Below are 48,121 nucleotides of genomic sequence, written 5' to 3'. Positions count from 1 at the left end.
CCCACCCCCGGTCCGGCCCCCGACGAGCGGCCCGTGCCCACCGTGCACATCGGCTCGGTGACCGGCAGCGCCTTCGCCGTCGGCGACCACAACACCGTCACCCAGCACCGGCACGCCGGGCCTGCCGACGAGACCCAGGCCGAACTGCTGCGGGCCGTGCGGGAACTGCGCGCCGACCTCGCCCGGTTCGTGACCACCGACACCACGGAGGTCCTGGACGCGGAGCTGGTCTCGGTGGCGGACGAGATCGAGACGGCGGGCGCCGCGGAGCCGGGCCGCCTGGGCCGCCTCCAACGGGCGCTCGACGCCGCCGGCGCTCTCACCGGAACGCTGGCGTCCGGCGTCGCCGTGGCCGAGGCGCTGTCCGCGCTGCTGGGAGGCTGACCGATGGCCGGGGGAGGGGTGCGCTGGAACGACGAGTCCCAGAGCTGGGAGACGGACGGGCCGCGCGCCTACGGACCGCCGCCGCCCGTCACCGCTCCGGTGGTGCCGCCCGTGCCCCCGGTCCCGCCGAGGCCGCCGACGGACCCGGCGTCGCCGGGGGCCCGGGACCCGTACACGAAGGACACGGCCCCCGACCCGTACACGGAGACCACCGCCTCGGATCCGTACGCGCTGAGCGGCGCCTTTGATCCGTACGCGCAGAGCGGCGCCGACGCCCCGGGCCCGTACAACAACCTCACCGGCGTCCACGGGCCCCCGCCCGCCGCCCGGACGCCGAGGCAGCGGCTCGTCCCGGTGGCCGCCGGGCTCGCGGTGGCCGCGCTCGCCGCCGGTGCGGCGGCGCTGTGGTCCACCCTCGCGGACGGGGACGACGGTGGCCGGGACGGCGCACAGAGGCAGTCGGCGAGTGCCCCGGCCGACGAGGCCACGGATCAGGTGGCTCCGGAGCCGGGCACCGAGGGCTCCGCCGCCACCGGTGAAGCCCCGTCCGGTGAAGCCGCCGCCCCGGACGGCTCACCGCCGCCCGGGTACGTCGCCGTGGACGACGCGGAGGGCTTCCGGATCGCGGTTCCCGAGGAGTGGGAGGAGCGCTCGGCGGAGACCGGCGGGGTGTTCTACCGGACCACCGGCGGTGCCGAGCTGATCCAGGTGTTCCGGGTGGCCGAGCCCGGGGCCACGGCCCTGGGCTCGGTCCGCCGGGCCTCCGACGAGCGCAGCGGCACTCCCGGTTTCGAGGAGGTCGGCATCGGCCGCGTCGACAACCCGCTCGGCGGCGAGGCGGCCGAGCTGGTGTACGCGTACGACCACGAGGAGTCCGGCGGCCGCCGCCGGGTCGTCGAGCGGGTCTTCACCGCGTCGGACGACCGCCTCTACGCGGTGCTGGTCGCCGCCCCCGAGAGCGACTGGCCGCGCCACGAGGAGATCCTCGACGTCGCCGTGACGCACTTCGACCCGTACGGCAGCCCGTTCTGACGGCAGGGGCGGCCCGGCGGCCGGGCCGCCCCGTGGTCAGCTCTTGAAGTCGCCCGGTGTGTAGTGGCCGGGGGTCAGCCGGCCGGTGACGCCGAAGCGGTTCCAGGCGTTGATCACGGTGATCGCCGCGATCAGCTGGGCCAGCTCGGTCTCCTCGAAGTGCTTCGACACCTCCGCGTACACCTCGTCCGGGACGAAGCCGTCGGTGAGCACGGTGACCGCCTCGGTCAGCGCGAGCGCCGCCAGCTCCTTCTCCGTGTAGAAGTGCCGCGACTCCCGCCAGGCACTGAGCTGGATGATCCGCTCGGCGGACTCGCCCGCCGCGAGCGCGTCCTTGCTGTGCATGTCCAGGCAGAACGCGCACTGGTTGAGCTGCGAGGCGCGGATCTTCACCAGCTCGACCAGGACGGGGTCCAGGCCCTGGCGGGCGGCGATGTCGAGCCGGACCATCGCCTTGTAGACGTCCGGGAGCAGCTGGGAGACGGAGATCCGCTGCGGCTCCTCGGGGGCGAGGTCGGCGGGGGTGTGGTGGTGGCTGTGCGATGGGGTCATGGAGACGACGCTACGGCCCCGATGGCCCCCCGGTATGGTCCATTGGCATGACGGATTCCTGGGCCACTTTCGGCGCGGACCTGCATCTGGAACCGGTCGGCCAGGGGCTGCGCAGCGGGCTGATGGGGGCGCTGCGCGAGGCGGTGCGCACCGGCCGCCTCGCCCCCGGCACCCGGCTGCCCTCCTCCCGGGCGCTCGCCGCCGACCTGGGCGTCGCCCGCAACACGGTCGCCGACGCCTACGCCGAACTGGTCGCCGAGGGCTGGCTCACCGCCCGCCAGGGCTCGGGGACCCGGGTCGCCCAGCGGTCCGCGCCGCGCCGCACGGACCCGGCGGCGGCCCCCGCCCGGCCGGCCAGGTCCGGCGCCGGGTACGACCTGAAGCCCGGCACCCCCGACCTGTCCGGTTTCCCGCGCACCGCCTGGCTCAAGGCCGCCCGCAAGGCGCTCACCGCCGCGCCCGACGAGGTCTTCGGCTACGGCGACCCGCAGGGCCGCGTCGAACTGCGCACCGTGCTGGCCGAGTACCTGGCACGGGCCCGCGGCGTGTACGCCGACCCGGAGCGCATCGTCATCTGCGCCGGCTTCGCCCACGGTGTCGCGCTGCTGGGCCGGGTGCTGCGCCGCCGCCGGGTCCGGGAGATCGCCGTCGAGTCGTACGGCCTCGACCTCCATACGAACCTCCTCACCGACGCCGGACTGCGCACCCCGTGCCTGCCGCTGGACGAACACGGCTCCCGCACCGGCGACCTGTCCGCACTGCGCGGCGCGGGGGCGGTCCTGCTGACCCCGGCGCACCAGTTCCCCACCGGCGTACCGCTGCACCCGGACCGGCGGGCCGCCGCCGTCGACTGGGCCCGCTCCACCGGCGGGCTGATCCTGGAGGACGACTACGACGGGGAGTTCCGGTACGACCGGCAGCCGGTGGGCGCGCTCCAGGGCCTCGACCCGGAACGGGTGGTCTATCTCGGCACCGCCAGCAAGTCGCTGGCCCCGGGGCTCCGGCTGGGCTGGATGGTGCTGCCCCGGCACCTTGTCGGCGAGGTGATGGCGGCGAAGGGCATGGCCGACCGGGTCTCCGGCTCGCCCGACCAGCTGACCCTCGCGGAGTTCATCGCCTCGGGGGCGTACGACCGGCACGTGCGCTCCATGCGGCTGCGCTACCGCCGACGCCGCGACCAGCTCGTCGCGGCGCTCGCGGACCGCGCGCCGGGCATCGAGGTCAGCGGGATCGCGGCCGGGCTGCACGCGGTCCTCGAACTCCCGGCGGGCGCCGAGCGCTCCGTGATCCAGGCGGCGGCCTTCCAGGGCCTCGCGCTGGAGGGCCTGTCCCGCTACCGCCACCCGGACGCCCCGGCCACCCGCGACGCCCTGGTGATCGGCTACGGCTCGCCCTCCGAGAGCGCCTGGGCGGGCGCGCTGGACGCCCTGTGCCGGGTGCTGCCGTAGGCCCCGGCCGAACCCTTCGCGGAACGCAGGTTTCGCATCGGCCATGCGTCGAACTAGTCTGACAAGAGGTCCGGTTGCGGAGACGCGGCCAGGACCTGAACACGTATCACGGGGGAGAACCAGGACATGGCCATACGAAGGCTGAGGTCGAGCACGGTCGTGCTCGGCGGCATGGGGCTGCTCGCCCTGACGATCACGTCCTGCGGCTCGGAGCCGGACAAGCGCTGCGCCGACCGCACGACCCAGAAGACCCTGCCCAGCTCCGAATGCCGCAGCGGCGGCAGCGGTTCGTACTACTACGGCGGCAAGAGCGACAGCGGCAAGGTGCAGGGCGGCAGCTTCGACAAGTCCGCGGTCGACCGCGGCGGCTTCGGCTGCTCCGGCTCCGGCGGCGGCTGACCGCCGTGGAACGCCGCACGATCGAGCCGAGGCCCGGCTGGCAGGAGACCGTCGAGGCGCAGGGGGTCGTCTACCCGCTCACCCGCTACCCCGACGACTCGCTGCGTCCGTACTGGGACGAGAGCGCCTACTACGTCTTCTCGCTGCCCGAGGTCGAGGCGCTGGAGGAGGTCGTCGAGGAACTGCACACGATGAGCCTGGCCGCCGCCGCGCACATCGTCGAGCACGACCGGTTCGCCGACCTCGGCATCACCGACCCGCGGCTGGCCGGGCTCGTCGCCGAGTCCTGGCGCCGCCGCGCCGAACTGCCGTCCGTGTACGGGCGGTTCGACCTGCGATACGACGGCAGCGGCCCGGCCAAGCTGCTGGAGTACAACGCCGACACCCCGACCTCACTGGTGGAGGCGGCGAGCGCGCAGTGGTTCTGGATGGAGGACCGGTTCCCCGGGGCCGACCAGTGGAACTCCCTGCACGAGCGGCTCGTCGACGCCTGGAAGCGGCAGGCGCCCCTGCTGCCGCCGGGCCCGCTGCACTTCGTCCACTCGGAGGGCGACGAGATCGGCGAGGACCTGATGACGGTCGCGTATCTGCGCGAGACCGCCGACCAGGCCGGGCTGGAGACGCACGCGCTGTCCGTCGAGGAGATCGGCTGGGACCGGCTCTCGGGCCGGTTCGTCGACGACCGGCTGCGCTTCATCCGCAGCTGCTTCAAGCTCTACCCCTGGGAGTGGCTGGCCACGGACCGCTTCGGCCCGCAGGTCCTGGACACCCTCGACAACGGCGGCGGCTCGGGCACCACCTGCTGGATCGAGCCCGCCTGGAAGATGCTGCTCTCCAACAAGGCGCTGCTGGCGATCCTCTGGGAGCTGTACCCCGGCCACCCGAACCTGCTGCCCGCCTACCTCGACGGACCGCGCGAGCTGGCCGGACCCGGCGGGGCGGGGTACGTCTCCAAGCCGCTGCTCGGCCGCGAGGGCGCCGGAGTCGACCTCCACGGGCCCGGCTCCCCGCCCGTCCCGCGCGACGAGCCGTGCTGCTACCAGGAGCTGGCTCCGCTGCCCGAGATCGACGGCAACCGGGTGGTGCTCGGCGCGTGGACCGTCGAGGGCGAGGCGGCGGGGCTCGGTATCCGGGAGTCGGCGGGGCCGGTCACGGACGAGTACGCCCGCTTCCTGCCCCACGTCATCCTCTGAATCCTCCGGTGGGATCCGCGTCCTACCGGGCGCTCAGCACCGTACGCAGCCGGTCCAGGCCCCAGTCCAGGTCCTCCTTGGAGATCACCAGCGGCGGGGCGATCCGGATCGTCGAGCCGTGGGTGTCCTTCACCAGCACTCCCTCCTCCATCAGCTTCTCGGAGATCTCCCGGCCGGTGCCCAGCGCCGGAGCGATGTCCACCCCCGCCCACAGCCCCCGGCCGCGCACCGCCTCCACCGCGCCGCCGCCCGTCAACAGGCCGAGCTCCCGGTGCAGATGGTCGCCCAGCTCGGCCGCCCGCTGCTGGTACTCGCCGGTCCGCAACATCGCGACCACCTCCAGCGCCACCGCGCACGCCAGCGGGTTCCCGCCGAACGTGGAGCCGTGCTCGCCGGGCCGGAACACCCCCAGCACGTCCGCCGACGAGACCACCGCCGAGACCGGCACCACGCCGCCGCCCAGCGCCTTGCCGAGCACGTACATGTCCGGCACCACACCCTCGTGCTCCAGCGCGAACGTCTTCCCGGTCCGGCCCAGACCCGACTGGATCTCGTCCGCGATGAACAGCACGTTCCGCTCGCGGGTCAGCTCCCGTACGCCCGGGAGATAGCCGGCCGGCGGCACCAGCACCCCCGCCTCGCCCTGGATCGGCTCGATCAGCACCGCCACGGTGTTCTCGGTCATCGCCTCCCGCATCGCGGTGAGATCCCCGTACGGCACGATCTCGAAGCCCGGGGTGTACGGGCCGAAGTCGGCCCGCGCCTCCGGGTCGGTGGAGAAGCTGACGATCGTCGTCGTACGGCCGTGGAAGTTGTCCGAGGCCACGATGATCTTGGCCATCCCGTCCGGCACGCGCTTGACCCGGTAGCCCCACTTGCGGGCGGTCTTCACCGCGGTCTCCACGGCCTCCGCCCCGGTGTTCATCGGCAGCACCGTCTCCATGCCGCACAGGGCCGCCAGCTCGGTACAGAAGTCGGCGAACCGGTCGTGGTAGAAGGCCCGGGACGTCAGCGTGACGCGTTCCAGCTGGGCCTTGGCCGCGTCGATGAGGCGGCGGTTGCCATGGCCGAAATTGAGCGCCGAGTACCCGGCGAGCATGTCGAGGTAGCGGCGGCCCTCCACATCGGTCATCCAGGCGCCCTCGGCCGAGGCCACGACGACCGGCAGCGGGTGGTAGTTGTGCGCACTGTGCGCCTCGGCGGAGGCGATGGCGTTTTCCGTGGTCGACACGGGATCTCCGTTCGTCGTGCGGCTGGGCGGCGGGTGGTGCCCACTTTGTATCGTCGGCCGGGACCCGCGCCGGGAAACCTTCATCCGGCGGCGCGCCCGCCGTCGTACGCCGGGCGCGCCGGAATGTGGGGTTCGTCTCAGGCGTGCGCTCCCGTGCTCCGGGACCGTGCGGTGACGCGCCCTTCCCGCCCCGCACCGGCTGCCGGAGATGCCCGGGGCACCTGAGACAATGGGGCCATGGCCTCTGATCGCCCCTCGCTCCCCACCGACCAGCCGCAGACGGGCCGCACCGGTGCGGCCGCCCGTCCGCGCGTGCTCTCCGGGATCCAGCCCACCGCAGGCTCGTTCCACCTCGGCAACTACCTGGGCGCGGTGCGCCAGTGGGTGGCGCTGCAGGAGAGCCACGACGCCTTCTACATGGTCGTCGACCTCCACGCGATCACGGTCCCGCAGGACCCCGCCGAGCTGCGGGCCAACACCCGGCTCGCGGTGGCGCAGCTGCTGGCGGCCGGTCTGGACCCTGAGCGCTGCACGCTCTTCGTCCAGAGCCATGTGCCCGAGCACGCCCAGCTCGGCTGGGTGATGAACTGCCTCACCGGCTTCGGCGAGGCCTCCCGCATGACGCAGTTCAAGGACAAGTCCGCCAAGCAGGGCGCCGACCGGGCCACCGTCGGCCTCTTCACCTACCCGGTGCTCCAGGTCGCCGACATCCTGCTCTACCAGGCGAACCAGGTCCCGGTGGGCGAGGACCAGCGCCAGCACATCGAGCTGACCCGCGACCTCGCCGAGCGCTTCAACGGCCGGTACGGCCAGACGTTCACCGTTCCCGCGCCGTACATCCTCAAGGAGACGGCGAAGATCTTCGACCTCCAGGACCCGGCGGTCAAGATGAGCAAGTCGGCCTCCACGCCGAAGGGCCTCATCAACCTCCTCGACGACCCGAAGGCGACCGCCAAGAAGGTGAAGAGCGCCGTCACCGACACCGACACGGTGATCCGCTTCGACGTGGAGAAGAAGCCGGGCGTCAGCAACCTGCTCACGATCCTCTCCACGCTCTCGGGCAGCCCGGTGGAGGATCTGGAACGCAGTTACGAGGGGAAGGGTTACGGCGCGCTGAAGACCGACCTGGCCGAAGCCATGATGGAATTCGTCACTCCCTTCCGGGTCCGTACCCAGGAATATCTGGACGACCCGGAGACGCTGGACTCCATCCTGGCCAAGGGAGCGGAGAAGGCCAGGGCCGTTGCCGCGGAGACGCTGGCACAGACGTACGACCGGATGGGCTTCCTGCCCGCGAAGCACTGAGTCCAAGGGCCCTGGCGAGATCATGGCCGCAGGGGTCACACTTGCGGCGGAACGCGCGGGCCGGACACCCGGCCCGCGCGGCATGACCGAAAACCGACCATCGACGACGGAGGAGAACGACGTGGGGACCGTAACGCTCGGCGTTTCGATCGCGGTCCCGGAGCCCTACGGCAGCCTGCTCCAGGAACGCCGCGCGAGCTTCGGGGACCCTGCCGCCTACGGCATTCCCACCCACGTCACCCTGCTCCCGCCGACGGAGGCGGACGCGGCGGACCTGCCCGCGATCGAGGCGCATCTCGAAACGATCGCCACGGCCGGCCGCCCGTTCCCGATGCGGCTCTCCGGCACCGGCACCTTCCGCCCGCTCTCCCCGGTCGTCTTCGTCCAGGTCGTCGCGGGCGCCTCGGCCTGCTCCTGGCTCCAGAAGCGGGTCCGGGACGCCTCCGGGCCCCTGGTCCGCGAGCTCCAGTTCCCGTACCACCCGCACGTCACCGTGGCCCACGGCATCTCCGAGGAGGCCATGGACCGGGCCTACGAGGAGCTCGCCGACTACGAGGCCGCCTGGACCTGCGGCTCCTTCGCGCTGTACGAGCAGGGCCCGGACGCCGTCTGGCGCAAGCTCCGCGACTTCCCCTTCGGCGGAGGCGGCGGCGCGCCCGCCGTCCCCGCCCAGGGCGGCTACACCATCGAGGCGTCGTCCTCGGCCCCGTCGCTGCGGCCCTGAGCGCCCCGACGTAGCCCGACGGACCGGACCGGCGGCTCAGACCGGCAGACGCCGGAACAGCGGGCGCGGCACGTGCCGCAGCGCCGCCATCACCACCCGCAGCGAGCCGGGCACCCACACGGTCTCCGAGCGCCGCCGCAGCCCCGTGACGATCGCCGCCGCGACCTCCTCGGGTCCCGTCGCGAGCGGCTGCTCCGGCAGCCCCGCCGTGGCCCGCGTCCGGACGAACCCCGGCCGGACCACCATCACCTGCACCCCGGTCCCCTGGAGCGCGTCGCCGAGGCCCTGGGCGAACGCGTCGAGCCCCGCCTTGCTGGAGCCGTAGATGAAGTCCGCGCGCCGGGCGCGCTCCCCGGCCACCGAGGACAGCACCACCAGCGAACCGTGCCCCTGCGCCTGCAGTGCGCCGGCGCACACCAGCCCGGCGGAGACCGCCCCCGTGTAGTTGGTCTGGGCGACCCGGACGGCGGCCATCGGCTCCTCCTCGTCCCGCGCCTGATCGCCGAGGACCCCGAACGCCATCAGCACCACGTCGACGTCGCCCTCGGCGAAGACCTTGCCGAGGGTGACCTCGTGGGAGGCGGAGTCCAGCGCGTCGAAGTCGACGGTGTGCACCTCGGCCCCGCGCCCGCGCAGTTCGGCGGCGGCCGCGTCCAGGGCGGGGGAGGGGCGCCCGGCCAGCCAGACGCGGCGGGTGCGCAGGGCGATCAGTCGGCGGGCGGTGGCCAGGGCGATCTCGGATGTGCCGCCGAGGACGAGCAGGGACTGCGGGGCGCCAAAGGCATCCTTCACGGAAAGCTCCTGGTCAGATGGGGTGGGATTCATGTGGGGCGGGTCAGGGTCCCAGTCGGCGCGACAAATCCGAGCGGAACGCTCCCGCCGGGTCGAGACGCGCCCGCAGCTCCCGGAACTCCGCCAGCCGCGGGTACATCGCGGCCGCCGTCTCCGGTCGCGTCCGGGAGTCCGTCGCCAGACAGACCCGGCCCCCGGCGGCGGCCACCTCCTCGTCGACACCGTCCAGGAAACGGCTCAGGCCGGGCAGGGCCGCGGGCAGATCCAGCTCCAGGGACCAGCCGGGCGCGGCGAACGACAGCGGGCCGGGGTCCGCCGCCCCGAACCGCTGGAGGACGGCCCGCACGGCGGGGCTCCGGCGCGCCGCGATCCGGCGCACCACCCGGTGCAGGGTCTCCTCCTGGCCGTATCCGACGGTGAACCGGTAGCGCACCAGGCCGCCCCGGCCGTAGAGCGCGCGTACGTCCGGGAGGGCGTCCGACGCGTGGAAGAAGGCGGGGACGGGGCGCAGCTCACCGGTCCGCGCGCGGGGCGCGCCGCGGTAGCGGACCTCGTTGCACAGGGCGGCGGCCGCCGGGCCGAGCAGGCTCCCTGGCAGCGGCGGGAAGCCGGGGAAGGGGGACCTCCCCGGCGCCCCTCCGGAGCGCGGGGACCATCGAGTGCGCCCCGCGTGCGCCGGGCGCATATCGGGGGTCGCGTGCTCCCCCCGGGTGAGGACCCCGCGCCCGGCCGCCCGGCCCCGGGCCATCAGGTCGACCCAGGCGGAGGCGTACGGCAGCCGGTCGCCGCCCGCGGTGAAACGGGCCAGCAGATCGTCCAGGTCCCCGGCGCGCTCGGTGGAGACCGACATCAGCCCCGTGGTGACGCGCCGGAGGCGGAGCGTGGCGCCCAGGATCACTCCGGTCAGCCCGAGGCCCCCGGCGGTCGCGTCGAAGAGGGCGGTGCCCGGCAGCACCGTACGCACCTCGCCGTCGGCGGTGAGCAGCTCCAGGGCGCTCACGTGCCGGGCGAACGACCCCGCCCGCCGGTGGTCGAGCCCGGGCAGATCGGAGGCGATCGCCCCGCCGACCGTGACCTTGCCGGTCCCCGGCAGGACCGGCGGCAGCCAGCCCAGCGGCAGCAGGACCCGCAGCAGCCGCTCCAGGCTCACCCCCGCCTCGCAGCGCACCACGCCGGCGGCGGCGTCCACCCCGCCGATCCGGGCCAGGCCCGCCAGGTCGAGCACCGAGCCGCCCGCGTTCTGCGCCGCGTCCCCGGGCGACCGCCCCAGCCCGCGCGCGATGACGCCCCGGGGCCCGCGCCCCCGGACGACGGCGGCGGCCTCCTCATAGCCACGGGGGCGGAACCGCACGGCGGTCGTCGGGGCGGTGCGGCCCCAGCCGGTCAAGGACACCGTGTCGACGGACATGGGGGTGACCGTATCGTCCCGGAAATCCGCTTTGCGGCATTGGTGAATTCGCTCACCGGAACGGGTGATGGAGTGAGTGTCAGCGCATGGTGACGGGGATCCGCCGGGCGCGTCCGGGAGAGTCCGGGGCGGGCCGCTGGTGTTCCGGGCTCAGGAGGGTACGCGTGACGTCATGGACTGGCTCAAGAAACTCCCGGTGATCGGGCCCCTGGTCGCCCGGCTGATGGAGACGCACGCCTGGCGTTCCTACGAGCGGCTGGACCGGGTCCACTGGGCCAGGCTCGCGGCGGCGATCACCTTCATCAGCTTCCTCGCCCTCTTCCCGCTGATCGCGGTCGGCGCGGCGATCGCCGCCGCCCTGCTGAGCGACAAGCAGCTCGACACCATCAAGGACAAGCTCGCCGACCAGGTGCCCGGCATCTCCGACCAGCTCGGCATCGACGGTCTGGTGGCCAACGCGGGCACGGTCGGCCTGGTGGCCGGTGCGCTGCTGCTGTTCACCGGCGTCGGCTGGGTCGGCTCGCTGCGCGAATGCCTGCGCGCGGTCTGGGAACTGGACGACGTCCAGGAGGCCAACCCCGTCGTCGCCAAGGTGAAGGACGCCGTGCTGCTGGTCGGACTCGGCGGCGCGGGGCTCGCCACCCTGGCGGTCTCCACCGTCGGTTCGACGGCGGTGGGCTGGACCGCAGACCAGATCGGCATCCCCGAGGGCGGGGCCGGCGGCATCCTGCTGCGGGTGGCCGCGCTGGCGGTCGCGGTCGTCGCCGACTTCCTGCTGCTGCTCTATCTGCTGACCCTGCTGCCCGGCGTGGAGCCGCCCCGGCGGCGGCTGGTGGTCGCGGCCCTGCTCGGGGCGGTCGGCTTCGAACTGCTCAAGCTGCTGCTCGGCAGCTATATGCGGGACGTGGCGGGCAAGAGCATGTACGGGGCGTTCGGCGTGCCGATCGCCCTGCTCCTGTGGATCAACTTCACCGCGAAGCTGCTGCTGTTCTGCGCCGCGTGGACGGCCACCGGGAGCAAGGAGGAAGAGGGCGTGGGGCAGCCGGACGAGGAGCCCGAGGTGGAGCAGAAGGCCGCCGGGGCCGAGGCGCCCGGCGGCTCGACCCGCGCCTAGGCCTTGTCTGCGGGCTTCTCCGCGCCCTCGCCGCCGGAGGCGGCCGGCTCGGCCGCCTCCGGCGCGTCCTTCGTCTCCGGCGCGTCTGCCGCCGGCGCGGTGCGGCCGCCCAGGCCCGCCAGCGGCCAGCGGCGGTTGACCAGGTACACCGCGGCGGCCACGACCACCAGCAGTCCGCCGATGATCGCCAGGGCGACCCCGACCCCGCTGGAACCCTTCGCCGCGGAGGCGTGCGCGGCCTCCGCCTGGCCCCCCGTGCCCTGGTCCGCGCCGGCGGCGGGCGCCGCGCCCTTGCCGCCGGTCGAGGTGCCGGTGTCCACGGACTTCGGCGGCACCAGCTGGCCGACCGGGGTCACCTTGCCGCTGGCGGCGAAGCCCCAGTCGAGCAGGTGGGCGGCCTCCTTGTAGACGGCGTGGCTCTCCTCCGCCGACGGGTTCATCACCGTGACCAGGAGGACCTTGCCGTTGCGCTCGGCGACGCCGGTGAAGGTGTTGCCCGCGTGGGTGGTGTAGCCGTTCTTGACGCCCGCGATGCCCTTGTACGGATCCACGCCGATGTCCCCGGTGATCAGCCGGTTGGTGTTCTGGATCTCGAAGGACTCGCGCTTCTTCCCCTTCTTCTTCTCACCGGGGAAGTCGGCCGACGCGGTCGCCGCGTACTCGCGGAAGTCCTTCTTCTGCATCCCGCTGCGGGCGATCAGCGTCAGGTCGTACGCGCTGGAGACCTGGCGCGGTGCGTCGTACCCGTCCGGCGAGACCACCACGGTGTCCAGGGCCTGCAGCTCCTCCGCGTGCTTCTGCATCGCGGCCACCGTCTGCGGGACACCGCCGTACATCTCGGAGAGGACGTGCACCGCGTCGTTGCCCGACCGCAGGAACACCCCGAGCCACAGGTCGTGGACCGTGTAGGTGTGGTCCTCCTTGATGCCGACCAGGCTGCTGCCCTCGCCGACCCCCGCCAGCTCGCTCTCCGACACCTTGTGGGTCTGGGTGGGCTGGAGCGCGGGCAGCACCGTGTCGGCGAAGAGCATCTTCAGAGTGGAGGCCGGCGGCAGCCGCCAGTGCGCGTTGTGCGCCGCCAGGACGTCCCCGCTCTCCGCGTCCGCGACGATCCACGACCGGCCCGACAGCTTCTTCGGCAGCACCGGCGCCCCCGCGCCCAGGTTGACCTGGGTGCCGGCCTTGCCGAGCTGCTCCCCGCCGAGACTGGACATCGTGCTCGGCGGCTTCGGCTGTTTGTCGTCGCTCTTGTCCTTGTCGGCCGCTACGGCCGGACTGAGGACGAAACCGGACAACAAGGCGGCGGATGTGACCGTGAGGGCGATCTTTTTCAGAGCAGGCACGGTCGGAAACGTACAGGGCGAAGTTGGGGATGCGGAGCCGGACCGGCTGACCCGCCGCAGGGAACGCCAGGACGGCCCCGTTCGGACGCCACCCCGGAGGAGGGGGCCCAGGGACGACGGCGATACTGGACCCATGAAGCTCAGCCGCCGCGTGTCCTGGTTCCTGCTCGCGTTCGGGGTGTGGAGCTGGTTCATCTGGATCACTTTCGTCAAAAATCTGTGGCAGGACGGCAGTGGCCTCGCCTTCGACGACGCGGGTGATCCGACCGGCTACTTCTGGGTGCACCTGCTGCTCGCCATCACGTCCTTTCTTCTGGGGACGGCGGTCGGCGTGATCGGGTTGCGCGGAGTCCGGGCTTTGCGCGACACACGCGCATGACGACGGGAACATGGGGAAGCTCGGATGGCTGCAGTGGTCTTCGCTCTCGTGGGGCTCGTGGTGCTGGCGCTGCTCGGCGCCGTGCACCGGTATGTGTGGCGGCGCTTCGTCGGTGACACGACGGAGCCAGGCAGCCGGCTGCGCCGGGCGGGCACCGTCGCCGCCTTCGTCCTGCCCCTGCTGAGCGTCGGCGCCATGACGTCCGGCCGGGTGGGCGCCCCCTTCTGGCTCCAGCAGGTGCTGGCCTGGCCGGGCTTCCTGTGGCTGGCCTGCCTGCTCTATCTGACGCTGGCGCTGCTCGTGGGCGAGGTCGTACGCCCGGTGCTCCTGCGGGTCCTCGCCCGGCGTGACGCGGCACGGGCCGGGGCGGAAAGCGGAACGCCTTCCGGAACCCCCGCGGAGACTTCCGGCATCCCCACGGAGGCCCCGGACGAGACCCGTCCCCGCACCGAAGAGCTGGTGACGTCCGGTTCCGCCGGGGCCTCCGCCCCGTCGGAAGCGGTGGCGCGTACGGCATCCGACGCTTCCGGCCGCGTGGCGGAACCGGAAACGGAACCCGCTGCGGAACCGGCAGCCACCACCCACGCGCCCGCCCTCGCCCCCCACCCCTCCCGTCGGCTCTTCGTCTCCCGGGTCGTCGGCGGCGCGGCGGCCGCCGCGGGGCTCGCGACCGTCGGGTACGGCGCGTACGGCGTGCTGCGCGGGCCCAGCGTCAAGCGGATCACCGTCCCGCTGGCCAAACTGCCCCGCGCCGCCCACGGCTTCCGGATCGCCGTGGTCAGCGACATCCACATCGGCCCGATCCTCGGCCGCGCCCACACCCGCCGGATCGTCGACACGATCAACGCGACCTCGCCCGACCTGGTCGCCGTCGTCGGCGACCTCGTCGACGGGTCCGTCGCGGACCTCGGCTCCGCCGCCGAACCGCTGGCCGCCCTGCGCGCCCGGCACGGCAGCTACTTCGTCACCGGCAACCACGAGTACTTCTCCGGCGCCGCGGAGTGGATCGATCACGTCCGCGAACTCGGTCTCGTCCCGCTGGAGAACGCCCGGGTCGAGATCGAGGGCTTCGACCTCGCCGGCGTCAACGACATCGCGGGCGAGACCGAGGGGCAGGGGCCCGACTTCGGCCGCGCGCTGGGCGCCCGGGACCGGGGCCGCGCCGCCGTCCTGATGGCCCACCAGCCGGTCGTCATCCACGACGCCGTCGAGCACGGGGTCGACCTGCAGCTCTCCGGCCACACCCACGGCGGTCAGCTCTGGCCCGGCAACTACCTCGCCGAGCTGGCCAACCCCACCGTCGCCGGCCTCGAACGCTACGGAGACACCCAGCTCTTCGTCTCGCGCGGCGCGGGCGCCTGGGGCCCGCCCGTCCGGGTGGGCGCCCCGTCCGACATCACCGTCGTGGAGCTGGCCTCCCGTCAGGCATAGCAGGGTTGCGGGTGCGACGGTCCGGAGCCCTCCGGCCCTTCATCATGAAATCCACACCGAAGCGTCACCGTCAGCTACGGAAACCCGCAGGTGGGAGACGCGAAACAGCCTTTTCGGACAGGGCTTCCCGCCCGTGTCCAATAAAAGGCTGTGAGCGCCCCATTTACTCTTCCAGATGTGAAAATCGTGTGATTGGGTAAGCGCGAACATGCGGCGACGTGCGCGTCACAAACGCGACCGCCGTGGTGGGGCTGTTAAGGGAGAGCACGGCAATGCGGTCGGTCCGGGTACGGATTCTCGCGATTCTCGCGGTATTGGTCATAGCGGGCGTCGGTGCCTGGCAACTGCTCCCGTCGGGGGAGGCGAAGACCGACGCGATCACGGTCGGAACGTCGGACGTCGTCACCTCGCTCGACCCGGCCGGCGCCTACGACGCGGGCTCCTGGGCGATCTACAGCAACATCTACCAGTCGCTGATGACGTTCAAGCCCAACGCCGTCACGCCGGAGCCGGACGCCGCCGAGAGCTGCGGGTTCGTCGGGCAGAAGCTCCAGACGTACCAGTGCAAGCTCCGTGACGACCTGACCTTCTCCAACGGCCGCAAGATCACCGCCGAGGACGTCAAGTACTCCTTCGACCGGATCTTCCGGATCAAGTCGGAGGTCGGCCCCGCGGGTCTCTTCCCGACCCTCAAGACGGTGACGACCGAGGGCCGCACGATCACGTTCAACCTGTCCGCCAGGGACGCGACCTTCCCGCAGAAGATCGCGACCGGCGCCGCCGCGATCGTCGACCCCACGAAGTACCCCGAGGACAAGCTCCGTGCGGGCAACCAGGTCGACGGCTCCGGCCCGTACGTCCTCAAGTCGTACGAGTCCGGGAACCGTGCCGAGCTGGTGCCGAACCTGAAGTACCGGGGCGCGCTCAAGAAGACCGGCGAAGCGGTCAACATCCGCTACTTCAAGACCTCCGAGGAACTGCAGACGTCCTGGGACAACGACGAGGTGGACATCGCCCACCGCCAGCTGCCGTCCGAGACGCTCGCCGACCTCAACGTCAACGACCCGGACGTGCGGGTGACCGAGGCGGCCAGCGCCGAGATCCGCAACATCATCTTCAACTCCCGGGAGAACTCGCCGTTCGGGGAGAAGGAGGTCCGCCAGGCCGTCGCCGCGCTCCTCGACCGGGGCCCGCTGGTCCGGAACGTCTACCAGGGCACCGTCGACCCGCTGTACTCGCTGATCCCCACCGGCTACATCGGGCACAGCACCCCGTTCTTCGACGCCTACCCCTCCGCCGACCCGGCGCGCGCCAAGCAGCTGCTGGAGCAGGCCGGGGCGCAGACGCCCGTCGCCATCGACTTCGCCTACCGCGAGGGCGACATGTACACCAAGGAGACCGCCGAGCTGCGCCGTCAGCTGGAGAAGGACGGGCTGTTCAAGGTCTCGGTCCAGGCCGTGGAGTGGACGAAGTACCAGAAGGAGTACGCGGCCGGTAAGTACGACATGTACACCGTCGGCTGGTTCCCCGACTTCCCGGACCCCGACACCTTCAGCCAGCCGCTCGTCGGCACCGGCAACGTCCTGCACAGCGGCTACTCCAGCAAGAAGATGGACCAGCTGATCGCCGCCACGCAGCAGTTCAGCGACCGCAGCCGCACCTCGAACGACTTCAAGGAGATGCAGGCGCTCGTCGGCGAGGACGTCCCACTGCTGCCGCTGTGGCAGAAGAAGGACTACGTCGTCGCCAAGTCCGAGGTCGCCGGGTCCCAGTACCTCTCCGACGGCACCGGCACCTGGCGCCTGTGGGAACTGGCCTGGATCTGACGGGTCCGCCCCCGGCCGACGGCCGGGGGCACCGCTTCCGTCGGACTCCGGTCCGACGTCAGTCCGACGGCCGGGGCCCCGCCCCGGCCGTCGCCGTACCCGTGCCGGCACCCGGCAGGAACTCCACCAGCAGCCCGTGGACCTGCCGCACCAGCGGGCGCAGTACCCGGAACCGGGAGAGCGCGATGGCCCGGGCGGCGATCGGTGCGGTGCGCTCGACGAGCCGACGGCTGCGCTCGGCGCCCTCGCTGCGGTCGTACACCCAGAAGAGCACCAGGCCCATCTGCATCAGCCACATCAACTGCGGCAGCAGCGGGGCCAGTTCCGGGTCGCTCTTGACGTCCGCCCCGGCGATGCAGCGCTCGTGGATGGAGATCGCCGCGTCGCGGGCGGCCGCCGACTCCTCCGAGAACGGGGAGAGCGGGCTGTCCGGATCGGCCGCGTTCTTGAAGAACTGGGCGGCGAAGCGGTGGTACGGCTCCGCCACGTCCAGCCAGCCCAGCAGCACGCCCCTGATCCGCACGGTCAGATCACGGTCGCCCTCCAGCACCGGCCGGACCGCCGTCGCGTGTTCGTCGGCGATCCGGTCGTAGAACCCCTGGACCAGGTGCTCCTTCGAGGCGAAGTAGTAGTAGGCGTTCCCGACCGAGACGCCCGCCTCCTGGGCGATGGCCCGCATGGTCGTCCGGTCGTAGCCCCGCTCCGCGAAGAGCCGGAGCGCCGTTTCGAGAATCAGCGTGCGGGTCTGCTCGCTCTTCGCGGCCTTGGCCGGCCTCTTCTCCTGCACGTTCTTCTCTTCCTTCACCACGGGCCCAAGGTTATCGGGGACCCCACGCGCCGCCGGGCGGGGCGGCGCACTCGCGGGCCCCGGGTGCGCAGGGCGGGACGGCCATCGAGCGGTAGCGGGCGGCGGCCAGCACGGTGCCCCGCGCGAAGGGCCGCCCGGCGGGGGTGGTCAGCCAGTGGGCGCGGGCGCGGTACTCGGCGAGCGCCCACAGGCAGACGATCCAGGCGGCCGTCTCCCGGTAGACCTGCCCCAGATCGCCGACCGCGGTGATCTCCTGGAGCGTCGCCGCATGGTCCAGCTCGGGGAACCGCCGCCGGGCCTCGGCCGATGCGGCGGGGACCAGATCCAGCGGCACGAGCTGCCGCTGCCGCTGGAGCCAGCCCCGCAGATGGACGCAGAGCGGGCACTGTGCGTCGTAGAGCACGGTGAGCCGCCGGACGGGGCCGGGCCAGGCAGCCCCCGTGGGCGCTGCCTCGGGCGCCTGGTCCGCCGGCTCGGTGGGCGCCGCCTCGGCCACCGGGCTCACCGGCCGGCCGCGGGGGCGGTCCACGGGCCCTGGGCCGCCGGCGGGGTCCAGCCCTGCGGCGGGACCGGCGGGGTCTGCTCGCGCTCCAGGGCGCTGCGGCGGCGGATCCGGCTGAGCACCCACACGTTGCCCAGATGCATCACGCCGAGCACCAGCAGGACGACGCCGACCTTCACCGAGAGGGCCTCGAACAGCTCGCGGGCGTCGGCCACCCCGTCGGCGTTCTTCAGATACAGCGTGACGAACCCGAGGTTCACCAGATAGAAGCCGACCACCAGCAGGTGGTTCACGGCGTCGGCGAGCTTCTCGTTCCCGTGCAGCACATCGGCGAGGAAGATCCGCCCGTTGCGGCTGAGCGTGCGGGCGACCCAGACGGTGAGCGCCACGCTGATCAGCAGGTAGATGACGTACGCGACAACAGTGAGGTCCATGCCCCACCCTCCCTTGAACGCGTTCAAAACTGCTCTTGGGCATGACTGTAGCCCCCTTCTTGAACATGTTCAAGAAGGGGGCTACAGGGGTGGGGTCAGAGGGTGGCGGCCCCGTCCGGATCCGTCAGCGCGTCCGCGATCTCCGCGCGCAAAGCCTCGCCGTGCAACGGCGTCAGCTCCGCGAGTGCCGTGTTCCACTCCGCGGCCGCGCTCTCCGCCGCCTCCCGCAGGCCCCGCTCCAGCGGGCCCCGGGCGAAGAGCAGGACCACCGCGCCCACCGGCCGCAGCAGCCACCGCCCGCGCACGCTCAGTACGACGGCGATCCGCCAGGAGCCGTCCTCGGCCGGGCGCGGGGTGAGGGTGAGACGCGCCTTGGCCAGCCGGTGCACCGCCCGCCCCGCCACCGGGGCGCGGGCGGCCGGGGGAGCGGAGGGCAGCCGGTCCACCGCCGCCCACCAGGCCGCCAGATCGGCCTTGGCGCGCCCCGAGAAGCGGTACAGCGAGCCGCCCCCGGGCTGATGCCCCGACAGGGAGAGCTCCACCGCGCGGGGCCTGCGGGGTCCGCTCAGCCGCAGCCCCACCTTCAGGGACAGGCCGTCCTCCACGACGAGGCTCTCCATCTCGACGGAGTGCGACGGCCGCCAGGCGCGCAGGACGACGGACGAGGGCGCCGCGGCGGAGTCACCCGCCCCGGACGCGCGCGCCGAGCCGTCGGCGGCCTCCGTGGGCGTAGCGGCCGTCCCGGGCGCCGCCGGGACCTCCCCGTACCGTGCCCCCGGCCGCAGATGGCGCCCCTTCAGCAGCCGCAGGCCATCCACCGCCCGCCCGTCGGCCAGCACCACCGCCCCGTCCGGGCCCTCCCGGGAGGCGTCGAGGAGGTCCACCAGCGCGTCGGCGGCCTCCTCGAACCAGCCCCGGTCCAGGGCCGCGACGGTGACCGTATGTGCGAAACGTGCCATGAGCGGGGCCCGTGGCTCAGATGCTCATGGAGCGGGCCTGGTTGAGCTGGCCCATGATCGCCGGGAAGGTGTGCGGCCCCATCGCCGGGATCATCGTCGAGTGGTGCCGGCCGCCACTGGTGACCGTGACCTGCACGAAGCCGGTGGTCCGCTTCTCCTTCATCAGCAGGAACAGGAGCCCGATCAGACAGAACAGCGCGAAGATGATCGCCAGCACGATCGCGTGCGCCGGGATCTTCTCCTCCGTACGCGACATGTCCGTCGCCGTCCACACCGCGCCCTTGAGCGGCATCGACCCGGACGGGGTGACGATCGCGTCGTTCATCACCGTGATGTCGCCGATCGACAGCACCGGCACCCCGCCCTGGCCCGGCACGCCCTGCGGCACCGGGAGGTACTGGCCGGGCATCGTCGGCTGACCGTGCTGGGGGTACCCGTAACCGGGCCCGGGCTGGGTCGCGGACTCCGGCAGAGGCTGCGGATAGCCGTACGCCGGAGCGCCGCCCGGGTTCGGATAGCCGTACGCCTGGCCGTCCGCGACGGTGGGCTGATGGCCCGGCTGCTGGGGCGGGCCCCACTTGTACGCGTCGTCCGCGTACGGATTCGGCTCGCTCACGACGATCCCCGTTCCTTCTCGGTCTTCAGCTCCGCTGAACGGTACCGCTCGCGCGGGCCCCGTGCAGCAACAGGCCCCGCCCCCGGCAGCGGTGAGGCTGCGGGGGCGGGGCCCGTCGGCGTAATCGGAGTTACGGGAAGGTCAGAAGCGACGCGTGATGAGCGCGCGCTTCACCTCCTGGATCGCCTTGGTGACCTCGATGCCACGCGGGCAGGCGTCCGTGCAGTTGAACGTGGTGCGGCAACGCCACACGCCGTCACGGTCGTTGAGGATCTCCAGGCGCTGCTCGCCGGCCTCGTCGCGCGAGTCGAAGATGAAGCGGTGCGCGTTGACGATCGCCGCCGGGCCGAAGTACTGCCCGTCGTTCCAGAACACCGGGCACGAGGACGTGCACGCGGCGCACAGGATGCACTTGGTGGTGTCGTCGAACCGCTCGCGGTCCTCGGGGGACTGCAGACGCTCGCGGGTCGGCTCGTTCCCCTTGGTGATGAGGAAGGGCATGACATCGTGGTACGCCTGGAAGAACGGGTCCATGTCGACCACGAGGTCCTTGAGGACCGTGAGGCCCTTGATGGCCTCGACCGTGATCGGCTTGTCCGGGTTGATGTCCTTGATCAGCGTCTTGCAGGCGAGCCTGTTCTTGCCGTTGATCCGCATCGCGTCGGAGCCGCAGATCCCGTGGGCGCAGGAACGGCGGAACGTCAGGGTTCCGTCGAGCTCCCACTTGATCTTGTGAAGGGCGTCGAGGACACGCTCCTTCGGGTCGATCTCGATCTGGAAGTCCTGCCACTGGGCCTCGTCCGACACCTCGGGGTTGAAGCGGCGGATCCGGAACGTGGCCATGATGAACGGCGAGTCGGCGAAGCCGGCCTCGGCCTTGTCGGTCTTGTCCAGGGTCGGGGTAGCCATCAGTACTTACGCTCCATCGGCTGGTAGCGGGTCGTCACGACCGGCTTGTAGTCGAGCCGGATCGACTCGGCGCCGTCGGCGGCCACCTCGCGGTACGCCATGGTGTGGCGCATGAAGTTGACGTCGTCGCGGTTGGGGTAGTCCTCGCGGTAGTGACCGCCGCGGGACTCCTTGCGGGCGAGCGCGGAGACCGCCATGACCTCGGCCAGGTCGAGCAGGTTGCCCAGCTCGATGGCCTCCAGCAGGTCGGTGTTGAACCGCTTGCCCTTGTCCTGGATGGACACGTTCAGGTAGCGCTCGCGCAGCTCGGCGATCTTGGCGACCGCCGTCTTGATGGTCTGCTCGGTGCGGAACACCATCACGTTGGCGTCCATGCACTCCTGGAGCTCCGTGCGCAGGTCCGCGACCCGCTCGGTGCCCGTCGAGTTGCGCAGCCGCTCGACCTGTTCGGCGACCAGCTGTCCCGGGTTCTCGGGCAGCTCGACGAAGTCGCTCTTCGTCGCGTACTCGGCGGCCGCGATGCCGGAGCGCTTGCCGAAGACGTTGATGTCGAGCAGCGAGTTGGTTCCCAGACGGTTGGCGCCGTGCACGGAGACACAGGCGACCTCGCCGGCGGCGTACAGGCCCGGGACGACGGTGGTGTTGTCGGCCAGCACCTCGCCCTCGACGTTGGTCGGGATGCCGCCCATGGCGTAGTGCGCGGTCGGCTGGATCGGGATCGGGTCCGTGTAGGGCTCGATGCCGAGGTACGTCCGCGCGAACTCGGTGATGTCCGGGAGCTTGGCGTCCAGCTGCTCCGGCGGCAGGTGCGTCAGGTCCAGGTACACGTGGTCACCGGCGGGACCGCAGCCGCGGCCCTCACGGATCTCCGTGTAGATGGAGCGCGATACGACGTCACGGGACGCGAGGTCCTTCATGACCGGCGCGTACTTCTCCATGAAGCGCTCGCCGTCCTTGTTGCGGAGGATGCCGCCCTCACCGCGGGCGCCCTCCGTCAGCAGGATGCCCATGCGCCAGATGCCCGTCGGGTGGAACTGGAAGAACTCCATGTCCTCCAGCGGCAGACCGCGCCGGTAGCAGGCGGCCTGGCCGTCACCGGTCAGGGTGTGCGCGTTCGACGTCACCTTGAAGAACTTGCCGGTGCCGCCCGAGGCGTAGATGACCGACTTCGCCTGGAAGACGTGGATCTCGCCCGTCGCCAGCTCGTACGCGACGACGCCGGCGGACTTCTTGACCCCGTCGACCTCGGTGATCAGCTGGTCCAGGACGTAGAACTCGTTGAAGAACTCCACGCCCTCCTTGACGCAGTTCTGGTACAGCGTCTGGAGGATCATGTGGCCGGTGCGGTCGCCCGAGTAGCAGGCGCGACGGACCGGGGCCTCACCATGGCTACGGGTGTGACCACCGAAGCGGCGCTGGTCGATCCTGCCCTCCGGCGTGCGGCCGAACGGCAGGCCCATCTTCTCCAGGTCGAGGACGGCGTCGATGGCCTCCTTCGCGAGGATCTCGGCGGCGTCCTGGTCGACCAGGTAGTCGCCGCCCTTGATCGTGTCGAAGGTGTGCCACTCCCAGTTGTCCTCCTCCACGTTGGCCAGCGCGGCGGCCATGCCGCCCTGCGCGGCGCCCGTGTGGGAGCGGGTGGGGTAGAGCTTCGTGAGCACGGCGGTGCGGCTGCGCTTGGTCGACTCGATGGCCGCGCGCATGCCGGCGCCGCCGGCGCCGACGATGACGGTGTCGTACTTGTGGATCTGCATGGTTTCCTCTGGTCCCTCTGTCCCGGCGCCTAGCGAATGTTCGGGTCGAAGGTGAAGATCACCAGCGTGCCCAGCAGGACGGTGAACACCGTGGCGGTGTACAGGAGCATCTTCAGCCAGAAGCGGGTGTTGTCCCGTTCGGCGTAGTCGTTGATGACCGTACGCAGGCCGTTGCCGCCGTGGAGCATGGCGAGCCACAGCATGATGAGGTCCCAGGCCTGCCAGAACGGCGAGGCCCAGCGGCCCGCCACGAAGGCGAAGCCGATCTTGGAGACGCCGCCGTCGAGCACCAGCTGGATCAGCAGGTGGCCGATGACGAGGACGGTCAGGAGGATGCCCGACAGGCGCATGAAGAGCCAGGCGTACATCTCGAAGTTGCCGCGGGAGGCCTTGGGCGTCTTGCCCGTGCGCTTGCGCGGGGGCTCGATCACCGGGGCCGGGTTGTCGACGTCATACAGGCTCACGCCCTCGACGTCGCCGATCGCGGCTGCGGAAGAAGTCTCGCTGGACATGGGCCTCAGCTCCCGAAGACGTCGCGTACGGCGTGACCGAGGACGGGGTACAGGGCCCCGACCATCAGCACGATCCAGATGCCCAGCACGGTCCAGAGCATCTGCTTCTGGAAGCGCGGGCCCTTGGCCCAGAAGTCCACGGCGATGATCCGGAGACCGTTCAGCGCGTGGAAGAGAATCGCGGCCACCAGGCCGTATTCGAGGAGCGCGACGATCGGCGTCTTGTACGTGGCCACGACGTCGTCGTAGGCCTCGGGGGAGACACGGACGAGAGCGGTGTCCAGGACATGTACGAACAGGAAGAAGAAAATGAGGACACCGGTGACTCGATGAGCCACCCACGACCACATGCCTTCCCGGCCGCGGTACAGCGTTCCAGCCGGCACGGAAGAACCCTCCGGGAGCGGGGATTGGGGTCGGCCGGCTTGACTGTCGGTCTGACCCGGCCGGGTACGGTCCACCGGCCCCGGCCATCGTAGCGACGCTTTGTCGGTTCGCTCGCGCCGGGGCCTCTGGTGTGATCAAAGTGGCAATCAAACAGGCACGTACGGGCTAGAGACTGCCTTGTCGGTCAGGCCCCGGAGGCCCGGCCCACCGCTACTGCCCGGGGCTCGCGGTCATCAGCTCGACGATCCGGCTCCGGGCGAGTCGGCGCAGCTCCTCGGCGGTCACCGCCCGCTCCTCGTCCACCTCGTGCGTCAGCCGGACCCGGATCCCGGCCAGCACCTGGTCCACGTGCTGGGAGGGCGCGTAGGCGTCCAGGCAGATCACGAAGGCGTGGCCGAACCTGCTCTCGTACGCCGCGTGCGCGGCCCGCAGCGCCAGATGGGCGGCGCGGGGCGCGTCGTGGTGCAGGCAGGGGGCGGGCTCCGCGGCCAGGGCCTCGGCGATGTCGCTGGGCGCGAGGTCGTAGCCCGCCTCGTCGGATGCGGCCAGTAGAGCGCCGAGATCGGGGTAGGGGCGGTGGGCGGCCATCCGGTGGGCCCAGCGCAGACTGCCGCAGCACTCCAGGAAGGCCGCCTCGGCGGCGGCGAAGGGAAGGCTGTTGAAATGGGCCAGGCCGACGGCATGATCGACCGGCGCCCCGGCGGCGGGCGGCACGGCCGACCGGCCGGCCGCGAGCGGGGCGTCGGCCGGGGCCGGGTGGCGCGGCTGCACGGGCACGGCCGACCGGCCGGCCGGGGGCGCGGATCGCTTCGGCAGGCCGGCGGGGGACTCGCTGGACCTGGACAGCGTGGACTCCTCGTATCAGTGACAGCTGTGACCCGGTGGGCCCTGTGATCCCGCGAAGGGCCCGCAGGGGTACGCGAAGGTCTTCCGTCCCTGAAAGACAGGCGGGAGCGCAAGGAGGTTGCGCGGGGTGGGAGTGAAGAGGGAGACGAATGTGCCGCAACGCTAACGAGACCGGTCGGCGGCCGTCCGACGGACCGCAGAAGAATCACCCGAACGGGAGAGTTTCGGAACCTGTGATGGACGTCTGACCTGCGTCGGCCGGGGTTCCGTCCGGTCGCCCGCCGTCCTCGATGGGCGAGGCCGCGGCAAAAATGCCAGCCTTGCACCCTATTCACTCGTTTCACCTGTCCTTGACCCCTCAACGGAGGAATCCGCCCGATGTCGCCCACGCGTGGTGCCCTTGTCACCGGCGCGGCTGTCACGGCCGCAGCCGCCGTCGTCCTCACCGTCGTCGTCTGGCCGGACGGATCCGGCAGCGGACCGTCCGGTGACACGGCGTCGCCCTCCGGAACCTCCGCCGAGGCCGCCGCCCCGTCGCCCTCCCGCAGCTACCCGATGTCCAGCACCCCGAGCACGATCCCCGCGGTGCGCGAGCACACCGCGGCCCGGGGGCCCCCGGGGGCACGGCGTGTGACACGGCGTCGCCCTCCGGAACCTCCGCCGAGGCCGCCGCCCCGTCGCCCTCCCGCAGCTACCCGATGTCCAGCACCCCGAGCACGATCCCCGCGGTGCGCGAGCACACCGCGGCCCGGGGGCCCGGCTGGCAGCCGGGCGGGGACAGCACCGTCGTCATCGCCAAGGGCAGCCAGGTGCTCGCCGACGAGGCGCAGCTGCTCGCCAAGGAGCTGAAGATCCGCTACCGAGGCGCCGAGCCGGCGCGGACGGGGGACGTCGAGCTGGCGCTCGGCGCCAAGGACGCGGGCCCCACCGAGTCGTACACGCTCACCGTGCGCGACCGGAAGGTGAAGATCACCGGCCCCGACGAGTCGGGCGTCTTCTACGGCACCCGTACGCTCAAACAGTCGCTCAAAGCGGACGGCACGGTCCCCGAGGGCGTCGTCAACGACCGGCCGGACCGGCCGCAGCGCGGGCTCAACCTCGACATCGCGCGCAAGCACTACAGCGCGGAGTGGATAGAGGACCGCATACGCGAGATGGGCGACCTCAAGCTCAACCAGCTCGGCCTGCACTTCTCCGACGACCAGGCCTTCCGGATCGAGTCGAAGTCCCACCCCGAGGTGGTCTCAGACGAGGCCCTCACCCAGGACGAGGTCCGCCGCATCGTCGGCCTCGCCAACAGCCGGCACATCGAGGTCGTCCCCGAGATCGACTCGCCCGGACACCTCGGCGCGGTGCTGGCCGCCCACCCCGACCTCCAGCTGCGCAACACCGCGGGCGTCGAGTCGAAGGGCTCCATCGACATCTCCAAGCCGGCCGCGGCCAAGCTGATCGACGAACTCCTGGAGGAGTACACCGAGCTCTTCCCGGGGCGGTTCTGGCACCTCGGCGCCGACGAGTACCAGGCGCTGACCGTCCAGAACCCCGCCGCCTCCTACCCCCAGCTCCAGCGGGCCGCCGAGGAGAGGCACGGCGCCGACGCCACCATCGAAGACCTGGCCACCAGCTGGCTGAACGACCGCGCGGACGTCGTCGTCCCCAAGGGCCGGACCGCGAAGGCCTGGAACGACGGGCTCTTCCGGGGCACGAAGGTCAAGGCCGACGAGAACATCGAGATCGAGTACTGGACCGGCAAGGAGATCGGCGCCCGCCCGCCGCAGGAGTACCTCGCCGAGGGCTACAAGATGCTGAACCTCAACGACGAGTTCCTCTACTACGTGCTCGGCGAGCCCAACGAGTTCGTCTACCCGACCGGTGAGCGGATCTACGAGCAGTGGACCCCGCTGGTCCTGCGCGGCACCGAACCCGTGGCCGAGCGCTACTCGAAGCAGATCCTCGGCGGCCGGTTCGCCGTCTGGGGCGACCTGCCGAACGCGCAGACCACCGAGCAGGTGGCCAACGGCATCAGGATGCCGCTCGTGGCGACCTCGCAGAAGCTGTGGGACCCGCGGAAGCCGGCGCTCAGCTGGGCGCAGTTCCAGGAGCTGGCGGAGCAGACGGGCAGCGCGGGGTAGTTACGGGGCGTTCCCCGGCGGCGGACCGCAGCCCGTGGACAGGTGTGCTGTCCACGGGCTACGGTCCGCCGACCGCGCGCTCCTGGGGAGGGGACGCGAGAGGTCACACACCGACATCACGTCCATCACGTCCTTGGGGGGACCTCCGTGCTCTGTACCCGTTGCCGTATCAGAACGGCCGTCACCGACGACGGCCTGTGCACCTTCTGCTCGGGCACCCGGCCCCCGCTGCCGGACGGCCTGATGGCCCCGGTCTCCGGGCCCGGGGGCTGGGGCGTGGCCACCTGGCCGCGTTCGCCCGTCGGCCTCGCCCGGGCGGTGACGGCGCTGCTCGGCCTGGTGATCGCCGCCGACCTGTTCGCCATCGGCACCGGGCTGCATCTGCGCGGTCTCTGGCAGGGGCTGGTGACGGACGGCGCCCTGAACATCTACACCGGGGACGGCCGCACGGCCGAGGCGCTGTACGGGATCGCGACCATCTCCCAGGGCGTGGCGTTGCCGGCCGCCGGTGTCGTCTTCATCATCTGGTTCCACCGGACCCGCCGGAACGCCGAGGTCTTCGACGCCTCCGTGCAGCGCATGGGTCCGGGCTGGGCGGTGGGCGGCTGGTTCGTCCCCGTCGCCAACTTCTGGTTCCCCTACCGCGTGGCGAGCGGTGTGTGGGAGGCCAGTGCGCAGACCAGCCGGGACGGGGGCTGGCGCACGGTTTCCCGGACCCCGCTCAACCTCTGGTGGGGCGCGTGGGTCGTGAGCCTCCTCTTCACCCGCGTCACCGAGCGCCTGTGGGACCGGGCCGTGGGGGCGGAGGAGGTCGTGCGGGCCGGGGGCCTGCTGGCGGCCTCCAACGCGGTGGACATCGTCGCTGCCGTCCTCGCCGTCCTCTACGTCCGCGCCGTGACCGGGATGCAGGTCGAACGGGCCCTGTACGGACGGGCGCCTGACGGCCCGGCACCTGCTCCGGCCCCGGGGGCACACAGGTGACACCCGCGCCAAAGTGACGATTTTCGGCCATTCGGCGCAGTATCCGGTAGACCGAGGGAGACGTCGATGAGTCTGCTGGAACTGATCGGACGGGCCGACGAGCGCGCGCTGGCCGCCGGTGCCGTGGCCTGCCTGGAACGCTGCCTGCCGCTGCTCGCGGGGCCGGACGCGGAGCCCTTGCGCCCGCTCTGGGCGAGCTGCGAGAACGGACAGGATTGGGCCATCCGGCTCGCGGCGGTACGGACGGCGATGGAACAGGCGTCCGTCCCCGACGGCCCGGCCGCGCTCGTCCGGGCCATGCTCGGCGCGGCCCCCTCCGACTTCGCCGCCGGACCGCTGCGGGAGTGGGCCGACGCCTGCTCGCTGGTCGCGCTCCGGGTCCACGGCCGGTTCGACGCCCCGGACGGGGACGTGCCGGCGGACGAGGAGGACCTGCTCAAGGCGGCCCGCAGCGGTGAACCCGCCGCCGTGGGCCCGCTGGTCGCGGGGGAGCTGGAACGCCAGGTCCGGATCCTGGAGATCCTCGCGGAGACCACCGGCACGGCGGGCAGCGGCGCAGGCCTCCGCAAGGCGCTGGACCTGTCCACGGAGGGCCGCCGGGTGCTGCGCGCGGTGATGTCACGGCGGGCCAGGGGCCGGGGCTGAGGGGCACGGCAGGGTCTTTTCGCCCTGGTGCGCGGACAGTACGGGTGTGTCGCGGACGAGGCCGTCCACGACACCCGTACCGACCGGCCCGGCGTTACTTCGCCGCGTCCAGCGCCGCCAGGGCCTGCGCCCACCCGACGTACTTCAGTGCGGCGAGATCGGCGACCGTCACCACGCCGAACGCCTCCTTGAGCAGGTCACCCTGACGGTCCGACACGCCCTTGAGCGCGGACACCGGCGCCGCCAGCACCTCGGGCACGCTCTTGTCCGCCCACGCCTTGTCCAGCACCTTGTCCAGGTCGATCGAAGCCACGCGCGTTCCCCTTCTCCCAGTAGATCTACAGACGTGTAGAGCTTAGGAGGGGAAGGGGACGGCTCACCGGGCACTGTCGGGAAATCACCTGCGAAAGTCCGAAAGCCGCCCGGTCACCGCTACCGTGGCGGGGCCCTACGATGACGGCATGCCGCTGAGCAACGTCGTCCTCGCCTCCGGCCGTTCGGTCGAACTCACCCAGGTCAGGATGGACTCGACCTACGCCGGGATGCTGGAGGGCTACCCGTGCAAGCCGGTCAACGACATGAAGACCAGGGGCCTGCGGCGGCGGGCCGAACAGGCCTTCCCTGCACTCCCGGTCCATATCGTCCCGCCCGTCCTCACGTACCCGGACGAGACGGGCGGCGCCTTCGGCCCGGTCGAGGTGCTGCCCTCCGTCCTGTGCATCGGCGTCTTCCGCTCGACGGTGGTCGATGCCGGACTCGACCCGGTGATGCACCGCTCCGCCCTCGTCGTCGCGTGGTTCCAGGACACCGCGGTCGTGCCGTCGGGCGAGGACGCCGATCCCGCGCTGCGCGGGATCGACTGGGACGCGCTGGCCGAGGACGGCGAGCTGTAGGGCCTGCCGCCTGCCGGCCCACGGCGTAAGGCGCGCGTCAAGCGGGCGTCAGACAGTCGTCAAGGGCGGCGCCGCATTCATATGGACCCCGTCAAGGCGGCTCATCCCCGGGGTGAAGTCGAGGTTTGCTCGTATCGGCCGAACGGCTGATTTCCTTCCTCGCATCCTCAGGAGTTCGCGATGGCCGACCTGGCCTTCGTCGCCACCACGATCGCGGTATTCGCGCTGGTGGCTCTCATCGCCCGGGCGGTGACCAGACCATGACCGCAGAAAACATCGTCGGGCTCGTCGTGGCCGTGTCCCTGCTCGGATATCTCGTCCTGGCTCTCCTGTATCCGGAGAGGTTCTGAGCACCGACATGAGTCCCCAGGTCGCTGGAGTTCTCCAGCTCACCGCTCTGATAGCCGCCCTTGCCCTGGCCTACCGCCCGCTGGGTGACCACATGGCCAAGGTCTACTCCTCCGAGAAGCACTACACACCGGAGAAGTGGATATACAAGGTCATCGGCGCCAATCCGGCCGCCGAAATGCGCTGGCCCGCCTATCTGCGCGGAGTCCTCGCCTTTTCGGCGGTGAGCGTTCTCTTTCTGTATCTGCTGCAACGGATACAGGGTTCGCTGCCCGGTTCGCTCGGCTTTTCCTCGATCGACCCGGACCAGGCGTTCAACACCGCCGCCTCCTTCGTCGCCAATACCAACTGGCAGTCGTACTCCGGCGAACAGGCCATGGGCCACGTCGTGCAGACCGGCGGCCTCGCGGTGCAGAACTTCCTGTCCGCCGCGGTCGGCATGGCCGTGGCGGTGGCTCTCGTACGGGGCTTCGCCCGCTCCCGTACCGGTGAACTCGGCAACTTCTGGGCCGACCTCGTCCGCGGCACCGTCCGCATCCTGGTCCCGATCTCGGTGATCGGCGCACTCGTCCTGGTCGCCTGCGGGGCCACCCAGAACTTCTCGGGCATCCATCAGGTCGGCCAGTTCATGGGCGGCACGCAGGAGTGGAACGGTGGTGCGGTCGCCTCCCAGGAGGCCATCAAGGAGCTGGGCACCAACGGCGGCGGCTACTTCAACGCCAACTCCGCCCACCCCTTCGAGAACCCGAACCCGCTCTCCAACCTCTTCGAGATCTTCCTCATCCTGCTGATCCCGTTCGCGCTGACGCGGACCTTCGGCCGGATGGCCGGATCGCTGCGGCAGGGGTACGCGATCCTCGGCGCGATGGCCGTCATCTGGATCGGCTTCACCGCCCTGATGATGTGGACCGAGTTCGCCCACCGGGGCCCGGCGTTCGAGATCGCGGGCGGTGCCACGGAGGGCAAGGAGACCCGCTTCGGGATCGCCGGCTCGTCGATCTTCGCGGTCGCCACGACGCTGACCTCGACCGGAGCGGTGAACTCCTTCCACTCCTCGTACACCGGCTTCGGCGGCGGCATCACGATGCTCGGCATGCAGCTCGGCGAGATCGCTCCCGGCGGGGTCGGCTCCGGCCTCTACGGCATGCTGATCATGGCGGTCATCGCGGTGTTCATCGCCGGGCTGATGGTCGGACGCACCCCGGAGTACCTCGGCAAGAAGATCGGCACCCGCCAGATCAAGCTGGCGGCCTGCTACCTCCTCGTCACCCCGGCGCTGGTCCTCGGCTTCACCGCGGTCGCCATGGCCCTGCCGACCCCCGCCGACCCGATGACGAACTCCGGCGCGCACGGCTTCTCCGAGATCCTGTACGCCTACACCTCCGGCGCCAACAACAACGGCTCCGCCTTCGCCGGCCTGGGCGCCGACACCCCGTGGTTCAACACGACCATCGGCATCGCGATGCTGCTCGGCCGGTTCGTGCCGATGGTGTTCGTCCTCGCCCTGGCCGGTTCGCTCGCCGAACAGCGGCCGGTGCCCGAGACCGCGGGCACGCTGCGCACCGACAAACCCCTCTACGCGGGGCTGCTCGTCGGCACGATTCTCATCATCACCGGACTCACCTACTTCCCGGCCCTGGCGCTGGGTCCGCTCGCCGAAGGGCTCGCCTCATGAGCACCATCACCCCCACCTCCACGCGTGCTCCACACGGAGACCTGCCGCCGACCGGCGGCCAGGGGACCGGCAGCCGGGTCGGCAGCGGGCTCTTCGACCCCCAGCAGCTCCTGAAGTCGTTCCCGGACGCGCTGCGCAAGCTCGACCCGCGCGTGATGGTCACGTCACCGGTGATGTTCGTCGTGCTGGTCGGCTCGGTGGTCACGACGGTCCTCGCGCTCACCGACCCGACCGACTGGTTCGGCTGGGCGATCACCGGCTGGCTCTGGCTGACCACGGTCTTCGCCAACCTCGCCGAGGCGGTCGCCGAGGGCCGGGGCAAGGCACAGGCCGACACGTTGCGCAAGGCCAAGACCGACACCGTCGCCCGCCGCCTCGCCGACGGGCAGGAGGAACGGGTCGCCGGAACGGACCTGCGCATCGGCGACCTGGTGGTCTGCGAGGCCGGTGACGTCGTCCCCGGCGACGGGGACGTGGTCGAAGGCGTCGCCTCGGTCGACGAGTCCGCGATCACCGGCGAATCGGCTCCGGTCATCCGGGAGTCCGGCGGCGACCGCTCGGCCGTCACCGGCGGTACGAAGGTGCTGTCCGACCGCGTCGTCATCAGGATCACCACCGAGCCGGGCGAGACCTTCATCGACCGGATGATCGGCCTCGTCGAGGGCGCCGCCCGGCAGAAGACGCCCAACGAGATCGCCCTGAACATCCTGCTGGCGTCCCTCACCATCGTCTTCCTGCTGGCCGTGGTCACCCTGAAGCCGTTCGCGATCTACGCGGGCGCCGACGACCAGACCTCGCTGATCGTGCTCGCCGCCCTGCTCGTCTGCCTGATCCCCACCACGATCGGGGCACTGCTGTCGGCGATCGGCATCGCCGGGATGGACCGGCTGGTCCAGCGCAACGTCCTGGCCATGTCGGGCCGCGCGGTCGAGGCGGCGGGCGACGTATCGACCCTGCTGCTCGACAAGACCGGCACGATCACCCTCGGCAACCGCCAGGCGGCCGCGTTCGTCCCGGTCGAGGGCGTGACGGAAGCGGACCTCGCCGAGGCCGCCCAGCTCTCCTCGCTCGCCGACGAGACCCCGGAGGGCCGGTCGATCGTGGTGCTCGCCAAGGAGACGTACGGGCTGCGGGAGAGGAACCAGGGCGAACTGACGGGGGCGGCGTGGGTGGAGTTCACCGCGCAGACCCGGATGTCGGGCGTCGACCTGGACGGCCGCAAGGTCCGCAAGGGCGCGACCGGTTCGGTCCTCGCCTGGGTGAAGGAGCGGGGCGGCCGGGTCCCCGAGGACGCGGCGGCGCTCACGGACGAGATCGCCCAGGCCGGAGGCACACCGCTGCTGGTGGCCGTGGAGGACGCCGACGGAGCCCGGGTCCTCGGAGTGATCCACCTCAAGGACGTGGTGAAGGAGGGCATGCGGGAGCGGTTCGAGGAGCTGCGCCGGATGGGCATCCGTACGGTCATGATCACGGGCGACAACCCGCTGACCGCGAAGGCGATCGCCGAGGAGGCCGGGGTCGACGACTTCCTGGCCGAGGCGACGCCCGAGGACAAGATGGCCCTCATCAAGCGGGAACAGGCCGGCGGCAAGCTCGTCGCGATGACCGGCGACGGCACCAACGACGCCCCCGCCCTGGCCCAGGCCGACGTCGGCGTCGCGATGAACACCGGAACCTCGGCCGCCAAGGAGGCCGGGAACATGGTGGACCTCGACTCCGACCCCACCAAACTCATCGAGATCGTCGAGATCGGCAAACAGCTCCTCATCACCCGGGGAGCCCTGACCACCTTCTCCATCGCCAACGACGTCGCGAAGTACTTCGCGATCATCCCCGCCATGTTCGCCGTGGCGTACCCGTCGCTGGACAAGCTGAACATCATGGGCCTGGCCTCGCCCGAGTCCGCGATCCTCTCCGCGGTGATCTTCAACGCGCTGATCATCGTCGCGCTGGTACCGCTCGCCCTCAAGGGCGTGCGCTACCGCCCCGCGAGCGCGGACCGGATGCTGCGACGCAACCTCGGCCTGTACGGACTCGGCGGCCTCGTCGCCCCGTTCATCGGCATCAAGCTCATCGATCTGCTCCTGACCCTCATCCCCGGAATCGGCTGATCCGCCATGACCAACAACACCGTCGGCAGCACCGCCCGCGTACTCGGCGCCGGTCTGCGAGCCCTGCTCGTCCTCACCCTGGTCTGCGGGGTCCTCTACCCCCTGGCCGTCACCGGCGCGGCCCAGGCCCTGTTCAGCGACCAGGCCAACGGCTCCGAGATCAAGGACACGAACGGGCAGGTCGTGGGCTCCTCGCTCATCGGCCAGCGGTACGACCTCCCGCCGAAGAAGGGCGAGCAGCCACCGACCCCCGACCTGAGGTGGTTCCAGCCCCGCCCGTCCAACGGCCTCGGCACCAACAGCGTCAACACCCAGTACGCCCTGCTCGTCTCCGGCGCCACCAACCGCTCCGGCGACAACGAGGAGCTGATCCGGTGGGTGAAGGAAGCCAAGGCGACCGTGGCGAAGGACAACTCCACCCCCACGTACAAGGTGAACCCCGCCGACATCCCGCCCGACGCCGTCACCTCCTCCGGCTCCGGCCTGGACCCGCACATCTCACCGGCGTACGCCGAACTCCAGGCCCACCGGGTCGCCGAGAAGAACGGCCTCGACGTGAAGAAGGTCGAGGACCTCGTCACGGATCACACCAGCGGCCGACTGCTCGGCTTCATGGGCGAGCCCCGCGTGAACGTCCTCGAACTCAACACCGCGCTCAAGGACCTGACCCGGGAGTGAGAAGCCTCGGTGGGGCATCGGGCGACGACGCGCGGGCCTCGGGCCCCGACCACCGACGCAACACCGCCCCGCCCGGCCTCTTCCCCGGCTCCTACGATGCCCGTATGAAGCATCGAATCAAGGTGGACGAATGGGAGCAGCGCACGCGGACCCCGCTGCTGCTCCTCGCCGCGTGCTTCGCCCTTGCCTACGCGGTTCCCGTCCTCACCCCGGACGCACCTGCCTGGATCCACACGGCCTGCCGGGCCGTGGAGTGGGCGGTGTGGGCGGCCTTCGCCGGCGACTACGCGACGCGATTGCTGCTCACGCCGCACAGGGGGGCCTTCGTCCGCCGCCATCCACTGGACCTCCTGGCGGTCGCCCTGCCGCTCATCCAGCCGCTTCGGCTGCTGCGGCTCGTCTCCACGCTGCTGCTGCTGGGCCGACGTGCCCGCAACGCGCCGCAGATCACGTTGACCGTCTACGTCGCCGGCTCCGTCGTGGGCCTCCTGATGTTCGGGTCACTCGCGGTGCTCCAGGTGGAACGGGACGCGCCGGACGGCAACATCCGCACGATCGGGGACGCGGTGTGGTGGTCCTTCACCACCATGACGACCGTGGGGTACGGGGACCTCGCGCCGACCACCGGACTCGGTCGGCTGCTCGCGGTGGGACTGATGCTCTCCGGCATCGCTCTGCTCGGTGTCGTGACGGCCAACATAGCCGCGTGGTTCATCTCCCGCTTCGAGCGGGACAACGCCGAGGAGATGAGGCAGACAGCGCTCCTTGAGGCCCTGACCCTGGAAGTGGCCGCGCTGCGGGCCGAGATGGCGGACCTGGCACGGACCTCACAGTCGGCGGCCCGGGAGGTCCCCGAACCATCCCCGCCCACCCGGCCGTGAGCGTTCTCGCACCGGCACCGGCGCCGGCACCGGCACCGGCACCGGCACGGTCCGCAGACGCGATCCGCATTCTGGGCACGATCGAATCCGTCCGCCGCCCGGAGGGCTTCAGGAGCCTTGGGCCCCCACCCTCCCAGCGGTGATCTGCTGACCTCGTGTGGTGTCGACCACGATGGGAATCCGGCCCGCGAGATCGCTGAGCAGACTCTCTTCGCCGGGCTGTCGCCCGACGACAGGTCCAGGGCCTGCTGGAGTTCCTCGAGACCGCGGCGCTGGCGGGCCGGCAGGACCCGGTCAGGGAGTTGGCCGACCATGGCGACCAGTATTCCGCGTCAACCCACATGACCGGGGCCAGGACACGGCTCGGGATCGAAGGCCTCACGTCTGGGTCAAGACGGGGCCCGACGGCCGGGGCGGCCTCCCCCGGCCGGTACGGCTCCGGTCATTCCGCCCGGTGGGCCCCTGGCGGCAACTCGTCCTGCGGCTGCGGATGCTGCCGCAGCCGCAGGATGGCAGCGACGAGCCCACCCCAGACGATGAGCATGGAGATGATCATCATGATAATGGCGCTGGTGGACATCAGTGGTCCTTCCGGTCTGCGGGCGACTCCATGTCCAGGTCGATGTCCTCGCCACCGGCCGGCCACGGCATGAGCGAGAGGATCACCCCGACCAGCAGCGCCCCGATGGCGACGCTCCAGCCCGCCGAGAGCAGGAACCCGGTGGAATAGCCCTCGTAGTTCTCCTGGAACTCGGTCCTCAGGCTGTCGACCATCATCCAGCCCAGGGTCAGCGGTGTGATCACGCCGAGGCAGATGCGCCACCAGTGGCCGAGCCGTACCGCGGACGTGGCGTCGGCGTTCTCCTGGAGGCTGGGAAGCTGCCGCAGCACCCAGACGATCACGATCAGGCCGACCAGGGCCGCGAGCGCGATGCCGTACTGGTTGATGAAGTGGTCGGACGCGTCCAGCAGGTAGATGCCGGACTCGGTGGGGAACAGCACGAGCGACACCAGCGCGACCAGACCACCGACGCCCAGCACCGCGGTCCTGCGCCGCATTCCGGTCCGGTCCTGCACCGCGGAGACGACGACCTGCACGATGGAGATCAGCGAGGAGAGCCCCGCGATCACCAGGGAGCTGAAGAACAGGACGCCGAAGAAGCCGCCGAACGGCATCTCCGAGATCACCGCGGGGAAGGCCACGAACGCCAGACCGATGCCCGCGCCGGCGACCTCATCGACGCCGACACCCGAGGCGGTCGCCAGGTAGCCGAGGGTGGCGAAGACCCCGATGCCGGCGAGGATCTCGAACGAGCTGTTGGCGAAGCCCGCCACCATCGCGGACCCCGTCAGGTCGGCGCGACGGCCCAGGTAGGACGCGTACGTGACCATGATGCCGAAACCGATGGACAGCGAGAAGAAGATCTGTCCGTAGGCGGCCACCCAGACAGTGCCGTTTCCGAGTTCCGACCAGTCGGGCGTGAAGAGCGCGTCGAGTCCTGTCGCCGCTCCGTCCAGCGTGAGCGCACGGATCACCAGCGCGGCGAACAGGACGAAGAGCAGCGGAATGAAGACCTTGTTGGCGCGCTCGATGCCTCGTCTGATCCCGAAAGCCAGGATGCCCAGCACGACCACCCATACGACGACGAGGGGCCAGAACACCCCCGGCACGAAGCCGTCCAGGAATCCCGGGGTGTCCGGGGCCCGGAGGAAGTCGCCGAAGAGAAACGCCTCCGGGTCGTCACCCCACTGCTGCCCGACGGAGAATCCCACGTAGCGCACGGCCCAGGCGATGATGACGGCGTAGTACGTGGCGATCACGAAGGAGATCGCCACCTGCCACCATCCGATGGCCTCGGCGGGGCGGGCCATCCTGCGCAATGCTGCCGGGGGCGAGAGCCGGTACTTCCGCCCGATGGCGTACTCCATGATCAGGAGCGGGATGCCCGCCGTCAGGAGCGCGATGAGATACGGGAGCAGAAAGGCACCGCCACCGTTGTCGTAAGCGATCGCGGGGAACCGCCAGATGTTCCCGAGCCCGACGGCCGAACCGATCGCGGCGAGCAGGAAGCCGGTCCGGGTGGCCCACTGCTCGCGTGGCTGCTCTGTCATGTGCGGTCCTCAAGTCTCCTCGTGGTGCTGTGCGTCAAACTGACGGCACGTTAGCGCCCGGACCGCACGCGAGGCGTCCGACGGGGCCCGGCGAATGGGCCACATGGGCCGTCGGCACCCATGGGCAGGGCCACACGGCGCACCGGACGGGCCGCGGCGGAGTGCGGGCCGGGAAGACGCTGCGTTCCATGAGTGCGCTGTGCTCATGGAAGTCGGCACCGTATTCCCTACGGGTGGACGGATCACGTAGCCCCTCCGCCCTGCCCCGGACTCCTCCAGGTGGCGGGCGTTGTGGGCCTGTTCGTTCCCGGCCGCCGTGGCGAGCGGGAGGAACACGGCGGGCTCGCCCAGGGCGGTCAGCTCGGCCAGGGCGGCCGGAAGCCCTGCGGCGCGCGCGGACAGCGCCTCCTGGGCCTCCAGGCCCTCCGCCGTGCCGATCCACAGGAGATCGGGCCCGTCGGCCGGGCGAAATCCGTGCGGCGCCGGTCACACCGTCGGTCGCGCGGAGGTCTGTGCGCGGGGGCACCCCTGGTCAGGGCGCGGGTGAAGAGGAGCGACGACCGGGGCCGCCACCCCCCACAGGAGAGGCCCCGGCCGTCTTCCACGGGGTCGCAGCACGACCCCGTACTCATCTCAGCGCCATGACTGCGTTTTCTGTCACACCGAAACCGCGGGCGTCGAATTGTTGCGAGTTGTACAAGTCATGGACGCGGCCCCCACCGAGCACGTAGCGTGCTGGTTCGCGCAGGGTTGCGCAGCAGTTGACCAGCTGCGATTCAGGACGGCAGGGCGGGTTGAGGGAGTGCTGGGGGACGACGCGGAGCTGACTGCCGCGGTGCTCGCGGCACAGGACGGGGACGAGGACGCCTTCCGTGCTGTGTACCGCGCGGTGCACCCACGGTTGTTGGGCTACATACGGACGCTGGTCGGAGAGCCGGACGCCGAGGACGTGGCGTCCGAGGCGTGGCTGCAGATAGCGCGCGACCTCGACCGGTTCAGCGGTGACGCCGACCGGTTCCGGGGCTGGGCCGCGCGGATCGCGCGCAACCGCTCTCTGGACCATCTGCGGATGCGCAGCCGCCGTCCCGCGATCGGCGGCGACGAGACCGAGCTGGCCACGCGCGCCGCCGAGTCCGACACCGCGGGCGACGCCATCGAGGCCCTGGACACCGACCGCACCATGTCCCTCATCGCCCAGCTGCCGCAGGACCAGGCCGAGGCCGTCGTGCTGCGGGTGGTCGTCGGGCTCGACGCGAAGAGTGCGGCGCAGACCCTGGGCAAGCGGCCCGGCGCCGAGAAGTTCGGCCAGTCGCTTGAGGCCGCGGTGGGCGGCGGTGCGGACGGCGCCGGGCCGCTTGCCCAGGGTCTGCGCCGCACTCTTCGCGTCGAGCCCGACGACCACCCCCGCCGCCCACCCCGGCGCCGTCCGCACCGCCGCCCACCGCGGCCTCAAGCGACTGGCCGAACTTCTCGGCGCCGACGGGCAGCTCCCGGCGCCCCGGGCCGACGGCGACGGGGCGTTCGACCCGGACGGCACCGCGGACCGGCCCCCGGCCCAGGACGGCGGGAACGACGCGGGCGGCGGCGCCGGGCTCGGGGCCGTGCCCTCCCAGCGGCCCGGCCGAAGCGGTCCGGCGGCACCCGCCGTGGTCACTCCCGGTGTGACGCATTCGCGACCGTGGACGCAGAAGGACATGTGATGGCCGACGAGCACTACGAGTGGCTTGACAAGGACGCGGCGGAGAGACTTCTCCGCGGCGAACCGGTCGTCCCCGTCGGCGACAAGGCCCGGACCGACGCCCTCCGCCTCGCCGAAGCGCTCGGCGCGGCGCGCGCGGGGCTGCGGCCCCCGGCAGGCGAGCTCCCCGGCGAGGACGCCGTCCTCGCCGCGTTCCGGCAGGCCCGCCACGGGGCAGCGGCGTGGACCGGCTCGCCGGCCGGGCCGCCGGTGCCGCAGTCCCCGGCCGCCCCGGCCGGCTGCACGCCGTCCAGCTCAGCTCCGCCCCCGAGACCCCGGCCCGCCGCCCGCGCTGGAGCCGGCCGGTCCGCTTCGGCCTGGTCGCCTCGCTCGCGGGCTGCGCGCTCGGCGGGGTGGCGGTCGCCGCCGGTACGGGCGTGTTCACCGGAACCTTCGGCGGGCAGGGCTCGCCCACGCCGGCCAGCTCCGTATCGGCCGCCGTGACCCCGGGACCGCTGATGTCCAGCGGCTCCGCCGACGACCCGTCGGCCCCGGCGGACCCGTCCGCGCCCGCCGAGCCGGAGTCCGCCTCCTCGCCCACGGCCCGCGAATCCGGCGGGCCCGAGGAGCCCGACGGCGCGCGGACCGGCGACACCGGCCGCGAGTCCGGCACGGGCCGCCCGGACACCCCGGACCGTCCCGGCGGCAACGGCCGCGAGGAGACCATCGGGGGCGGCACCGGGCAGGACGACCGGCCCGGCGGTTCCGGCGGCGACACGGACTCGGGCAACTGGTACGAGAAGTCCGTCAAGGCCTGCAAGGCCTTCCGCGAGGGCACGCTGGACGACCGCAGCCGACGCCAGCTCATCGAGTTCGCCAAGGGCGAGAAGAACCTGGAGCGCTTCTGCGACCGCCTCCTCGGCGGGAACGGCGGCAGTGGCGGGAACGGCGGCTCCGGTGGTTCCGGCGGTGGGGACGGCGACGACGATGACGACGAGGGCGGTCAGAACGGGCCGGGTGACGGCGGCTCGCTGCCGCCCGTCTCCTTCCATCCCGTACCGCGTGCCGCAGCGGCCCCGGAGGACGGTTCCGGCGCGGGGGCGGACGCTGAGGTTCCGCCCCTCCCGCAGAGCAGCGGTGCGGCCCCCGTACAGACCCGCTGACCTGCGCTTCCAGGTCTTGTCCGACCGTCCGTGCCACCAGGTGTGACGTTTTTGGAGGGCCGGGCGCAGTACAGAGTGAGCCGACTGGTCATCGGCCGCGCGACGAGCCGGGGTTCCCCCCGTACCTTCGGCTCAGCGCATCGGCGCGGGCGGGACACGTTCCCCCGGTCCCGCCCGCGCCCTCTCCCTTCGTCCGGACCGGCCGAGCAGCCGGTCACCAGTAGACGACGACCTTGTCGCCGGTCCTCACCTGGTCGAACAGCGCCGCGACCTTCCTCTTGTCCCGTACGTTGACGCAGCCGTGCGAGGCGCCGCCGTAGCCGTTGGCCGCGAAGTCCGCGGAGTAGTGCACCGCCTGGCCGCCGCTGAAGAACAGGGCGTACGGCATCGGGGTGTCGTACAGCGTCGACACATGGTCCCGGGACTTCCAGAACACCTCGAACACGCCCTCGCGGGTCGGCGTGTACTCCGAGCCGAAGCGCACGTCCATCGCCGAGACGACCCTGCCGTCGATCATCCACGCCAGGGTCCGGCTGTTCTTGCTGATGCACAGGACCCGGCCCTTCAGGCACCGCTCGTCCGGCGCGGCCACCGGCCGCTCGGTCGGCGGGCGCAGTTCGGCGGCCGTCGGCGTCCGGGTCATCGCCAGCAGCCGCCGCCAGGTCACCTCGTCGGTGGAGCCCGTGACCGGCAGGCTCCGCTTGGCCTGGAAGGACCGTACGGCGTCGGCGGTGACGGAGCCGTAGTAGCCGGTGGGGTTGCGCCCGAAGTGGCCGATCTGGCGGAGCCGGGCCTGGAGTTCGCGCACCCGGTCGCTCTCGGCCCCGGTCCGCATCAGGACGCGCGGCGGCGGCGCGGTGCTCGGTTCCGGGGCCGGCCGGGCGGTCGTCGGGTCAGGGGCCGGGGCCGGTGCGGCGGTGGACGCCGACGGGACGGGCGGTGGCGCGGTACGCGGCTTCGCGTCCTCGGTCACGGGGGCGGTGCGTGTGGGGGAGGGCGCGGCGGCCTGCGTGGCCCGCGCCGGAGGAGACGCGTCCTGCGCCCCCGTGGCCGTACCCGGTTCGCATCCCGTCGCGAGGGCGGCCAGCGCGACGAGGGACACGGCGGCGACGCGACGGCCCGGCAGGGCGACGCGACGGTCCGGGACCGCGACGCGACGGTCCGGTATCGCGTCGACCGCACACGCCCCGCGCATGTCCCGCGTCCCGTGCGAGCCCCTCCCGCCCCGGCCGTCCCACCCGCTGTCCGTGTCCACCATGTTCGATCCCCCTGGCTCACCTGTCGGACCGGTGCCTCCTGTACGGATGCCGTACGGATTCCCGTCCGGCCCGGTCAGCGAATCCTCCGCCGGACGACGGCCGCGCGTCCAGACCCCCGAGGGCCCGCCCGGCCGATCATGGCCGGGTCCGGGCCGTCGGGACCGGTCCTCTGCCGCGCGGTGTCCGACGGCGCATATCGCCAGGTGATTCCCCCTGGACGGCGACCCGTACCGGCGTGCAACACTCCGTTCATGCTGGGTGTCACCGATCTTCCGACCTATCTCGCCGGCCTGGCGCTGATCGTCCTTCTGCCGGGTCCGAACTCGCTCTACGTGCTCTCCGTCGCCGCCCGACGCGGCGTACGCACCGGGTACAAAGCCGCCGCGGGCGTCTGGACCGGGGACGCCGTCCTGATGACGCTCGCCGCACTGGGCGCCGCGTCCCTCCTCACGACCACGCCCCTGCTCTTCGCGATCGTCAAGTACGCGGGCGCGGCCTACCTGACCTGGATGGCCATCGGGATGCTGCGGGCCGCCGTGGCCCTGTGGCGCGAGCGGCACCGGCGTACCGCCGAACTCGTCGAGACGGTCGGGGCGGAGGGGGCCGCCGAGGCGTCCGGAGCGGCGGCGGGACCCGTGGAGCGGCCCTACCGCCGGGCGCTCGTGGTCAGCCTGATCAACCCGAAGGCGATCCTGTTCCTGATCTCCTTCTTCGTCCAGTTCGTCGACCCCGCCTACGCCTACCCCGCGCTGTCGTTCCTGGTGCTGGGCACCCTGCTCCAGCTCGCCAGCTTCGCCTACCTCTCGGTGCTGATCTTCGGCGGCACCCGGCTGGCCGCCGTCTTCCGCCGGCGCAAGCGGCTGTCGGCGGGGGCCACTTCGGCGGCCGGTGTGCTGTTCCTCGGGTTCGCCGCGAAGCTCTCGCTCAGCAGCGTCTGAGGGCTGTCCCGTAATCCCTGGTGGATCAGCGAGCCTCCGGCTCGCGTACCCCCGCACCCGGTCATCCGGCGGACGCGCAGAGTTCACCCGCTGTCGTGGCGGGTGTCATCCGATCCTTCCGCGGTCTCACTAGGTTGTCGGGACCATGATCGAAGGTGAGGGCGCGCGTGCCGAAACTGTCCGTTGTCGTACCGCTCCACAATGTCGCGGCCTACGCCCCGACCACGCTGGGGAGCCTGGCCCGCAACGCGGACCCGGACATCGAGTTCCTGCTGGTCGATGACGCGTCGACCGACGGTACGCAGGACATCGTCGACCACTGGGCCGAGCGGCTGCCGCACGCCCGGGTGATCAGACACGGTACGAACGTCGGCATCGCGGCCGCCCGCAACAGCGGCATCGACTCCGCCGAGGGCGACTACCTCACCTTCCTCGACGGCGACGACTGGTACGCCCCCGGCCACCTGGGCCGGCTGCTGCGCGCCGCCCAGGACCTCGACTGCGACTTCGCCCGCACCGACCACGTCCAGTCCACCGGCACCACCCGCGTCGTGCGGCGCGCCCCCGCCCCGCTCCGGGACACCCTGCTCGACCCCCGCGACGGCATCGGGGCGCCCGAGCGCGAGACCATGGTCGACTACCCGTTCGTCTGGGCCGGGATCTACCACCGGCGGCTCTTCGCGGACGGCGCCCAGCGCTTCGCCACCGAACTGCGCACCGCCGAGGACCGGCTGTGGATCTGGCAGCTCCATCTGCGCGCCCGCACCTACGCGGCGCTCGGTCTTTACGGCATCTTCTACCGGCGCGGGGTCACCACCTCCCTGACCCAGATCAAGGACGCCCGCCAGCTCGACTTCTTCGCCTCCTACGACACGCTGCTCGACCAGCTGCGCGCCGACCGGGACGCGGACATCCTGCTGCCGAAGGCCGTCCGTACCTACTGCGCGATGATCGCCTTCCACAACGAGAAGGCCGACGACTACGAGCCCGCCACCGCCCGGAAGCTGCGCGCCGAGTCCACCGCCGCGCTGGGCCGGATGCCGCAGGACGTGCTCGACCGCACCCTGACGATGATCGACGACAAGCGCGGCACGCTGCTCAGCCGTCTGCGCACCAAGCAGAAGGCCGCCTGACCGATGACCGTGCCCGATTCCGTACCCACGCCCGACCCGGCGCTCGGTTCCGCTGGTTCCGCGTCCGTACGTACGCCCCCGCGCACCCAGATCTTCCAGGTCTCCACCCTGTACGGCGCGGCCACCCTCGCCGCCGCGCTCGACGCCGGACAGTTCGGCCGGGCCCTCGACAGCCACCGCATCCTGCTGGTCTCCAACAACGCGGCCGTCCCCGAGACCGCCCTGCGCCTGGAGGAGATGCGCGGTTACGGCTCCCTCGCCGCCCGCTTCGACGCCGTCGTCGACTGGAACGAGGCCATCAGCCCGCACCACCCCAGCGGCTGGGGCCCCCGCTCCGAGGAGACCGTCCTGTGGCAGCGGGCCTTCCGCCTGGCCTGGGACATCGCCCCCGAGGCCCCCGTCGACCTCGCCGTCGAGTCCATCCAGGTCAACCCGGCCCGCGCGCTCGCCGCGATCTTCTCCGAGAGCGCCGTCCACGTCTACGCCGACGGCCTGATGAGCTACGGCCCCACGCGCAACCGGATGCCCCAGTCCATCGCCTGCCGCATCCGGCGCGTCCTCCACCTCGACCTGGTCACCGGACTGCGCCCGCTCCTCCTCGCCGAGGCGGGCGTCGAGCCCGAACTCGTCCCCGACGACGCCTTCCGCGCGGTCCTCTCCGAGATCGCCACCGCCGCCGAGGGCGACAAGGGGCTCGCCGCCGCCGAGGCCGCCGCCCCCACCGCGATGCTGCTGGGCCAGTACCTCGCCGCCCTCACCATCCTCACCCCGGAGGAGGAAGAGGAGCTGCACATCCGGATGCTGCGCGGAGCCGCCCGCGCCGGGCACACCTCCATCCTCTTCAAGCCGCACCCCACCGCCCCGGCCCGCTACTCCCGCGCCCTGGACGAGGCCGCCGCCGAACTCGGCGTACGGCTCACCACGCTGGACAGCCCGCTGCTCGCCGAGACGCTGTACGAGCGGTGCGCGCCCACCCTCGTCGTCGGCTGCTTCTCCACCGCGATGTTCACCGCCGCCGCGTACTACGGCATCCCCGTCGCCCGCGTCGGCACCCGGCTGGTCCTCGACCGGATCGCCCCGTACGAGAACAGCAATCGCATCCCGCTGACGATCACCGACCACCTCGTGCCGGACCTGGACGCGCAGGGCGGCCCGGGGGGAGCGGAAGTACGAGGCTCCGAGGGCGTCCCCCAGCTGCCGCGCACCGCGCCGGACACCCTCGCCCCGCTGGTGCGGGCCGTCGGCTACTGCATGCAGGCCAAGCTCAACCCCGGGCTGCGCCCCGAGGCCGAGGCCTGGCTGCGGGAGCACCTCGACCCCACCACCCAGCACTACTTCAAGCGCCGCCGTCTGCAGAGCCTCACTCTGCCCGGCGGCGGCCCGCGGGGCGCGGCGGTCCGGCTGCGCCGCACCGTACGGCGCACCCGCAGCACCCTGGGCCTCTGACCCGCAACCGGCACCGGGGCCCGAACCCCGGTGCCGGCGTCCGACTCACAGAAACGGCGGAACGAGCATGGGCCAGACCCTCACCGGGCTGCTCACGTCAGTACGGGCGATAGCGGGACGGCCGGGAACGCCGCCCCGGGCCCGCCCCGGCGACGGACCGGACCCGGCGCTGCTGGCCGCCCTGCGGCTCTGCGGCGACCACCTCGCCGCCCTCGCCGCCTCCGGCCCCCTCACCGACGCCCGCCGCACCCGGCTCATCGCGTCGATCGGCGCGCTGACCACCGCGTGCTCCACCCCGGGCGCCGACGCGTTCGACGCGCTGCTGGGGACGGGGCAGCAGGCCCTGGACAACGGCGGCGAGGCCGGGGCCCGCCTCGCCCTGGCCCTCGCCGACGAGGCCACCGCCCTGCGCGCCCGCTCCAAGGGCGCCTGGCGGCTGCGCGGCAACGCCCTGGACGCGCTCGGCCGGAGCGAGGAGGCGATCACCGCGTACGAACGCCACCTCGCGCTCCAGCAGAACACCGCCGCCTCGCGCGATGTCGAACGCCGGATCGCCACGCTCCGCGCGGCGGGGGACCTGATCGACGAGGCGCTGGCGCTGGTCGGGGTCGGGGACGGGGCTGCGGGTGCGGGCGGGGACAGAACCGCTGCCGCGGACGGGGAAGAGGCCGGGACCGGGGTCGGCGCCCTCCGCCTCTCCCGCCACCTGCCCGCCGCCGACGCCCGCGCCGCCTTCACCGAACTCGTCCGGCTCCGCACCACCGAACGCGGCGCCGCCGACCCCGCCGTACGCCGGCTCGCCGCCCTCTACGCCGAGCACCGCCGGCTCTCGGACCGTGACCCGATGGCCGACCCGCTGCTCGGCGGGGCCGAACCCATCGGCGTAACCGGCCTGCGCCGGTTCCTCGCGGGCCGGACGGTGTGCCTGGTCGCCGACACACCGCACACCGCCGAGCAGGAACAGCGGCCCGGCAGTTCCCTGGCCGCCCTGATCGAGGGCTACGACCTCGTCGTGCGCTGCGACGCCGTACGCCACGCCGCCCCCACCGCCCGAACCGACCTGCACGCCGTCACCCTGCGCGGCGGCTCCCCGTGGAAGGGCCCCCGCTGGGACCGCCGGGCCACGGCCCGGCTGGTCTTCGGCGACCCGCTCCCGCACTGGCGGCTCGCCCTGCGCAGCCGGCTCGTCCCCGGCGCCCAGGACCGCATCGGCGACGCGACGCTGCGCCGCCCGCTGCACGACCCGGCCCTGATCGGCGAACCGGCCGACGGCGACGGTCCCGCGAGCACCGCGTACACCGTGCTGCGGCTCCTCGACTTCCTGGGCACCCCCGCCCGGGTGGACCTCATCGGGTTCGAAGGACCGGCGGCCCTGTCCCCGCGCGAGGGCGAGTGGATCGGATCGCGGACCGGGAGAACGGACGACACCGCAGTGAGGATCACGCTGAGATGACGACGCACGACTCCACCCCCGTGCCCGGGTCCGCCGCCGCATCCGCATCCGCCTCCTCCGCCGACGACCGCCGCGCCGTCACCGGGAAGCGCCGGATCGCCTTCGCCGTGTACGTCACCGACGCGGGCCAACTGCCCGGACTCCAGGCCCTCCTGCGCAGCCTCGCGCTGACCAACCCCGCTCTCTGCGAGGACGTCGTCGTCCTGCACCCCGGCCTGCCGGATGCCTCCTTCGACGCCGCCCACCGGCTGCACCCCCGGCTGATCCCGCGCACGGCCACCGGACTCCACGACTTCTTCCGCCTCGACGACTACGACACCGTCATCGCGCTCACCCCCGCCCTGGTCGTCCTCGGCGGGATCGATGACCTGCTGCGTCTCCGTACGGGCGTGGCCGCCGTGCCGCGCACCGGTCCGGACGGCGTCCCCGCCCCGCGTATCGGCATCGCCGACGACGGGCTGCTGGTGATCCAGCGCCAGGATCTCGCCCACCCCCTACCGCCTGCCGCCGCGCAGGACATCCCGGAGAGCGTCCTCGTACCCCTGGACTCCCGGTACGACTTCCGGGCGCTGCGGCTCGGCGACGACCTGGCGGTCCCCGAAGGCGTCGTCGTCCTGAACTTCGCGGGTACGCCAACGTCTTGGACCGGTCCCGCCCACGAGGCCCGGGCGCGGTTCGACCTGGACGACGAGGCGTTCCGCGCCGCCTACCTCGCCCTCCCCGGCGCGAAACACCCCGACCTGCTGCTGCACCTCGCGCTTCCGTTCCCCGCCGGGTCCCGGCCGCCGATCGACCTGGTCCGGCAGCTCGCCGAGATCCACCGGGGGCGCGGGCACCACGACGTGGCCGTCGACCTGCTGGGCGAGGCCGTCGCGGGCCGCCCGGACCTGCCGCGCTGCCACGAGACGCTCGGGGTCTGCCTGATGGCGCTGTCCCGGTACGAGGAGGCCGAGACGCACCTCCTCCTGGCGACCGCGTCCCCGGACTTCGCCCCACGCGCGTACGGCCAACTCGCCCGGCTGGCCTGGCTTCTGGGCCGCACGGAGGACGCCCGCGGGTACGCGCTCGCCGGTCTGGATTCCGACCCGACCGACGCCAACTGCCGTGCCTGGTACGCCCGTACCTCCGAGATGGTCGCGGCGGACGCCACCTCGCCGGTCACCCCGTCCGGCGAACAGCTCGCCCATGTAGCCCTGTTCGCCGACGGCGACGAGAACGCGGGCGACAGGGTGCTGCCCGAGGCGGTCCGCAGCTGCTTCACCGCCGACACCGGCCCCGACCGCTGGCACCAGCAGCACGTGCACCTGCTGGTCGACGAGGCCGGCCTCGAACGCCTCAACGCCCGGCAGGCCGTGATCGTCGGCGGCGGCGGGCTCTTCCTCCCCGACACCGCGCCCAACGGGAACAGCGGCTGGCAGTGGAACATCCCCGACGACGTGCTCGCCCGGATCACCGCCCCCCTGGCGGTCTTCGCCGTCGGCTACAACGTCTTCGACGGCCAGCGCTACCGGCGCGAGCGGTTCGCGGCCTCCCTGCGAGCCCTGGTCGAGCGGTCCGCGTTCTTCGGGCTGCGCAACCACGGCTCCGTCGCCCGGGTCAGGGAGCTGCTGCCCACATCCCTCCGCGAGAAGGTGCGCTACCAGCCCTGCCCCACCACGGTCGCCCGCCACCTCGACGCCCGCCTCGCCGAACCGGCCGTGCGCGAGGACACCGTCCTCATCAACTGCGCCTACGACCGGGCCGGGCTCCGCTTCGGCCACGACTACGGGCACTTCCTCGCGGAGATGGCCGCGGCGATCCGCGCCATCTCCGGTGCGGCAGAGGTCCGTTACGCCGCGCACATGCCCGCCGACGAACGCTTCGTCGACGATCTGCGGCGCGAGCACGGCCTCGCCCTCCCCGTGGAGCCGCTGTATCTGCTCTCCAACGACGCCATCCGCGACCTCTACCGGCGCACCCGGCTGGTGATCGGGATGCGCGGGCACGCCGGGATGATCCCGTTCGGCTGCGGCACCCCCGTCATCAGCCTGGTCTCGCACCCCAAACTGGCCTACTTCCTGGCCGACATCGACCGGCCCGACTGGGGCGTCTCCGTCCACGAACGGGCCCTGGGCGCCCGGCTCGCGGAGCGGGCCCTCGCGGTGCTGGCCGACCATCCGGCTGCGGTGGCCGACGTCCACGACCGGCAGCGGACGCTGTGGTCCGTGACCCGGGGCAACCTCGCCCTGTTGCGTGAACTCACCGGTCTTCCGGACCCGTTCGGCGAACCGGGCGCCGGCCCCGTGGTTCCCGCGCCCCGGTCCGCCG

44 protein-coding genes and 4 pseudogenes are annotated in these 48,121 nt (G+C 72.0%); 28 read left to right on the top strand and 20 right to left on the bottom strand.

What is annotated here, in order from left to right:
• Positions 1–384: hypothetical protein (locus tag D3105_RS16280; protein ID WP_425315742.1), on the top strand; the 384-nt coding region annotated here is incomplete at its 5' end.
• Between the two features lie 3 nt (positions 385–387).
• Positions 388–1,416 carry a serine/arginine repetitive matrix protein 2 gene (locus tag D3105_RS16275; protein ID WP_118903904.1) on the top strand — a complete coding sequence of 343 codons (1,029 nt, stop codon included), beginning with the start codon at positions 388–390 and terminating at the stop codon, positions 1,414–1,416.
• A gap of 36 nt (positions 1,417–1,452) precedes the next feature.
• Here D3105_RS16275 and D3105_RS16270 read toward each other — a convergent pair whose 3' ends face one another.
• The gene (locus D3105_RS16270) at positions 1,453–1,968 is read right to left on the bottom strand and encodes a carboxymuconolactone decarboxylase family protein (protein WP_118903903.1); all 516 of its coding nucleotides are present in this window, start codon (positions 1,966–1,968) and stop codon (positions 1,453–1,455) included.
• Between the two features lie 47 nt (positions 1,969–2,015).
• Here D3105_RS16270 and D3105_RS16265 point away from each other — a divergent pair, with 47 nt between their 5' ends.
• From D3105_RS16265 to D3105_RS16255, 3 genes are all read left to right on the top strand, one after another.
• On the top strand, positions 2,016–3,416 hold the full coding sequence (locus D3105_RS16265; protein WP_118903902.1) for a PLP-dependent aminotransferase family protein: 1,401 nt from the start codon (positions 2,016–2,018) through the stop codon (positions 3,414–3,416).
• 126 nt (positions 3,417–3,542) lie between these two features.
• Positions 3,543–3,815: a hypothetical protein gene (locus D3105_RS16260; protein WP_118903901.1), complete on the top strand. Its 273-nt coding sequence runs from the start codon at positions 3,543–3,545 to the stop codon at positions 3,813–3,815.
• Between the two features lie 5 nt (positions 3,816–3,820).
• Positions 3,821–5,008 carry a glutathionylspermidine synthase family protein gene (locus tag D3105_RS16255; protein ID WP_118903900.1) on the top strand — a complete coding sequence of 396 codons (1,188 nt, stop codon included), beginning with the start codon at positions 3,821–3,823 and terminating at the stop codon, positions 5,006–5,008.
• A 22-nt stretch (positions 5,009–5,030) separates the two neighbouring features.
• Here D3105_RS16255 and rocD read toward each other — a convergent pair whose 3' ends face one another.
• Complete coding sequence (gene rocD, locus D3105_RS16250; RefSeq protein WP_118903899.1) at positions 5,031–6,239, bottom strand: ornithine--oxo-acid transaminase; 1,209 nt, start codon at positions 6,237–6,239, stop codon at positions 5,031–5,033.
• A gap of 312 nt (positions 6,240–6,551) precedes the next feature.
• Between rocD and trpS the strand changes: the two genes are divergently transcribed.
• Both trpS and D3105_RS16240 read left to right on the top strand, forming a co-directional pair.
• Positions 6,552–7,544 carry a tryptophan--tRNA ligase gene (trpS, locus tag D3105_RS16245; protein WP_118903911.1) on the top strand — a complete coding sequence of 331 codons (993 nt, stop codon included), beginning with the start codon at positions 6,552–6,554 and terminating at the stop codon, positions 7,542–7,544.
• 121 nt (positions 7,545–7,665) lie between these two features.
• A complete protein-coding gene (locus D3105_RS16240; RefSeq protein ID WP_118903898.1) occupies positions 7,666–8,268 on the top strand; it encodes a 2'-5' RNA ligase family protein in 603 nt (200 codons plus the stop codon).
• A gap of 36 nt (positions 8,269–8,304) precedes the next feature.
• On the opposite strand, the gene D3105_RS16235 is transcribed toward D3105_RS16240, so the two are convergent.
• Positions 8,305–9,060 (bottom strand): decaprenylphospho-beta-D-erythro-pentofuranosid-2-ulose 2-reductase, encoded by a 756-nt coding sequence (locus tag D3105_RS16235; RefSeq protein ID WP_118903897.1) that lies wholly within the window; start codon positions 9,058–9,060, stop codon positions 8,305–8,307.
• Positions 9,061–9,103: 43 nt separating this feature from the next.
• Positions 9,104–10,468 carry an FAD-binding oxidoreductase gene (locus D3105_RS16230; RefSeq protein WP_118903896.1) on the bottom strand — a complete coding sequence of 455 codons (1,365 nt, stop codon included), beginning with the start codon at positions 10,466–10,468 and terminating at the stop codon, positions 9,104–9,106.
• Between the two features lie 172 nt (positions 10,469–10,640).
• Between D3105_RS16230 and D3105_RS16225 the strand changes: the two genes are divergently transcribed.
• On the top strand, positions 10,641–11,582 hold the full coding sequence (locus D3105_RS16225; RefSeq protein WP_118903895.1) for a YihY/virulence factor BrkB family protein: 942 nt from the start codon (positions 10,641–10,643) through the stop codon (positions 11,580–11,582).
• Here the strand turns inward: D3105_RS16225 and D3105_RS16220 are convergent.
• Positions 11,579–12,925 (bottom strand): D-alanyl-D-alanine carboxypeptidase family protein, encoded by a 1,347-nt coding sequence (locus D3105_RS16220; protein ID WP_240646925.1) that lies wholly within the window; start codon positions 12,923–12,925, stop codon positions 11,579–11,581. The two genes, D3105_RS16225 and D3105_RS16220, sit on opposite strands and share 4 nt — an antisense overlap.
• A gap of 133 nt (positions 12,926–13,058) precedes the next feature.
• Here D3105_RS16220 and D3105_RS16215 point away from each other — a divergent pair, with 133 nt between their 5' ends.
• The 3 genes from D3105_RS16215 (at position 13,059) to D3105_RS16205 (ending at position 16,561) form a co-directional block, all read left to right on the top strand.
• Positions 13,059–13,304 (top strand): SCO4848 family membrane protein, encoded by a 246-nt coding sequence (locus tag D3105_RS16215; RefSeq protein WP_010058624.1) that lies wholly within the window; start codon positions 13,059–13,061, stop codon positions 13,302–13,304.
• 33 nt (positions 13,305–13,337) lie between these two features.
• A complete protein-coding gene (locus D3105_RS16210) occupies positions 13,338–14,735 on the top strand; it encodes a metallophosphoesterase (protein ID WP_118903893.1) in 1,398 nt (465 codons plus the stop codon).
• Between the two features lie 272 nt (positions 14,736–15,007).
• Positions 15,008–16,561, top strand: coding sequence for an ABC transporter substrate-binding protein (locus D3105_RS16205; protein ID WP_118903892.1), 1,554 nt, complete (start codon positions 15,008–15,010; stop codon positions 16,559–16,561).
• Between the two features lie 58 nt (positions 16,562–16,619).
• Here D3105_RS16205 and D3105_RS16200 read toward each other — a convergent pair whose 3' ends face one another.
• From D3105_RS16200 to D3105_RS16155, 10 genes are all read right to left on the bottom strand, one after another.
• A complete protein-coding gene (locus tag D3105_RS16200) occupies positions 16,620–17,369 on the bottom strand; it encodes a TetR/AcrR family transcriptional regulator (protein WP_118903891.1) in 750 nt (249 codons plus the stop codon).
• A gap of 10 nt (positions 17,370–17,379) precedes the next feature.
• The gene (locus tag D3105_RS16195; protein WP_240646924.1) at positions 17,380–17,898 is read right to left on the bottom strand and encodes a thiol-disulfide oxidoreductase DCC family protein; all 519 of its coding nucleotides are present in this window, start codon (positions 17,896–17,898) and stop codon (positions 17,380–17,382) included.
• Complete coding sequence (locus D3105_RS16190) at positions 17,871–18,305, bottom strand: hypothetical protein (RefSeq protein WP_010058617.1); 435 nt, start codon at positions 18,303–18,305, stop codon at positions 17,871–17,873. Before D3105_RS16190 ends, D3105_RS16195 begins: the two co-directional genes overlap by 28 nt.
• A gap of 95 nt (positions 18,306–18,400) precedes the next feature.
• A complete protein-coding gene (locus D3105_RS16185; protein ID WP_118903890.1) occupies positions 18,401–19,264 on the bottom strand; it encodes a hypothetical protein in 864 nt (287 codons plus the stop codon).
• Positions 19,265–19,280: 16 nt separating this feature from the next.
• Complete coding sequence (locus tag D3105_RS16180; RefSeq protein WP_010058615.1) at positions 19,281–19,880, bottom strand: hypothetical protein; 600 nt, start codon at positions 19,878–19,880, stop codon at positions 19,281–19,283.
• A gap of 141 nt (positions 19,881–20,021) precedes the next feature.
• Positions 20,022–20,789: a succinate dehydrogenase iron-sulfur subunit gene (locus D3105_RS16175; protein ID WP_118903889.1), complete on the bottom strand. Its 768-nt coding sequence runs from the start codon at positions 20,787–20,789 to the stop codon at positions 20,022–20,024.
• On the bottom strand, positions 20,789–22,543 hold the full coding sequence (gene sdhA, locus D3105_RS16170; protein ID WP_118903888.1) for a succinate dehydrogenase flavoprotein subunit: 1,755 nt from the start codon (positions 22,541–22,543) through the stop codon (positions 20,789–20,791). The genes D3105_RS16175 and sdhA overlap by 1 nt, the downstream gene beginning before the upstream one ends.
• Before the next feature lie 29 nt (positions 22,544–22,572).
• A complete protein-coding gene (locus tag D3105_RS16165) occupies positions 22,573–23,055 on the bottom strand; it encodes a succinate dehydrogenase hydrophobic membrane anchor subunit (RefSeq protein WP_118903887.1) in 483 nt (160 codons plus the stop codon).
• 5 nt (positions 23,056–23,060) lie between these two features.
• Positions 23,061–23,441 carry a succinate dehydrogenase, cytochrome b556 subunit gene (sdhC, locus tag D3105_RS16160; RefSeq protein WP_010058610.1) on the bottom strand — a complete coding sequence of 127 codons (381 nt, stop codon included), beginning with the start codon at positions 23,439–23,441 and terminating at the stop codon, positions 23,061–23,063.
• A 211-nt stretch (positions 23,442–23,652) separates the two neighbouring features.
• Positions 23,653–24,219, bottom strand: a complete 567-nt coding sequence (locus D3105_RS16155) for a 2-oxo-4-hydroxy-4-carboxy-5-ureidoimidazoline decarboxylase (protein WP_240646923.1) — start codon at positions 24,217–24,219, stop codon at positions 23,653–23,655.
• Between the two features lie 471 nt (positions 24,220–24,690).
• Here D3105_RS16155 and D3105_RS16145 point away from each other — a divergent pair.
• The 3 genes and pseudogenes from D3105_RS16145 to D3105_RS16135 form a co-directional block, all read left to right on the top strand.
• Positions 24,691–26,420, top strand: a pseudogene (locus D3105_RS16145) (family 20 glycosylhydrolase); the annotation flags it as partial.
• 147 nt (positions 26,421–26,567) lie between these two features.
• On the top strand, positions 26,568–27,401 hold the full coding sequence (locus tag D3105_RS16140; protein ID WP_118903885.1) for a DUF4328 domain-containing protein: 834 nt from the start codon (positions 26,568–26,570) through the stop codon (positions 27,399–27,401).
• Between the two features lie 66 nt (positions 27,402–27,467).
• Positions 27,468–28,046 (top strand): hypothetical protein, encoded by a 579-nt coding sequence (locus tag D3105_RS16135; RefSeq protein ID WP_118903884.1) that lies wholly within the window; start codon positions 27,468–27,470, stop codon positions 28,044–28,046.
• 94 nt (positions 28,047–28,140) lie between these two features.
• On the opposite strand, the gene D3105_RS16130 is transcribed toward D3105_RS16135, so the two are convergent.
• Entirely contained in the window at positions 28,141–28,359 is a 219-nt protein-coding gene (locus D3105_RS16130) for a hypothetical protein (RefSeq protein ID WP_010058605.1), read from the bottom strand.
• 148 nt (positions 28,360–28,507) lie between these two features.
• Between D3105_RS16130 and D3105_RS16125 the strand changes: the two genes are divergently transcribed.
• The 6 genes from D3105_RS16125 (at position 28,508) to D3105_RS16100 (ending at position 34,632) form a co-directional block, all read left to right on the top strand.
• On the top strand, positions 28,508–28,939 hold the full coding sequence (locus tag D3105_RS16125; RefSeq protein WP_118903883.1) for a hypothetical protein: 432 nt from the start codon (positions 28,508–28,510) through the stop codon (positions 28,937–28,939).
• Between the two features lie 260 nt (positions 28,940–29,199).
• Positions 29,200–29,289: a K(+)-transporting ATPase subunit F gene (kdpF, locus tag D3105_RS16120; protein ID WP_010058599.1), complete on the top strand. Its 90-nt coding sequence runs from the start codon at positions 29,200–29,202 to the stop codon at positions 29,287–29,289.
• 8 nt (positions 29,290–29,297) lie between these two features.
• Positions 29,298–30,962: a potassium-transporting ATPase subunit KdpA gene (gene kdpA, locus D3105_RS16115; RefSeq protein WP_118903882.1), complete on the top strand. Its 1,665-nt coding sequence runs from the start codon at positions 29,298–29,300 to the stop codon at positions 30,960–30,962.
• On the top strand, positions 30,959–33,073 hold the full coding sequence (gene kdpB / locus D3105_RS16110; RefSeq protein WP_118903881.1) for a potassium-transporting ATPase subunit KdpB: 2,115 nt from the start codon (positions 30,959–30,961) through the stop codon (positions 33,071–33,073). Before kdpA ends, kdpB begins: the two co-directional genes overlap by 4 nt.
• A gap of 6 nt (positions 33,074–33,079) precedes the next feature.
• On the top strand, positions 33,080–33,751 hold the full coding sequence (locus D3105_RS16105; RefSeq protein WP_118903880.1) for a potassium-transporting ATPase subunit C: 672 nt from the start codon (positions 33,080–33,082) through the stop codon (positions 33,749–33,751).
• Between the two features lie 104 nt (positions 33,752–33,855).
• A complete protein-coding gene (locus tag D3105_RS16100) occupies positions 33,856–34,632 on the top strand; it encodes a potassium channel family protein (RefSeq protein WP_118903908.1) in 777 nt (258 codons plus the stop codon).
• 442 nt (positions 34,633–35,074) lie between these two features.
• Here the strand turns inward: D3105_RS16100 and D3105_RS16090 are convergent, their stop codons facing one another.
• The 3 genes and pseudogenes from D3105_RS16090 to D3105_RS36065 form a co-directional block, all read right to left on the bottom strand.
• The gene (locus D3105_RS16090; RefSeq protein ID WP_118903879.1) at positions 35,075–35,212 is read right to left on the bottom strand and encodes a methionine/alanine import family NSS transporter small subunit; all 138 of its coding nucleotides are present in this window, start codon (positions 35,210–35,212) and stop codon (positions 35,075–35,077) included.
• Positions 35,212–36,744 (bottom strand): sodium-dependent transporter, encoded by a 1,533-nt coding sequence (locus D3105_RS16085; RefSeq protein WP_118903878.1) that lies wholly within the window; start codon positions 36,742–36,744, stop codon positions 35,212–35,214. The genes D3105_RS16090 and D3105_RS16085 overlap by 1 nt, the downstream gene beginning before the upstream one ends.
• A 261-nt stretch (positions 36,745–37,005) precedes the next feature.
• Positions 37,006–37,218, bottom strand: a pseudogene (locus D3105_RS36065) (glycosyltransferase); the annotation flags it as partial.
• Positions 37,219–37,546: 328 nt separating this feature from the next.
• On the opposite strand from D3105_RS36065, the pseudogene D3105_RS36060 reads away from it, so the two are divergent.
• The 3 genes and pseudogenes from D3105_RS36060 to D3105_RS16070 form a co-directional block, all read left to right on the top strand.
• Positions 37,547–38,029 (top strand): annotated as a pseudogene (locus D3105_RS36060) (RNA polymerase sigma factor); the annotation flags it as partial.
• Between the two features lie 130 nt (positions 38,030–38,159).
• A pseudogene (locus tag D3105_RS36055) lies at positions 38,160–38,444 on the top strand (RNA polymerase sigma factor); the annotation flags it as partial.
• Positions 38,445–38,664: 220 nt separating this feature from the next.
• Positions 38,665–39,585, top strand: a complete 921-nt coding sequence (locus D3105_RS16070; RefSeq protein WP_240646922.1) for a hypothetical protein — start codon at positions 38,665–38,667, stop codon at positions 39,583–39,585.
• Positions 39,586–39,799: 214 nt separating this feature from the next.
• Here the strand turns inward: D3105_RS16070 and D3105_RS16065 are convergent, their stop codons facing one another.
• Entirely contained in the window at positions 39,800–40,843 is a 1,044-nt protein-coding gene (locus D3105_RS16065; RefSeq protein WP_206272756.1) for a L,D-transpeptidase family protein, read from the bottom strand.
• Positions 40,844–41,095: 252 nt separating this feature from the next.
• On the opposite strand from D3105_RS16065, the gene leuE reads away from it, so the two are divergent.
• From leuE to D3105_RS16040, 5 genes are all read left to right on the top strand, one after another.
• Positions 41,096–41,782: a leucine efflux protein LeuE gene (leuE, locus tag D3105_RS16060; protein WP_118903877.1), complete on the top strand. Its 687-nt coding sequence runs from the start codon at positions 41,096–41,098 to the stop codon at positions 41,780–41,782.
• A 167-nt stretch (positions 41,783–41,949) separates the two neighbouring features.
• Complete coding sequence (locus tag D3105_RS16055; protein ID WP_118903876.1) at positions 41,950–42,915, top strand: glycosyltransferase family 2 protein; 966 nt, start codon at positions 41,950–41,952, stop codon at positions 42,913–42,915.
• 3 nt (positions 42,916–42,918) lie between these two features.
• Positions 42,919–44,361: an alpha-2,8-polysialyltransferase family protein gene (locus tag D3105_RS16050; RefSeq protein ID WP_240646921.1), complete on the top strand. Its 1,443-nt coding sequence runs from the start codon at positions 42,919–42,921 to the stop codon at positions 44,359–44,361.
• 67 nt (positions 44,362–44,428) lie between these two features.
• Positions 44,429–45,814: a tetratricopeptide repeat protein gene (locus tag D3105_RS16045; protein WP_118903875.1), complete on the top strand. Its 1,386-nt coding sequence runs from the start codon at positions 44,429–44,431 to the stop codon at positions 45,812–45,814.
• A partial coding sequence (locus D3105_RS16040) for a tetratricopeptide repeat protein (protein ID WP_118903874.1) occupies positions 45,811–48,121 on the top strand: 2,311 nt, incomplete at its 3' end. The genes D3105_RS16045 and D3105_RS16040, both read left to right, overlap by 4 nt.

It is taken from the genome of Streptomyces globisporus (assembly GCF_003501885.1).
GTDB lineage: Bacteria > Actinomycetota > Actinomycetes > Streptomycetales > Streptomycetaceae > Streptomyces > Streptomyces globisporus_D.
The sequence above is the reverse complement of the archived record's forward strand: the minus strand, read 5'-3'. Positions and strand labels throughout refer to the sequence as shown.

Bases quoted from the DNA above. Each gene is read 5' to 3' on its own strand.
- D3105_RS16275 (WP_118903904.1), top strand. From the start codon at position 388: ATGGCCGGGGGAGGGGTGCGCTGGAACGACGAGTCCCAGAGCTGGGAG.
- D3105_RS16270 (WP_118903903.1), bottom strand. From the start codon at position 1,968: ATGACCCCATCGCACAGCCACCACCACACCCCCGCCGACCTCGCCCCC.
- D3105_RS16265 (WP_118903902.1), top strand. From the start codon at position 2,016: ATGACGGATTCCTGGGCCACTTTCGGCGCGGACCTGCATCTGGAACCG.
- D3105_RS16260 (WP_118903901.1), top strand. From the start codon at position 3,543: ATGGCCATACGAAGGCTGAGGTCGAGCACGGTCGTGCTCGGCGGCATG.
- D3105_RS16230 (WP_118903896.1), bottom strand. From the start codon at position 10,468: ATGTCCGTCGACACGGTGTCCTTGACCGGCTGGGGCCGCACCGCCCCG.
- D3105_RS16225 (WP_118903895.1), top strand. From the start codon at position 10,641: ATGGACTGGCTCAAGAAACTCCCGGTGATCGGGCCCCTGGTCGCCCGG.
- D3105_RS16215 (WP_010058624.1), top strand. From the start codon at position 13,059: ATGAAGCTCAGCCGCCGCGTGTCCTGGTTCCTGCTCGCGTTCGGGGTG.
- D3105_RS16205 (WP_118903892.1), top strand. From the start codon at position 15,008: ATGCGGTCGGTCCGGGTACGGATTCTCGCGATTCTCGCGGTATTGGTC.
- D3105_RS16190 (WP_010058617.1), bottom strand. From the start codon at position 18,305: ATGGACCTCACTGTTGTCGCGTACGTCATCTACCTGCTGATCAGCGTG.
- D3105_RS16185 (WP_118903890.1), bottom strand. From the start codon at position 19,264: ATGGCACGTTTCGCACATACGGTCACCGTCGCGGCCCTGGACCGGGGC.
- D3105_RS16175 (WP_118903889.1), bottom strand. From the start codon at position 20,789: ATGGCTACCCCGACCCTGGACAAGACCGACAAGGCCGAGGCCGGCTTC.
- sdhA (WP_118903888.1), bottom strand. From the start codon at position 22,543: ATGCAGATCCACAAGTACGACACCGTCATCGTCGGCGCCGGCGGCGCC.
- D3105_RS16165 (WP_118903887.1), bottom strand. From the start codon at position 23,055: ATGTCCAGCGAGACTTCTTCCGCAGCCGCGATCGGCGACGTCGAGGGC.
- D3105_RS16135 (WP_118903884.1), top strand. From the start codon at position 27,468: ATGAGTCTGCTGGAACTGATCGGACGGGCCGACGAGCGCGCGCTGGCC.
- D3105_RS16125 (WP_118903883.1), top strand. From the start codon at position 28,508: ATGCCGCTGAGCAACGTCGTCCTCGCCTCCGGCCGTTCGGTCGAACTC.
- kdpF (WP_010058599.1), top strand. From the start codon at position 29,200: ATGACCGCAGAAAACATCGTCGGGCTCGTCGTGGCCGTGTCCCTGCTC.
- kdpA (WP_118903882.1), top strand. From the start codon at position 29,298: ATGAGTCCCCAGGTCGCTGGAGTTCTCCAGCTCACCGCTCTGATAGCC.
- kdpB (WP_118903881.1), top strand. From the start codon at position 30,959: ATGAGCACCATCACCCCCACCTCCACGCGTGCTCCACACGGAGACCTG.
- D3105_RS16105 (WP_118903880.1), top strand. From the start codon at position 33,080: ATGACCAACAACACCGTCGGCAGCACCGCCCGCGTACTCGGCGCCGGT.
- D3105_RS16100 (WP_118903908.1), top strand. From the start codon at position 33,856: ATGAAGCATCGAATCAAGGTGGACGAATGGGAGCAGCGCACGCGGACC.
- D3105_RS16090 (WP_118903879.1), bottom strand. From the start codon at position 35,212: ATGTCCACCAGCGCCATTATCATGATGATCATCTCCATGCTCATCGTC.
- D3105_RS16085 (WP_118903878.1), bottom strand. From the start codon at position 36,744: ATGACAGAGCAGCCACGCGAGCAGTGGGCCACCCGGACCGGCTTCCTG.
- D3105_RS16065 (WP_206272756.1), bottom strand. From the start codon at position 40,843: ATGGTGGACACGGACAGCGGGTGGGACGGCCGGGGCGGGAGGGGCTCG.
- leuE (WP_118903877.1), top strand. From the start codon at position 41,096: ATGCTGGGTGTCACCGATCTTCCGACCTATCTCGCCGGCCTGGCGCTG.
- D3105_RS16050 (WP_240646921.1), top strand. From the start codon at position 42,919: ATGACCGTGCCCGATTCCGTACCCACGCCCGACCCGGCGCTCGGTTCC.
- D3105_RS16045 (WP_118903875.1), top strand. From the start codon at position 44,429: ATGGGCCAGACCCTCACCGGGCTGCTCACGTCAGTACGGGCGATAGCG.